The sequence below is a fragment of the Halostella sp. PRR32 genome, from assembly GCF_034808085.1.
In the GTDB taxonomy this organism is placed as follows: domain Archaea; phylum Halobacteriota; class Halobacteria; order Halobacteriales; family Natronoarchaeaceae; genus Halostella; species Halostella pelagica.
Genome location: NZ_JAXHGL010000003.1, coordinates 1 through 56,778 on the forward strand (window position 1 = coordinate 1; position 56,778 = coordinate 56,778).

Genomic DNA, 56,778 nt, shown 5'->3' on the forward strand with positions numbered 1-56,778 from the left:
CGAGCAGCCACGTGACACGGGGTAAGAGCTGAACGCATCTAAGCTCGAAACCCACCTGAAAAAGAGGTACCACTGAGATTACTCGTAGAAGACGAGTTCGATAGACTCGGGATGTACGCGCCAAGGCAACGAGGCGTTCAGTCCGCGAGCACTAACAAATCGACGCCACACACTCATCGCACTGTACCCACGAACGGGTCCAGGCGTTACCTGGATTGCACGTACATTACGGTTTCATGCCACCGATATCGGTATACCACCACGGTTCGACTCCGTGGGTCGGCGTTACGGCGGCCATAGCAGTGGGGTTCCACCCGTACCCATCCCGAACACGGTCGTTAAGCCCACTAGCGTTCCGGCGAGTACTGGAGTACGCGAGTCTCTGGGAAATCCGGTTCGCCGCCACCCATTCATACTACCAGCCCGTCCGGCTCCGCCGGATGGGCTTTTTTCATATCGACCGCGAGCGACGGCCACACCGCGTGTATGCGGTTGATTGATCGATCGTCGTTTTCCGTAGTTCGCCATCGACAGTGTCATTTGGTAACGTACAACAATCTAATCGTATTCGTGATGCTTCACGGTAAAGTTATGCTGTGGTGGTGAGAAGTATCGAACTGGAGGGGTGAACATGAGTATCGGCCTACAGCGGCTCGACCAGGCAGCACCGACTGAACTCGCGACGACGCTCCGGAACGCGGGCATCGCGGGTGCTGGGGGTGCCGGATTCCCTGCGCACGCGAAGTGGGGCCATCTCGACGAGGTGGACTACCTGTTGGTAAACCACCAAGAAAGCGAACCGAACTACTACATCGACAAGCGGTTGGGTCGCGAGCGCGCGGACGCGTTCGGGGAACTGTTCGACGCACTCTTAGACCGAGCGTTCGAGACGATCGTGGTGGGGGCGAAGGCGAAAGACAGGGACGAGTGGATGGGACCGCTCGAATCCGCGACCGACGCGACGGTGTACGAACCGGAGGATCTGCCGCTCGACCCGGCCGCTGAGGCCGGGGTCGTCTTCGCGTACACGGACGACCAGTACGAGTACGGGATGGAGAGCGTCCTCCTACGCCTCGTCGCGGGGACAGTCATCGGTGATGACCTCCCGATGGACCACGGGTGGATCGTCCAGAACACCGAGACACTGGATAACGTCTACCGGACGCTCGACCGCGACGAACCGGTGGCGTACAAGCACGTTCACGTTGACGGGAACGTCCCCCGTCACCGATTCTTGCGGGTTCCCGTCGGCACACCCGCGTCAACGCTCCTCGAAGCGGCGGGACGAGATCCCGAAGACCTTGACCGGAACGAGATACTTGCCGACGGCGGACCGGGCTGGTGTTTCGAGATCGAGGCGGATCCGGACGCTTTCGGAACGACCAAGCGAACGAACTGCCTGACAGTCATCGACGAGGACATCGCCGAGGAGAACACGCTCGGCGGTGACCGAATCAACGTCCTGAACGCGATCGACTGGACCGCGGACCACGAGACGTCACCGACGACGTTGACTCCCGACCGCGTCCGGGTGCCACTGATCACGAACCCAGCGTTCGAGGGTGTCGTCTCGCCGAGTCGGCCCGTCGTCTCTGACGGTGCGGACATATCTGCCGGTGAGATGATCGCGGTGCCCGCAGACGACGGGATCAGCAACGCGCAACACGCGCCGATCGGCGGCGAAGTGACGGCGGTGAGCGACCGCTATATCGAGATCCGAAGTCTATCGGACGAGAGCGGCCGGATGATGTCGGAAGCGGGACGCTCTATCTACTGGACCTGGTGCGTCGAGTGCGGAGAGTACGTCGCCCGGCCGAAGCGCGACCAGTTCATCGGAGAAACGGCGTACGTTTGCGAGGACTGTCAGTAGGGGCTATCGGCGCTACGGCGTCGTGGCCATCATCACTTCGTCGATGTACGTGTCGTCGAGTTTGTAGTGGTCCTCGCGGACCGCCTCCACTTGCCAGCCGTTCTCTTCGAGGAACTCGATCGCCCGCTGGTTCGTCGACGGAACGCTCTGGTAGAGCCGTTCGTACTCGTTCGCCCGCGCCCATTCCGTTGCGCGGTCGAGCAGTTCGTTCCCAATGCCCTGCCCGCGATACTCCTCCAGAACGCCGACGGTCAGTTCGGCGGTGTGGTCGAGTTTCTCCAGTTCCGGCGCATTGAGATGAACCCAGCCGATCACTGTCTCGTCGACGGTCGCGACGAAGAACATGCGCGACTCGACAGTGTTGTGTCGCAACAGGACGTTCTCGTGGTCGAGTTCGTCGGCGACCGATTCCGCGACGATGTAGGTTTTCTCGGTGGCGACCTGCCGGATCGCGCCGACGATCCCGGTCAAGTCCGCTTGACGTGCCGGGCGGATAGTGACGGTGACGTCCGCTACGTCGAACTCCTCCTCGTCACCGTCTACCTCCAGTGCGGGTTCGAGCCGCCCGTCCTCCGTCTCTCGGAGGTACCCGTTGCGCTTGAGGATCGCGACGTGATGGCGCGCGGCGCGCTGTTTCTCGACTGTTCCGGTGATCACCTTGTCTTTCGGTAGCCCTCCATTGCGCTCTATCTCTTCGAATATCTGTTGCCGGTCGTCGTGCTCGATCGATACGGGGTCGGAGAGTTTCATGTTCGTTGGTACCAGTTCACACGATAAACTACTTTCGGCGCTGCTACCGGCTCGCGGTGAACTGCTCTCAGCGACCCAGTGACGAAGAATTAGGGTTCGACGACGTCCAAGACGTCGGATTTGATCCAGGCACTTGGGTTCTCGCGGTCGCAGATAACGGTATCGTCGCCGTCGGAATAGCTCACGTACTGTTCGAGGTCGGGACGTTCCATGGATCCGCGGTCGCTCGTCTGGGCGATAGTGTCACGCATAATTTCGTCTCCTAAACGGCTCGTCTACCGGTTTGAACTGCTGTGAGCCCTAAAGGCTCTATGCTCAAGGAATATTATTGTCATAGTGTCCCACGGACCGTCGCAGCGGAACAACGCGAAACGCTAGGCTTAAACGACGGCCGAAACTAGTGAAAAATGCGCCAAGGTGGCAGAGTCCGGCCGAACGCAGCGGCCTGCAGAGCCGCCCACCGCCGGTTCAAATCCGGCCCTTGGCTTTTCTCGGCTCGACAGACACGAGAGTCGTGTCTGCAACCAGGATCTAAAGACGGGGCCGACCGAAGCGGAGTAGTCGGGGTTCAAATCGGGACCCGGGCTTGACTTTCCGTTCCCGTACACTGATCTCCCCGTTCCTCAAACTGTGCCTTCCGAGACCTGTGCCCGTAACTCCTCGCAGGTTTCAACTGCACTGCGAAACTGCAGGTGTTCGTCGTACTCGTCCAATGGAACCCACTCCAGATCCGCGTATCTCTCGCCATCTTCGACCGTGTAATCGGGCACTTCACCGCTCCACTCGGTTACGACGTACGAGTGAAACCAGATCGCGGGCTCCTCTACTTTGTGCTCGCAGAGTTTGTCCAGAGACTCCACCTCGACTTGGCCCGAAAACTCTTCGTCTATCTCGCGCTGGAGCGCAGTTAGGACGTAGTTGTCGTTGGACCCCGAGGATTTGTCCGCCTCCTCTATCGTCCCGTTTGGAATGAACGTCTCCGTCCCGCCGTCCGTCGGGCGATGCTCGATCAGAATCGATTCCCCGTCGTAGAACAAGAAGATAGCGCCTTCCTTGTATCCGTCCTCGTACGAGTCGACCATACTTACCATTGACAGGTCACGGGTGTTACTGTTTCTGGTCGTTATCTCCATCTCTGGGGGAGTCAACATACGGAGTACCAGATTCTGCCGAAGCGGAGAGAAGGCTTCTCACGTCCCAGGGCAACGCGACTCGTGAGAGAACACCGCGACAGGGTTTAGCCGCGGTATCGGGTCGTGACGGTCGGGTTCGTGGTGGTCGTTTCGTTTTGGCCGACTGTCGTGTCGGTTTCGTTTCCACCGTCCATTGTCCCGTTCTCGTCGACAGCGTCGTCTCCGACCGTCACGCCCTCTGTCTCGGTTTCGTTATCCGGTTCATCGTCGACCAGTCCACCCGTGTCGACGGTGTAGTTGATCGTCTCGCGGACGACCGGTTCCCCGATCTCGGCTCCGGAATCAGCGTGATGGATCGAGACGTTGAGCGTCGCATCGGCGTCCAGAGCCGTGTCGAGAGCGACGGTAGTGCCCGTTTCTTCGCCGGTGAGCACCCCGGACTGGCCGAGTACCGTCCCGGCCTCGGTACGAACTTCGACGACGTACTCCTCGGCGAACACTGTCCGGTCGACGGTGACGGTGTCGCCGTCGCCAGTCTGGTCGCTGACGCTCACGAGGTCGGGATCGTCGACCGCGGCGTTTCGCTGTTCGAACTGTCCGTCGAGGTTGTCCTCGAACAGCCACGCGTACAGGCCGTAATGTTCGTTGAACTCGTCGGTGTGGGGCTGCAAGGGCCCGTCGAACGGTTCGTCGAACAGCACCGGACGGTCGTCAGCGTCCAGTTCGGGAACCACCCACTCGGCCCCGAGGAGTTCGTACTCTCCGGTGTCGTTAATCGTGTACAGCAGCGCCTCGGGCTCACGCGGGTCGAGGTCTCCGTCGACGGCGTTCTCGTTCACGAACCGAATGCCGACGGCCCCGGACTCGTTGCTATCGAACCGGTGGGTGTCGACGTACCCGTCCCGGCGTGCGGCCTCGACGTCCTCGTACTCGCCGATCGCGTCGACGGTGTCACCGGTTACGGCGGGAGTGTAGCTGACGTTCGTGGCGTTCAGTTCCTCGTCGGTTTCGGCGTCGTGTACCGCCACGCGGACTGTGCTGGTTTCGCCGACCGGTGGCTCCATCGTGAGATTACCCTCGAACGACTCGCCGGCGTCGAAGGCTCCCGTCTCGTTGTACGACGTTCCGTCGACGCTGGCGTTGACGTAGAACGCCGTCTCCGCGGTGGCGTTGTCGACGGTGAGGTTCGTGCCGTCGCGGGTCTGGTCCGCGGCTTCGACGGTCGCCGAAACCTCAGTCGTCTCCTCGATCACGGTGTAGCTGACGTTCGTCGCGTTCAACACCTCGCCGGTCGCCGCGTCCGTGACTGTCACGTTGACGGTCGCGTTCTCCTCCAGCGGCGGGGCGAGCGTGAGGTTCCCCTCGAACGTCTCGTCCGCACTGAACGCATCGGTTCCGTTTCGTGCGATCCCGTTCACGCTCGCAGAGACGGTGAAACCGACGGACGCGGAGGCGTTGTCGACGGAGAGGTTCGTGCCGTCACCCGTCTGGTCGGTGACGTTCAGGCTCGCCGTCGCACCGACGGGCTCCTCGACCACGGTATAGCTGACGTTCGTCGTGTTCAGCTCTTCGTCGGTCTCCGCATCAACGAGAGCGACGCGGACGGTGTCGTTCGATTCGAGCGGCGGGTCGAGTGAGAGGTTCCCCTCGAAGGTTTCGCCCCCATCGAACGCGTCGGTTTCGTTCAGCGTGTCTCTCGTGGTCAGCGTGTCACCGTCCACGCTCGCGTTCAGGTAGAAGCCGGTGCTCGCCGTTGCGTTGTCGACCGAGAGGTTCGTGCCGTTGCCGGCCTGGTCCGCCACGGAGAGGTTCGACGTGATATCGACGAGTTCCTCGTCGGGCGTGACGTTGTAGGTAACGTTCGTCGCGTTTAGTTCTTCGTCAGTTTCGGCGTCATGGACAGCCACGCGAAGCGTAGCGTTGCCCTCCAGCGCCGGAGCGAGCGTGAGATCCCCCTCGAACGAGTCGTCCGCGGCGAAGTCGTTCGTCTCGTTGAGGACAGTCTCGTTTCGGTGGACGTCGACGTAGAATTCCGTGCTTGCGGAGGCGCTGTCGACGGTGAGGTTCGCCCCGTTACCGCTCTGGTTCGCGACCTCGAGCGTGGCGGTCGGTGCCGCAGGCTCCTCGGTGGGCGTGACGTTGTAGGTGACGTTTGCATCCGCGAGTTCCTCGTCAGTCTCCGCATCGTAGACAGCGACCTGGACAGTGCTGTTCTCCTCCAGCGGGGGAGCAAGCGTGAGGTTCCCCTCGAACGACTCGTCCGCGACGAAGTCGTCCGTCTCGTTGAGCGTCGAACCGTTCGCGCTCGCGTTCAGATAGAACCCGACGTTCGCACTGGCGTTGTCGACGGTGAGGTTCGTGCCGTTGCCGGTCTGGTCCGAGACGGTTACCGACGCGGTGACGTTGTCCGGCGTCTCGTTCCCGTCCGGCGTCTCATTCCCGTCCGGCACGTCCCCGTCGTCTTCGGGAACCGTGAACCCGAACAGGTCGAGGCCGTTCACCGAGACGTTCTCGCCGCCCTCAGTTTCGGCGGTGACGGTGTAGTCGCCAGCCGTGAGATCCTCGACCTGCTCCGTCTCTCCGCCGGCGATAGTCACTGTCTGTTCGGTCTCGTTACTCGTCACCGTGGCGTCGACGGTCTCGTCGTTGCTGTTCGTCAGCAAGAGGACGTCGCCGCCCAGGTCGGCCCGCAACGATTCGATGGTATCGGGGTCATCGACGATGAACGACCACGCCTCGTTGCCGTTGACACGAGCCGAGTCGCCGTCGTCGGTCTGGGCCGTGACGGTGTACTCCCCCGGCGAGAGGTCAGCGACCTCCTCGCTCGCGCCCGCGGCGACGTCGACGGTGCGCTCGTCGCCGGTCTCGTTCTCGACGGTCACGGTGACACCGATCTCGCCGGGGTTGCTAAGCGTGACCGTGCTGTTCTCGACGGTGCCCTCGATATCGGGCGGGCACGCATCGACGGAGATCTCGCGGGTCTCTTCGCCGCCGAGCGGCACAGCCGTTCCGTTACTCTCGGCGGTGAGCGTCTGGTCGCCCGGCGCGACGTCGAGCGACAGCTGGCCGCGGGCCGGCACCGTCACGGTCGACTCGCCGGTGTCGTTCTCGACCGTCACGTTCACCGGGAAGACGTTGGGGTTCGAGACGGTCACTTCCTCGCAGTCGGTCGCGACGCCGAGGCTCTCGATTTCCGGCGGGTCGTTCGGGTCGAGCGGGTCAGTCCCTTGCCGGACCTCCGCGCCGTCCGTGATGCCGTCGCCGTCGGTGTCGGGGTCGGCCGGGTCCGTTCCGAGTTCCTCCTCGCGTTCGTCGATGAGACCGTCGTTGTCGCTGTCGCGCGGTTCGGGGTCGTTGGGATCCAGCGGGTCGGAGCCCTGTTCGACTTCCTCGCCGTCCGGCACGCCGTCACCGTCCGTGTCCGCCTCCGTCGGGTCGGTGTTCAGACGGAGTTCGCGGCTGTCCGATAGCCCGTCGTCGTCCGTGTCGGCGTCGTTCGGGTCCGTCTCGAGTTCCTCCTCCTCGTACGTGTCGCTCAGGCCGTCGCCGTCGCTGTCTGCACCGGGGAAGTCGCTCGGGTCCGTCGGGTCAGTTCCCTGTCGGACCTCTTCGCCGTCGGTGACGCCGTCACGGTCCGTATCGGGGTCTGCCGGATCGGTGTCCCGGTCTGCCTCCCGGCCGTCGGTGAGTCCGTCGTTGTCCGTGTCGACGTTGAGCGGATCCGTTCCGTACACGTCTACCTCTGTCCCGTCACTGAGGCCGTCGCCGTCGCTGTCGGGGTCGCTCGGGTCCGTCCCGAGTTCCTCCTCGCGCTCGTCGGTGAGGCCGTCGCCGTCGCTGTCACGTATCTCCGGGTCGTTGGGGTCGAGCGGGTCGCTCCCTTGGTCGACCTCCTCGCCGTCCGGCACGCCGTCACCGTCCGTGTCCGCGTCAGTCGGATCCGTGCCGATGGTGACCTCGCGTCCGTCGTCGATTCCGTCGTTGTCGGTATCGGTTTCGGTCGGATCGGTGTTGTAGGTGAGAACCTCCGCACCGTCGTTCAGTCCGTCGCCGTCGGTGTCAGCCTCCGTCGGGTCGGTCCCGACCCGTCGTTCCTGCTCGTTCGTCAACCCGTCCCGGTCGTCGTCGTTCTGGGGGACGACGCGGTCGCGGCCCTGACTACGGGCGTCGATGTAGATGGTGGTCGACGACCGCAGGTCTCGCTGGGCCGCAGTCGCGGTTGCAGTCGACGCGCTCTCCCGAACGATGATCTGGATCTGCGTGATGTCGACGACCTGGACCTGGGACACTTCCTGAAGCGCACCCGAACAGGCCCCCTCAGCGGCCGACTGGATCTGCACCACGCTGGCCTTCTGGCTCTGTGAAATCGCGCCGGAGGACGCCGCGCCGGTGGCGACCTGAACCTGCTCGACGCTCACGCGCTGGACCTGCCTCACGCTGGCACCGCAGGCCGCGCCGCCGTGGCTCGCTGCCTCGACTTGCGCGACGGTCGCGTGCTGACTGCCAGTGAGCGATCCGGACGCGGCTCCGACCGCCGAGAACTGGATCTGCTTGACGTTTGCCTGTCCATGGTGCTTGAGGACGCCGAAGGCCGCGCCCCGGGCGGCCCCCTTGAGCTTCTCGACGTCCGCCGCATTGGGTCGTTCGAGCGCGCCGTACGCTGCGCCCTGTGCGGCCTGCTTGACTCGTTCGGGAGAGGTCACTCCGTACTGGGCTTGACCTCTGACCGCGCCCGCGGCAGCGCCGAGCGAGACCTTTCGCATCTGACGACCGCTCGCCCGCGCGTTCCGAGCGACCGCCCCATGACCTGCGCCGTACGCTGCGGCCTGTATCCCGGCCTCGGTGCTGCGCGGTGCGACGAGCGCGCCGTGGGTGCTTCCCTCGACGACCCACCGGACCTCGCCGGCGGTCGCGTCCTCGCTCTGTAGCAGGGTCCCGTGGGCAGCGCCGCGGGCCGCCCGCCTGACCTGCTCGACCGTCAGGTCGGTATCAGGGCCGCGTTCGAGAGTCTGTTCCACCGCGTTTCTCGCTCCCTGCTGTGCGGCCTCGACCTGTGCGTCACTGACGTTGGCTCCTTCCTCGCGCGCCATCTCCGCCCCCGCTTCGGCACCCGAGGCTGCCGCCTCAGCGTACTCGGCTTGCTCCTGGGCCGCCGCTTCCGACGTGGCTCCATGCGCCCTGCCCGTGTCGAGTACCTCACTCTGGTCGGTTTCGGTCGCCGCGGTTGCGGTCGATGTAACGTCGTTCGTCTCCGCCGCGTCGCCGGTCCCCGCCGCGGCGAGGCCCGGGACGGCGATGGCGCTGACGACGAGGATAACCGCGACGGCGACGACGAGTCCGCGCTTCACGTTCATCGGCCAATCCCCCGTGAACCCCGGTCACGGTCACACCGGTTCGGGATCGTTCGGCCCCCGACCCAGCGACCCCGAGCTTTTCGACGGGTCGCTCGGCGCAGCCTGGCTGTTCGTCCAAACCGGTCCGCGAAACCCGACTCGCGCGTGCGTGCAGACGACGCGTGGCTCGCTCTCATGATACGGTCAGCGTCGCCGCTTCCGCCAATAAACGCGGGCTATCGTTTACGGGCGGTTCATATCAACGAGCGGTTGTTCTCGCGAGTCATCCCGAATTACCGCAGGACGGCGCGGTGTCGTCTTCGGTCGGTGACCTGTTCAGCGCCGCGGACGACGAACGGAGTAAGCAGAGGTTCGTCGGCGTTCATCGCGGCTTTCGATCTGCGTGCCGCTGTTCCTTCCCGTGAAAAGTAATCGTTTTACGGAGAGCGTGCGTCAGTCGGAATATGCAACGACGAGCAGCGGCGGTGTATATCGCGTTCTTCGTCGTACTCGCTGCCGGGTCGTACGCGTTCATCGCGACGGCGGACGGGCCGTCGATAACGGTCGACGACCCCGAGTACCAACTGGAGAACGGTTCCGAAATCGACGCCGGCGAACGGACGTACACGGTGACGGCTATCGAGGAATCCGAGAGTAGCGGCGGTCACGGCGGCGGCGGTGGAGTGACGCTCGAAGCCACCCTCTCCCGGACCAACAACTCCGCCGTCTTCGCGGAGACGTGGGAGCAAAACAGCACGGTGTCCATCGAGAGCGAGGACCGCCACCTGTTCATCCCCAACGCCACCGACCCCGACGAGGCGACGCTTCGCACCGTACCGGGGAACGGTTCCAACGCAAACCTGACCTACGACGACCAGTGGTACGTCGTCCGTGAGAGCGAAGACGGAACCCGTACGCTAACGCCGTACCTCCAGGACGAGGCGTTCTCGAACACGACGATCAGCGAAGGCGACGAAATCGAGTTCCAGGGGAACGCGACGACCGTCGCCAACATCACTCAAGAGACCGTGCTTCTGGAGTGGCAGGGCGAGCGCACTGAATCGCTCACGATCAGCGACGGCGAGGCGTTCATCCTCAACTCCACGGATACGGAGGGGACCGAGTACATCCCGCACTTCAGGTCCGGCGAGTCGTTCGTCCTGACGACCGACGTCGAGGGGTATCACGAGCAGGTAGAGGAGCAACAACACTTCCACGAACGGATAAACGGCGTCTGGGGCATCGTCATCATAAGTAGTATCGCAACGGTGCTTCTCACCGGACTCGCGTACCTGCCCCGGAAGGAGTAGGTCGCGCCGAGCCGTCGATATTTCCGTCGTACACGCCGCTTTTCGCTGTTTCACCGACTCGACTCCGAGACCGTACTCTCCCGAACGGGATTGTTCTCACCGTTCGCCACGGGCGTTCTCATCAGAACACTTTGCGTTCTGATTTGCTCACGACACGCTGTGTATCTCGTGACCGTCGCAGAAACGGGCCGGGAGGATTGAACCACGCCTGGACGCGCCCGCTTTGCTGCGCGTCCGTTCTAATTCAATTCCTCCGGAGACGTTTCTCACCGCTCACTGTCGTTCTCGTGAGAAACGGGCCGGGAGGGAATTGAACCCCCGACCATCTGGTTAAAAGCCAGACGCTCTGCCTGACTGAGCTACCGGCCCGCGCAGTCATCAATTCGCAGTAGAACGGTTAAAGAGTTGTTGTTCGGGCCGGGCGAATACGACTATCGGCAACTTTTAGCTTCTACCGTTATCCTCAATGCTTATGAACGAACTTCCCAACGCTCGCGAGGGGGATCTGCGAGCGTTTCTGGACGAACTACTGCGGTTCGACACCACCGACGGCGGGGAGGGTCCCGCGCAGAACTGGCTCCGCGAGCGCTTCGAGGAGTTCGGGTTCGACACGTACGAGTGGACTGCCGACGCCGCGGCACTCGCCGAACACCCCTCGTTTCCGGACGACCCGAGCGAGATATCGACGGCCGATCGGCCGTCCGTCGCGGGCGTCGTCGAGTTAGGTGACCCCGACGCCGGACCGACGCTGGTGCTGAACGGCCACGTCGACGTCGTACCGGCGACGCGGTCCGCGTGGACGAGCGACCCGTTCGATCCTGTCTGGGACGACGACCGCGTGACCGCCCGCGGTGCCGCGGACATGAAAGGGGGACTTGCGGCCTGCGTCTTCGCCGCGCGACAGATCGCCGAGACGGAGGCTGTCGACGGGCGAGTCGTCGTCGAGAGCGTCGCCGGGGAAGAGGAAGGCGGGATCGGGGCGGCCGCGGCGGCACTGTCGAACCCGTACCCCTTCGAGCGCGACGCGGCTATCGTCGCCGAACCCACCGAACTCGGCGTCGTTACCGCGGTGGAAGGGAGCGTGATGAAGCGCCTGCGCCTCCGCGGGCGGTCCGCTCACGCGGCGACGAGTTGGCGAGGGGAGTCGGTGCTACCGCATTTCGACCGGATCCGGCGGGCCTTCGAGGAACTCGAGGCGGAGCGCGAAAAACGGGTCGACCATCCGCTCTACGAGGAGTTCCCGACGAAGTGGCCGATCTGTTTCGGCACCGTTCGGGCGGGTAACTGGGCGTCGACGGTGCCGGACGACCTCGTCGCCGAACTCCGTATCGGCGTCGCGCCCGGCGAAACCGTCGCCGAGGTGGAGTCGGAGTTCCAGGAGCGACTCGACGCGGTCGTCGAGGAAAGCGAGTGGCTCCGCGACCACCCGCCGACGTTCGAGCGCTTCTCCATCCAGTTCGAGGCGGCGTCGGTTTCTCTCGACGCCGCGGTCGTCGAGGCCCTCGGCGAAGCCGTGACCGAAACGGGGTTAGACGCGACGCCGCGCGGCGCAACGTACGGCGCGGACAGCCGACATTATCAAGCGGCCGGGATCCCGACCGTCCTGTTCGGTCCGGGGAGCATCGAACAGGCGCATTTCCCCGACGAGTCCGTCGACGCGGGCGAGGTGGAGACGGCGAGCGCCGTTCTCGCGGACGCGGCGGAACGGTTCCTCCGTCAGTAGGAGCGTTGTACGGTCGGCAGTCGTTCGACGGGTCCGACCAACGGCGTCGGACGAGAGCGATCAGAAATACTCGTCGAGCGCGTCGGACACGAGTTCGTCCGGGTCGGTGTTCTGGAGGGCGGCCTCGCGGCGGAGTTGCTGATAGGCGTCGGCCGGGAGCGTCACCGTGATCTCCCCGACCGTCACGCCGTGGTCGTCGAGGGCCGCCTCGATGGGTGTGCCGCCGTTTACGTCGCTGGCGATGGTGCGGACTTCGCGGACCGTCAGGTCGGCGTCGAGCACCGCGAACGCGAGGAGAAAACGGGCGTTACCGGCGACTCGGGCGATGTGTTTGGCCGCGGTTGGCGCGACGTGACCCATGGCGACGTGGCGGCGGATCGACTGCGGCAGGTCGTGGACCCGCGCCCACTTCCGGATGAACGCGACCGTCGCCTCGCCGCCCGCCCGCTCCGCGGCGGCCTTGTACGACCCCTCGCCGCGGACGAGGGCGGCGCAGGCGGCCGCTCCGCGGAGCATGTACACGTGGTCTTCGCCGCCGACGGTGTTGTCGGCGAACTTGCGGACCGTCTCGGCGGCGTCCGCGAGGCTCTCGGGGTCGTCGGGGTCGAACTGGACGGCCTCGCGTGCGCGTTGGCCGGTAACGTCGGCGTCGCCGCGAACGACCGGTTGGCCGACGGGCGACTCCCTGTCGGTCGGCAACTTATCGTCGATGTTGGTCGCGTCGGAGTCGTCCGACCGGTCTGCAGTCATCAGCACCCCCTAGGGAAGGGACTATCAAAAAGCCCCGTTTTGGTCGTACTCGCCGTCTCGAAGCGAGGGCCGTGAGGAATCGAAGATCCGCTCCGCGTCGGTTTCGGAGACGTCCCGACCCGACCCTCTCTCACCATCAATCGTCGTTGCGCCGCTCCGAGAGGTGCTCCCATATCTCCGTACAGCCGGCACCCTCTTCGACGTCCGCCAGGTGGTCGTCGACCTGCTCTTCTTCCTCTTCGTCGGGTTCTTGAGTCGTGGTCATTGTTCTGGCTCCGGATCGGCTTCGTATAGCTCGGGCGCGACGTCAGCGGACGTGTGTTGGCGCGGTTCGTCGCACCGGCGAGCGTCGTCAGTCATCAACAGTTCGTTACAGCGGTGTCCCCTTAAGGCCGCTTTAACTCACAAACGCTTCCCGGGCTCCCGCATACCAGAAACACTGGCCGGTACTCCGGTCACCGATGTCGCGATACAATCCGGTTCCGTCTCCCGGTTTTGCCGACCAGACGCCGTCATTCCGCGGTAAGGCTTGTAGCAGTCGACGCGCTAAGGAGTGGTGAGCGAGTAGGGGGGTCAATGACGGTTCCCGTTCGCACGCTCGACGACGGAGCGTGGATAAGCGTCAACAACGCTCGCGCGGTCAGTAACAGCGACATCTGGCCGCTCGCGAGCTACGACTTCTGTGACTGCGACGTTGCGCACGTCCTCTGCGAGTCCTTTTTCGATGTCTCAGTTCACCGCGACACTATCGCCGTTGGCGCTGTCGGCCAGTGCATCGACTGTGGGTCACAAGACACCATAGACGCGCTACCCGTCGGTCGCGTCATCGACGGCGAGTTCCACGCGTTCGAGGCAGGAGCGCTTCAAGCGGTGAACGAGCCACAGTCGTAAACTGTGTTCGTCACCGTTCGAGCGGACGACGCTCGTCCGTGACACGTGATGGCACGTCAGGCAAGCCTCTCCGGTAAGCGGGAGAGTAGGGGAGAACTGACGCGAGGAAGGGGGGTTTACGAGATACGCTCGTATCGAACGCACATGCCTACCGACGTCGAGGAATGGAAAGACGAGATCTACGGGACGGACATCCGTGCCCACATGGAGCGCTTCGCCGAAGAGGGGTGGGAGGCCATACCCGAGGACGAACACGACGCCTGGTTCGAGCGGTTCAAGTGGTACGGTCTGTACCACCAGCGCGCCGGGCAGGAGAGCTACTTCATGATGCGGATCGGTCCCGCCAACGGCGTGCTGGAGCCGGGTCAGCTCCGCACTATCGGCGAGATAGCGAAGGAGTACTCGACCGGTCCCGCGGAGAACCCCGAGTTCGGTAACGGCTGGGCCGACGTGACCACGCGACAGGCGGTCCAGCTCCACTGGATCGAGATCGAGGACGTCCCGGCGATCTGGGACGAACTGGAAGCGAACGGGCTCTCTACGCTGCAGGCCTGCGGTGACTCCTGGCGGAACATCGTCGGCTGCCCCGTCGCAGGCAAGGACAAGAACGAGCACGTCGACGCCCTAGACACCATCCACGAACTCCACGATACGTTCAAAGGGAACGAGGATCACGTGAATCTCCCCCGCAAGTGGAAGGTTTCGGTGACCGGCTGTCACGAGGGCTGCGGGCAGGGCGACATCAACGACCTCGCCTTAGAACCCGCCGAGAAGGAGATAGACGGCGAGACCGTCGAGGGGTTCAACGTCCGCGTCGGCGGCGGTCTGGCCCGGAATGAACCTCGATTCGCCAAGAACGTCGACGTGTTCGTGACGCCCGAGCAGGCCGCGGACGTCGCCGGCGGCCTGTCGGCGCTGTTCCGCGACCACGGCGACCGCGAGAACCGCTACAACGCCCGGATCAAGTTCCTCGTCGACGAGTGGGGGCCCGAGAAGGTCCGCGAGACGCTCCAGGAGGAGTACGTCGACTTTGAGATGTACACCGCGGGCGAGGACAAGCGCGACCAGTACTCCTACAACGCCGGCGTCGACCACGGCCACGCCGACCACGTCGGCGTCCACGAGCAGAAAGACGGCAACTACTACGTCGGCCTGAACGTGCTCGTCGGTCGCATCGGCGCGGACGAGGTCATCGAACTCGCGGACCTCGCCGACGAGTACGGTAGCGGCGAGGCCCGACTCACCCAGCGCCAGAACATCATCCTCACGGACGTCCCCGAGGAGAACCTCGACGCCCTTCTGGACGAACCGCTGCTGGAGGAGTACAGCCCCGACCCGCACCCCTTCCAGCGCGGGTCCATCGCCTGTACCGGTACCGAGTTCTGCTCGCTCTCTATCGTCGAGACGAAGAACCGTCAGGTGCGGTTCTCGCGCTGGCTGAAGGAGAACGTCGACCTGCCCGATGACGTCCAGGACTTCCACATTCACCTCTCGGGCTGTACCGCCTCGTGCGCCCAGCCGCAGATCGCCGACATCAGCCTGCGCGGCATGAAGACGCGCAAGGACGGCGAACCGGTCGAGGCGCTCGACATCGGTCTCGGCGGCGGCCTCGGCGAGAACCCGAACTTCGCGGACTGGGTCACCGAGCGCGTCCCCGCCGACGAGGTGCCCGGAGCCATCCAGAACCTCGTTCAGAACTACGACGAACTGCGCGACGACGGTGAGACGTTCCGCGAGTTCGTCGTCGACCGCGACGAGGAGGAACTCGCCGAACTCGTCGAACCCGAGGAGACGGACTACGAGGACCCGTACATGCACAACACGAAGAAGACGTGGTACCCCTACGCCGAGGACGACGACATGGACGCAAGCCCCGCGCCGAACGCGGCCGACGAGAGTCCCACGCCCGCGGACGACTGACGACGCCGGCCGCGTCCGTCAGTATAAGTAGCTCCCTTTCCTGCCAACCCGTATGGCCGACCGCTTGATGAAGGTCAACGCGTACACGACCTTCGACCTGATCGACGCGACCGTCACGGGACACGATTTCGAAGAGGAGACGTTCGCGGTGTTAAACGCCACGTCGCCGCGGAAAAACCCCGACCGCGTCCAGTTGCAACTCGAACTCGACAACATGCAGGAGGAACACCTCCCGGCGCACATGGAGGAAGTGTCGCTCTCGCCCCAGGAAGCCCGCGAGCTCGCGGCCGACCTGGAGAAACACGCGTCGAAAGTCGAGCGAGCCGACGAGGAGTAACCCCGACGCGTTCTCTCGTTTGGACCGGTCCGATACGACATTCTCCTATTTTATTCCTCGGGAGGGAATACTCAAACAACACAGTCCCGGACGTTATGCACCGTACAACTCCTGTCGGGCGAACCCAGGGGTCCTCGTTACCTCGGTTTCGTACCGTTGTCTACCCGGCCCCCGTGGGGGCTAAGCAGAGGTTAGACCGGACTCCCGCTTGTCGTATCACTCGCCCGATTCATGCCGGGTACGTCTCGCCGGCTGAACAGGTGCGAAATCGGACCGGAAATACGGATGAGACATCCGTAAACCTCGGTTTCCAGGTGCAAACGGTTTCCCCTGTTTATGGGAGTCAGCGGCGTGGAAAAAGGCGTATGAATCGCAAAACAGCAACCGCGATCTTGATGGCAGTAGTAGTTGTATTGACAGGTCCGGCGCTCGCTGCGCCGGCGATGGCAGACACAGGTGTACAGGAAGACGGCGACGACGGAGACGACGGCACAGTCGGTAACGCCACGACGATGCAGAACGTGACGGTCGACGAACTCGAACTCCAGAACGTCACGGTCGAGAACGCGACGATAGAATCTCTCACGGTGGAGAACTTCACGATAGAGAACCAGACGGGTGCGGACGAACTGAACGACTCCGTGGACCCGAACGAGACGACGGTTCTCTCCAACGTCAGTTTCGACAACCTGACGCTGGAGTCCGTGACCCTCGAGGACCTCAACGTGAGCGTCGGTGACGACACGGAGATCGAGGACATCGGCGTTCTCAACGAGACTGAAGACAACGAGACCGCCGGTCTGACCGACAACGACACCAACGAGACCGACGGTGTTCTCGGCGACAACGACACCAACGAAACCGACGGTGTTCTCGACGATAACGAATCCGACAACGAGTCGGACGACGGGATCCTCGGCGACAACGACACGAACGTGACGAACGCGTTCAACGCACAGGAGGACAACGACACCAACGAGACCGACGGCATCCTCGACGACAACGAAACCGAGGACAACGAGACGGACACGCCGCTCAACGATAGCGGGTCCGACGTGACCGACACCGAGTCGGAACAGGTGACAGTCGAGAACCTCACTATCGAACAGATGACCGTCGAGACGCTCACTATCGAGGAACTCACCGTCTCTGACGGTGCCCTCGGCGACAACGAGTCGGACGACGGCATCCTCGGTGACAACGAATCGGACAACGAGACAGACGACGGCATCCTCGGTGACAACGAAACCGACGACAACGTGACTGCGGAGAACGACACCACGTTCGAACTGAACGATTCGAACCAGACGGTCCTTCAGGACGAAGGCGAGGAACTCGGTAACGTGACGATCCGGACGGTCAACGTCACCGAGATGACGATCCAGAACATGACGGTCGATGAGATCGACGTGCAGGAAGGCGAGGAGACCGGCGGCGTCATGGGCGACAACGAATCCGACAACGAGACCGACGGTGTTCTCGGCGACAACGACACCAACGAAACCGACGGCATTCTCGACGATAACGAATCCGACAACGAGTCGGACGACGGGATCCTCGGCGACAACGACACGAACGTGACGAGCGCGTTCAACGCACAGGAGGACAACGACACCAACGAGACCGACGGCATCCTCGACGATAACGACACCAACGAGACCGACGGCGTCCTCGACGACAACGACACCAACGAGACGGACACCGGTCTCGTCGACAACGAAACCGAAGACGAGATAGTTATCGACACGCTCTCGGCCGAGAACGTGACGGTCGAGAACGCGTCGTCGGACTCGTGGTCGCTCCAGACCGGGAACGACACGACGACTGACGACGGTGTGCTGGGAGATAACGAGACTGACAACGAGACTGACGACGGTATCCTCGGCGACAACGAATCCGACAACGAGTCGGACGACGGCATGCTGGGCGACAACGAATCGGACGACAACGAGACTGACGGCGGCGTTCTCGACGACAACGAAACGTCGGCCGACGAGGCAGTCGTCGCGTAACGGCCGTTACGACCGACCGGATTTTTTCGGCGCTGACGGACGCCCAGTGGTGACACTGGGTGACCGAACGGGTTTTTCAGTCCCGGGTTCCCTTCATGGCCCTCTCGTCTCGCTTATCAGGCCGGCGATCGCACGGCGTTTGAGCATGATGAACCCGGCGAAAACGACGATAAACCCGACGACAGTCACGGGCGTGATCGACTCCCCGAGAACCACGACGCCGACGACAGTCGCAACGACCGGCACCAGATAGGTGACCAGCGACGTTTCGAGTGCACCCCGTACTTCCAGAAGCGTGAAGTAGATGAAGAAGGCGATAGCGGTGGCGAAGATCCCCAGATACACGACAGCGACCCCCGCCGGCACCGTAGTCGGGAGGGTGAACGACTCGCCGATGCCGGAACTGACGGCGTGAAGGATGACCCCGCCGATGAGCATCGACCACCCCGCGAGCGTTATCTTGTCGAGCGTCGGCCGTAAGCGCTGTATCAGAACGCCCCCCAGAGCGACGCCTGCGACCTGCAGCAGGATCATGAAGCGACCGACGACGTTCGCTCCGAGCAAGTTTGCGGGGTCCGGGCGGACGATAAGGCCGACGCCGGCGAAACCGAGGAGGATCCCGACGGCGTCCCGCGCCGAGATCTCCTCCTCCGGTAGAAGGCCCAGCGCCCACAGCGACGTTACGATGGGAACGAGACTCTGCATGATAGCCGCCACCCCGCTGGGGACGGTCTGTTGCCCGATGAACAGAAACGCGTTCGCGGCGATGAGAAACACTCCGCCGACGACGACGGCCTTGACGTTCTGACGGGTTGTCGGCCGCCACGTGATGTCTGCGACGAGAGCGTAGCCGAGCAGGAGGACGGCGGCGATGTCGTATCGGAAAGCCGCAAAGAGCACCGGCTCGAGCGATTCGAGGCCGACGGCGATCGCGAGAAACGAGAGCCCCCACAGAACAGCGAGGGATCCGAACAGTCCGACAGTGGCGAAACGGTAGTTCACGGATCGACAACGGAGTGCCGGACAATTACCGATCCCGGTTCCGGCCGGTGCGTCCGGATTCTCTCCGCGGCGCGGTCCCAGACGTTCGACCGTCGGGGCGCGAAGCGTTTCCGTACTCGAGCGCTTTACTGCCTGCAGACGTCCCCGAGTTCAGGCGCAACCGCATCGAACCCATCGGCGGCGAGTTCGTCCGCGAAGGGTTCACACCTGTCGCCGTGGTTTACGAGGATCCGAGCGTCCCGGTATGAGTCGAGGAAATCCAGCAGCCCGGTACGGTCGGCGTGTGCCGAGAAGTCGTACGACTCGACCTGCGCGCTGACCGGCATCACGCGGCCGTCTATCTCGGCGCGGCCGGAGTCGAGCAGGTTCCGTCCGGGCGTCCCCTCGACCTGGTAGCCGGTGAGCGCTATCTTGTTCACCGGCAGGTTCCGTATCTCCGGGATATACGTCATGGCAGGCCCCCCTGAGAGCATCCCGCTCGTCGTGACGACGACCGTGTTTTTGTCGGCGATCCGCTTGCGCTGACCGTCCCGGCCCGTGACGAACCGGGCGTTGGACTGGGCGCGTTGCAGAGTCTCACCGTCGCGGACGAACTCCGGATACTGCGCCAGCATCTGCGTGACTCCCTTGCCCATCCCGTCGACGTAGCAGTCGATATCGTGCGCGTCGCAGACCATGAGCATCTCCTGCGTGCGCCCGATGGCGAAGGCCGGGACGACGACGGTGCCGCCTTCCCACAGCGTCGTCCGGACGCTCTCGGCGAACGCCGATTCGATGCGGTCGCGCGCTTCGTGGGTAACGTCCGAGTACGTGCTCTCACAGACGACCACGTCGGCATCCGGCCGCGCAGTCGATTCGGAGACAAGTCGCTGTCCGCGGATCGGTTCGCCCCGGCGGTCAGTTCGGCCGGGAGTGTCGCCGTCGCTTTCCGGGCCACCGGCGTGGAAATCCCCGGTGTACAGCAGTCGCGTGTCGCCGTCATCGACGAGTACGTGCGCGCTGCCGGGGATGTGGCCAGCGTTGTAGAACGTTATCTCGTGGTCGGCGGCCTCGAACGTGTCCGCGTAGCCGTGCGTTTCCGAGACCTGCGTGACGCGTTTGACTTCGGTTTCGGTGAAGGGGCATCTGTACGACCCACCGTGTAGCTTGAGCGTGTCGCGGGCGAGCGTAAGCGCCAGTTCCCGCGTCGGTGGCGTCCAGTGGATCGGCGGCCGTCGGTCCCCGGAGAGCAACGAGGGGATCGCCCCGACGTGGTCGAGGTGGCCGTGGCTGACGACGACGGCCTCGGGGTCGACCGAGTCAACCGGGAACTGCGGCGGGGTCCCCGTCTTCATCCCGTAATCGAGGAGAAGACGGTCGTTGACGAGGATGGCGCTCCGGCCGACCTCGCGAGCGCCGCCGAGAAACCGGATGTCCATTGCCAAGAGATAGCCGCTCGGGGCGTTTGGGTTCGTCGGTTCCACCGGACGGATCCGGATCGGTGGTCTGGTCCGGCTTTCTGTCCGAAGCGGTAGCCGTGGCGCTCACGCGGCGTCGATGCGGCCTCGTCTAGTCTGGGAACCGGGCGCTCCCCGGACCGGTATCAGGCGCTACAAACCCTGTGAAGGTCGTCTAGGGAGTCGATGTCCCAGGTCGGATACACGTTGAAGTCCCAGTCTCGGCGGTGGGGCCGACGGATGAACGCCGAGTCGATGCCGGCGTTCTCGGCGGCTTTGATGTCGGACTCGTTGTCACCGACGAACAGCGCGGACTCGGCGTCGAGGTCGGCGAGCGCGCGTTCGAGATAGTGGGGGTCGGGCTTCCGGAGGTCGAGGCTCTCGACGGTCGGTTCGCGGCCGTAGGCGGTGCCGAAGTGGTCCGAGATGTCGAAGTGGTCCAGAAGGAAATCGACCGTCTCCTGCTGGTTGGAGCTGACGATCCCCTTTGCGGTGTCGAGGTCGGCCAGCGTGTCGATGTCCCCGTAGGGCGTTTTCCGCCCCGCGCGGGCCTCTTCCTGCTGGGCACGGGACAGCGTGCGGTCGCGAGCGCGCCAGAACGTCTCCGGGTCGAGGTCGTACAGGTCGCAAATATCGCCGACTTGGGCGGGGGTCGCGCCGATAGTCATATCCTCTACGTGGTCCGGGTCCAGATCGGTAACATCGAACTGCGCGAACGTCTCCTGCGTGGCTTCACGAAGGACGTCGAAGCTCGTTCGACCGACGAGGACACCGTCGTTGTCGAAGATGACGGTATCGTAAGTCATATTATGTAATGTGCCGCCGCCGGTATAAGGGTTTCAGTCACCTGGCCGCAGGTCCGCGGGGATGGGTTCACCGGGACGGACGAGACGAATTGGCTCGGAGCAGCGCCTCAGAACGCGCTGTCGGAGTGTTCCCAGTCCTCGTAGTATTCGCGCTGGCGTTCGGTGAGGTCGTCGACCGCAACGTCCAGCGTGTCGAGCTTCCGGTAGGCTACCTCGCGGTCGAGGCGGTCTGGGATGGCGTACAGGCCCGGCGCGAGCTCCTCGCCACTTCCCCCCGCGAGCATGTCGCGGGCCGCCTCGAACATCATCGCGAACGTCGTGTCCATCACCTCGGCGGGGTGGCCGTTACTGTGTGGACCGGTGAGGTTCACCAGACGCCCCTCCGCGAGCAGGTTGATCCGCCGCCCGTCGTCGAGGTGATACCGGGTGACGCCGTCGCGGGGTTCGGTCACGCGTTCGGCGGCGTCTTCGAGGTCTGCGATGGCTATCTCCACGTCGAAGTGGCCCGCGTTCGCGAGGATCACTCCGTCCTGTAGCTCGTCGAGATGCTCCTCGCGAACGACGTCGCGGTTGCCGGTGGAGGTGATGACGTAGTCGGCCTCACTCGCGGCCGCTTCCATCGTCTCGATGCGGTGGCCGTCCATGTGCGCCTCTAGCGCCTTCCGCGGGTCGACCTCGGTGACTATCGTCTGTGCGCCCATGCCGCGGGCCTTGCGAGCGATCCCGCGTCCGCAGTAGCCGTAGCCGCTGACGACGACGGTCTTGCCCGAGAGCATCGTGTTGGTGGTGATCATCACGTTCGACAGCGAGGACTCGCCGGTGCCGTGGACGTTGTCGAAGAAGTGCTTCATCGGCGTGTCGTTGACGCCGTACACCGGGAATTCGAGCACGTCGTCCGCTTCCATCGCTTCGAGACGGGTGATCCCGGCGGTCGTCTGTTCGCCGCCGCCGACCACGTGACGGGCGATTTCGGGGTGGTCCGCGTGGACCTTCGCGATCAGTTCGCACCCGTCGTCGAGGATGAAGTCCGGTTCCCGTTCGAGCAGGTCGTGCTGGCCCGCCTCCCACGCCTCCTCGCTCATCCCGGCCTCGACGAACGTTTCGATGCCGGGTTGGTCGCGGAGGGTGTCGACTACCTCGGCCTTCGTACTGTGCGGTTCGCTTCCCGTGACGAGGACGTCCGCTCCCGCCTCGTTCAAGGTCTCGACCAGTACACCGGTCTTCTGTTCGAGGTGCGACGCCAGCGCGACCGTGTAGTCGGAAAGCGGTTCGTCATCGCCGTACTCCTCGGCGAGCGAGCGAAGGATCGGTGTGTAGTCTCGCGTCCAGGCGAGCGGGTCGGTTTCGTCGGACATAGTGGGGTTCTCTACCGTGCATCCCCATAAACCCCGCCAAGGACCGTCTAATTTGCCCGTTTGACGGTTCGGGGATCAGACCGTCCCGTACCCCTGTAGACGGAGGTATACCGACCCGACGACGAGCGCGAGGCCGAACGCGGCGACCGCCCAGTCGGTCGGGCCGAACGGCTGCCGGTCGTAGAAGGTCCGGTCGCCCCGCGTGTCGAACCCGCGGGCCTCCAGCGCCATCGCCTGCGTCTGGACGTTACGGATCGCGGTCATGAACACCGGTATCAGGAGCGGGATGTAGCTCCGGAGCGTCTCGACGGGGTTGCCGCCGCCGACCTCGTGACCTCTCGCGGCCTGGGCCTGCCGGACGGTGTTCGCCGACCCCAGAAACGTCGGGAACAGACGCAGTGCGGTGCCGACGGCGAAACAGAACGCGTACGGGAATCCGAGCGACCGCATCCCGGCGACTATCTCCTCGTTCGAGGTGGTCGTCACGAACAGTAGCCCGCCGACGATGAACGCCGCTATCCGCTCGGAGCGGCCGAGCGCGAACAGCAGTTCCCGCTCGGTGAGCGTTCCGAGTGGGGTCTCTAACAGCACTGGACCGCCGGACTCGGCGAACGCCGGCCAGACCGCGAAACCGACCAGAAACAGCGCTGCGACGATAAACGAGAGGCGCTTGAAGTTCGCCCACCCGCCGACCAGCAGTAGCGCGGCGAACGTCGCCGCCAGCGGGACGAACACCCACAGCGGGTCGCCGAAGACGTACACCGTCACGAACACCCCTACGAGCAGCGCCAACTTCGACCGAGCGTTCAGCCGGTGGAGGAACGTGTCCCGGTCCACGTACAGGGAGGGAGAGGAACTCATTCGTTCTCACCTCCGCTCGTCTGTCCGGTGCCGGACCCGCCGTCAGTCCGGCCGCCGCCACCGTAATCGGGGCTATCGCGCACTCCCGTCTCCTCCCCGCCGGCCTCCGCGTCTACGGACGAGGCGTCGGACCCTCCGAGCCCCTGAACGACCTCCGTGACCGAAAGCGCGGGGAGCGCGTCCTCTTGACCGGACACGCCGGCGAGCCGATTCGAGAGATCAACCGGCTGGGGCTGTTGGAGTTCCCACTGCTCTAAGGCCGACTCGTCAGCGAACAGCTCCCGCGTGGGTCGGTCGGCGACTTTCCGCCCGTCTGCCATCACGACGGTCCGCGGGGCGTACCGTGCGACCGTGCGCATGCTGTGGGTGACCATCACGACGGTCAGGCCCTCCTCGCGGTTGAGACGGGCGACGAGGTCCATGAACTGGTCGCGTTGGGTCGCGTCGAGGCCGGTCGTCGGCTCGTCGAAGACGATCACGTCGGGGTCGGTCGCGAGGATCGACGCGAGCGCGACCCGCTGTCGCTGTCCCTTCGAGAGGTTGAACGGGTCCGCCTCCTCCAGCCCGTCGAGTTCGACGGTTTCGACGGCCTCGCTCACGGCGCGTTCGAGCGCCTCGCCCTCCATCCCGAAGTTCTCGGGACCGAAGGAGACCTCCTCGCGGATGGTGTCGGCGAAGATCTGGTGGTCCGGGTTCTGGAACACGTATCCGACCGACCGACCCACCTCCCCCATCGAGAGTTCGGAAACGTCCTGTCCTCGCCAGCGCGCGCTACCCGCGTCGGGTTCGAGCAGTCCGTTCAGCTGTTTGGCGAGCGTCGTCTTGCCGCTCCCGTTGTGCCCGACGATGGCGACGACTTCGCCCTCGCGGACGGTGAGGTCGACGTCGTCGACCGCTCGCACCGACTCCCGGTCCGTCTCGTACTCGTAGACGATGCCGTCGAGTTCGAAGAGGGGGTCGCCGGGGTTCTCGCCGGTTCCGGCGGGGGTCCCCGGGAGCGTCTCCCCGCGGTGTGCGGGGGGCGTCCACGCGAGGTCGCTGTCCTCGACCGCCGTAACGGCCTCCGCCGGCGTAAGCGGGAGTTCCTCGCGAGACCAGCCGATGCGGTCGAACACGTCCACCACCGGCGGGACCGCTACGCGGGCGTTCCGGAGGGCCTCGACGTCGGTGAACACCTCACGGGCCGGTCCCTGTCGGTACACCTGCCCCGCGCGCAACAGGACGGCGTGGTCTGCGAGCAGCGCTTCCTCGATATCGTGCGTGACCATCACGATCGTCTCGGGTCCCCGCCAGTCCTCCGGCGCGCTCGCCTCGTCGCTGTCGGCCAGCGAGCGGATCACTTCCAGCGTGTCGTGGCTCCCCGCGGGGTCGAGGTCGCTGGTCGGCTCGTCGAGGACGAGCAGTTCGGGGTGGTTCGCGACCACGCCAGCGAACACGAGACGCTGCTTCTGGCCGCCCGACAGCGCTTCGGGCGGCCGTCGCCGGTCGAGGTCGCCGAGTCCGACGACTTCCAGCGCGTGGTCTATCCGGGGGTCGATGTCGGCCGGCGGGACCGCCAGGTTCTCCGGGCCGAACGCGACCTCGCTCGTCACGCTGGTCCCGAACAGTTGGGCCTCGTAGTCCTGGAGAACCATCCCCACGACTTCGGCCATCTCCGGGACGCGAGCGTCGGTGGCGTCCCGTCCGAGTACGTCGACGCTCCCGTCGAACGACCCGGTGAGAAAGCTGGGAATGATCGAGTTGAACGTCCGCAGCAGCGTCGATTTACCGCCGCCGCTCGCTCCCATCATAACGGTGAACGACCCGGCGGGGACGCCGAGGTCGATCCCGCGGAGGACCGGGCCGCCGCGTTCGTCCGGGTCGTAGTCAGCATCGTCGGCGAAACTGTCGGCCGGCGGGAGATCCGAACCCCGTTCGTAGGCGAATACGACCTCTTCGAGGGTCGCTGCATCCCCGCTGGCCGGGTCGTTGTCCATCGTATTCTCGTCAAGTCCCGCCCGGGACTAAAAACTGAGCGATTCGGCTAATCGAGCAGCTTCGACAGCCGCTCGCCTGAGATCACTGTCAGACCGAGCACGGCCAGGAAGCTGATAGCGCCGATGGCGATCTGGACCGTCGAGCCGCCGGCACCGAACTGTTCGCCCTGAGACGCCCCGAACGGTACGTCCTGGATGCCCAGCGAGACGGCGATCCCGACGGCGGCCCAGACGACCGAGACGACGGCGAGACCGAACGCGGCGGTCTGGGCCCGCGAGGCCGAGGCGTCGGGCAGATCTTCGTCGCGCAGCAGGTCGGGGTAGAGAAGCCCCATGTCCTTGATTCGCGGGTACGTCAGGTAGAGAAGCGGCGGTCCGAGGACCACCGACGCGATCACGTTGTTCAGCAGGATGATCGTGCCGAGCACCGAGAAGGGAAACAGTCCGAGTACCTCGAGCCCCCAGGCGATGATCGACGCACACAGCGCCGAACCGACGACGACGACGATGACGTATTCGAGGAGCTGTCTGCCGGCGTTTTCACGGAAGTTGGGCTCGACACCGCTCGAAAGCGCACCGAGGTTGCCCCACAGCTTGTACCCGATCAACCCGAAGAAGAAGTTCCCGATAAACCCGAACAGGCTTCCCGGGCCGAAGGTACCGGCGAAGACGTCGTTGATCAGGTTCCCGATACCGGACCCCCAGGCCGCCGCCGGACCGAACAGTATGCCAAATATCACGGGGATGACGTTCCCCGGACGAACAGCGGTGATTCCCGGAATTATCACGAGACCGGCAAAGGGTATCAGTAGCGCGGCGTACACAGCGGCGACGACGGCTACCAGCATTATCATTCGTGTATCCCGCCACATCGTGACCAGTTCTTTCATCATCGAAAACACTTCTCAACAGATACTTAAAACTGATCGAAACTTGTCAAAGATCGGAATAGGGTGCGCCACACCGATGGTCTGACTCGATCCTCCGCGAGCGAGGTGGTGACGAACAGACTTCGGTGTCGAACGCCGATCCCACCGACCCGATCCTATCAGGCGTTCGGCGCGTCGTCCTCGTTCCAGCGCGTCACGACGAACTGCTCGTAGCCGCCGTAGGCCGCCTCCAGCGCACCCATCCACCAGTTCCACCGTTCGGCCGGCGTCCCCTCTCGGCAGTCTGCGAGGTTTTCGACGATGATCTCCGGGGTCAACTCGTCGCCGCGGTCCGCCTCGAACTGCTCGGAGTCCGTCAGGTCCGTGGCGGCGCGGGCGACGGCGCGCCGTTCCGCCGGCGTGCCGCCGAACGCCTGGCGCAAGTGGAGCATCAGAACCTCGCGTTCCATATCTGGGACATTGTCGGCTGTATCTCCTTTAAGAGTTCGACGCTCCCGGCTGTGTCGACTCCGCACGCGAGTCCGACCGCCAGCCCAGTCTCGGTCCGGCGGGTGATCGCGGCTCTCGCTCGGGACGGAACGTTTCGATGTCCTTTTGGGCCGCGACCGACTGGTTCGACGCATGGCAAGCTTCACAATCGTCGTCTCGGACCCCGAGTCGGGCGAGACGTACCAGCGAGAGGCGGACGACCAGGACGCGAACCGATTTATCGGCCGGTCGATAGGAGAGACGGTCGACGGCGGCGCTGTCGGCTTCGACGGCTACACGCTTGAGATCACCGGCGGCTCCGACGACGCAGGCCGCCCGATGAGCGGCGACGTCCCCGGGCCGAACCTGCAGGAGGTCCTCTCCGACGGCGGGACGGGTTTCAACCCGACCCGCGATGGCGAGCGCAAGCGCGTCACCGTCCGCGGCGGCGAGGTTAGCGAGGCCGTCTCGCAGATCAACGCCAAGATCACCGAGCGCGGCGACCAGTCCGTCGACGAACTCCTCGGCGAGAGCGACGAGGAGTAACTCCCCGTTTTCCCCGAACGTATCACCGTCACAGCCGTTACGCCACCCATGGCCGACCGAGTTCCAAGCGACCACGACTCCGTAACGACCGTCCGAGCGACGCTCTCGACCGCCGGCTCGACCCGACGACGCCGCCTCGAACTCCCCGCCGACGCGGCCGAGGAATTCCCCGCCGACGAGGTCGTCCGTCTCGTCGTCGACGGGTCGGAGTTCCACGCCCGGATCGAGACCGCCCTGACCGACGAAACCCGGATACTGTCCGGAGCCTACGACGCCCCGCGCTTCGCTCGCTCTCCCGGCGACGCGCCGGACCGTCTCGGCCCGTGGCTCGACGACGTCGACGTCGCGGTCGGCGACTCGGTCCTCGTCGACGTGGTCGAACCCGGATTCAAATACGGCGTCCGCGAACCCGGCGAACGGGTCGTCTACGAGGCGACCGAATCACCCGATGATAGTCTCGCAGCCATCGCGGAGCGGGTGGAAGACGAGCGCTAACTGCCGCAAACCGCCGCATCCGCCAGCGCCGCGTTCCGCTCAACCGTCACGTATTTGACCTGTTCTCACAGTGTAGATATCATGAAACGACGCACTTACCTGCGGCTACTACCGGCTACCGCGGTAGCCGGTGCAGCAGGCTGTTCCTCGTCGGGCGACGAACCGGACGAAGGCGACGATACAGACGCCGATACTGATACCGACACCGAGACGGCGACCACAGAATCGGCGTCGACCACAGAACCGACGGCGACGCCCGAGGAGTCGCTCGACGCCGCGGCGGCGGCACTGAACGAGGCGTCCGAGGGGATCGGCACACAGTCCGACGCATTCGGTGAGGACGAGGAGTCGTTCGACGAGAGCGGGATCCGCCAGTCGATCACGACGGCGAACGACCACCTCGACGCGGCGGAGGAGGCCGACCTCTCCGAGGACCAGCAGGCTGATGTCGAGGACATGCGAAACGTCGCGGCGTACTTCTCTCTCCTGACGGACACGATGCTCCAGTTGGACCGCGGTTTCAACGAGGTGGACGTCGCCCAGAGCTACGTCGACACCGAACGGTTCGACGACGGGATCGAATCGCTCGACGACGCGCGCTCGGCGTTTCGCGACGCCAGTGACGACCTGTCCGACGCCGAGGACGCGTTCGAGGCGCTCGACGAGGGGTCGTTCGAGCGCATCGACGGGACGACGTACGCCGAGGTCGAGGATTCCATGCAGATGGCCCGCCAGCTAGTCGACATGATGGATCCGTTCCTGACGGGTTACCGGGAGTTCGTCCGCGGATACGAGCGGTTCACCGTCGCCACTACCGCGCTCGACGAGGAGCGGTATCAGACCGCTGCCGACGAGTACAGCACCGCATCGGTTCGGTTCGGCGACGCGGAGTCAGCGTTTACGGACGCCGAGGAGTTCGCACCGGCGGACATGCAGTCCTCGGTTATCAGCCTCACCTGCTACGCCGCGGCGCTTGCAGACGCCAGCGAACACTTCGCCGAGGCGGCGCGGGCGCTTGACGAGGGCGACGACCAGACCGCAAACGAGGAGGCCGAGGCCGGACAGGAGGCCGTGAGTCGCTGCGATTCGTCTCCCGCCGCGCTGGCGATGCCGGCGCTCTAACGCGTCCCTTTTCCCCGTCGCCCGCCAATCGCGAGTATGACCGATTCGAAACGCGATGCGTTTCTCGCGGGGGAACGACACGAGGATATCGCGTTCTACCTGGCCGAGGACGCGGTCGACGACCTCGGAAAGCTACGCGACTACGGAGTGGACGTCCCGGACGGCATCGTCATCGTCGTCGACGGGGAGAACGGCCGGAACGCCTTCCAGACGGCGACGGGGCAGGACCCGATGGCGTTCGCGAAGCAGGCGATGGCCGAAGACGGGACGGTCCACGCGGACCTGGCCGGCGGCGACTGTCCCGAGGGCGACGGTCCCGACCACGCGGTGCGGTTCGTCTTCGCCTTCTCCGAGGAACAGAACGAGGAGGTCGGCGACCTCTACGCCGAGGGCGACGTGATCCACGCGTACGCCCAGTGCGAGTGCGGGACCGCGTACTCCCAGAAGTGGGTCGTCGGCGAGCGATAACGCCCCCGAGTTCGAGAGCGGCCTGTTCTCCGCCCCCACGACGCGCCCCAGGTGGCGGCGCGACTACCGCGTCTCGTCCACGGTGTCGACGAGTCGCCGGACCCGCTCCTCGTCGACCGGGTTCGTCGTCACCCCGCCCTCCTTCAGCGCCGTGCCGACGATTGCGCCGTCCGCGACCGACAGCAGCGACGCCGCGTTCTCCGTCGTGACCCCGCTTCCGACGATAACGGGGGCGTCGAGGCCCGCCTCGTCCCTGGCGGCGGCGGCCGCCGCGACCGCCTCCGTCGCGACCGCGTGACCGGTACCTGCGCCGCTGACGATGACGCCGTCGGCGAGCCCTCTCTCGACCGGTTCGGCAACGGTCTCGGCGTCGAACCGTGACGCGGCGGCCTCCGGGGCCCGCTGGTCCCCGTCCGCATCGTGGGCCGTATCGCGGGTCGCCAGCGGTGCGGAGTGTTTCACGTCCAGGTCCGCGAGGACCGACGCCTCGCAGTCCAGGCGCTCGCGCAACCGGACGGTCTCGTGGGCCTGCCCCTCGACGACGCCCTGGTCCGTCACGCGTGCGCCGACATGGACGTTCGCACGGACGAAGTCGGCCTCGACCGCGGCCGCGACCGACAGCGCCGCTTCGACATCGTTCCGGAGGACGTTGATCCCGAGCGGGAGGTCGACGGCGTCCCGGACCTCGCCCGCAACCCGGGTCATCGAGGCGACCGCGTGCTTCGGGACATCGTCGGGATAAAACGGTGCGTCGCCGAAGTTCTCCATCATGAGTGCGTCGACGCCGCCTGCGGCGAGGCGGCGGGCGTCCCGCAGCGCGGTCTCGCGGACCATGTCGAGGTCACCGTTGGACCTCGGCGCGCCCGGCAGCGGCGGGAGATGGAGCATGCCGACGATCGGTTTCTCGGCGTCGATACTGTCGAAGGTCATTGGTCCCCATCGGAGTCCGTCGGTTCGCCGTCCGCGACGTCTTCCGGCACCAGTTCGCGGAACGCGTCGAGGATGACCTGCTTCGTCACGGCACCGCGGGTCGTCCAGTGGTTGGCGTAATCGAGCATGTCGTCGTAGATGTCGGGCTTACAGCCCGCGGCCTTGGGGTGGCCGCCGCCGTTGACCTGGCGGGCGACCTCGTGACAGCGCTCGAATTCGTCGGTGCCGCGGATGCTCGCGCTCCCGGCTGGCTTGACGACGACGGAGGCGTCCGCACCTTTCTCGCGCATCGCTTCGGCGACTTCGTTCTGGGAGCAGCGGCCGTAGGTGACGCCGACCGTCCAGGGGCCGATCTCGCGCACGTCGGCGCGGTCGACGGCCCGGCGTATCAGTGCCTCCTTCTCGACGCGTTGCTCCTCGATGAACTCGACGACCTCCTCGGGCAGGTCGGGGCCGTGGCGCATCACGGTGTCTACGTACTCCTCGGCGTCGCTCCAGTACGAGAAGTCCGCCAGGTCGTCGCTACGCGGGTCCTCGCGGATCCAGAGGTCGTGGTCGCGGGTCACCGCGGCGAGTTCCGTGTAGTGCCGCGGGAAGTCGTGGTCGAGCGAGCGGAGCGCCACGTCGGCAGAACACTCCTCGTCGCTGTCGCCGACGACCAATTCCGCGCCGGCGTCGCGGACGGCGGCGGCGACGTCGTCTTCCCACTGATGGTGGTCGAACCACCGAACTGTGTCGGCCGTTTCGACGGCCGCGTCGAGTTCGTCTTCCACGTACTCGTAGCGGTCGGGACAGAGGTCACAGACGAACAGGTCGATCCCCTCGGTGCCGTACTCCGCGACGTACTCGATACCGTCCTCCAGGTCGTGCGGTCCCGCGGGAACGAGCGCAACGTCGTGGGAGACGCGGCCCGGCGCGTCCTCGACGACGGCGTCGAGCGAGAGATCCGATTCGGTGTCGGAACTGTCGTCTTCCGCGGTGTCAGGAGCGTCAGCGTCGTCTCCGCCGTCAGCCGGCGGGTCGTCGCCGTACAGTTCTCGGATCAGCGCGACGCAGGCGAGGCCGTCGGCGTCGGGGTCGGCCACGACGGCCACGCTGGCACCGTCGAGCGCCTCGGCGGCGGCCTGTTCCTCCTGGCTCTCCTCTAGCGAATCCGGGATGAAAAAGCCCTCTCCGGGGATGACGGACTTGCGGGCGAGCGAGAGGTCGCTGCTCTCGATGAGTGAATCGTCCATACCCGTACCTCCGTCCCGCGCGGCAAGAACCCGCCGGTTCGGCGTCTCGCCAGCCCGGTCCCCGCGTTACACGTCGGCCGCGGGCGCTATTCGTCTAGTTGCCGTACCGTCAACACGGGCGTGGGACAGGACCGGACGACCCGTTCGGCGACGCTGCCGATGAGAAACCGGTTCTCGCCGTGACGGCCGCGCGTTCCGGTCGCCACGAGGTCCACGTCGTTCTCCCTGGCGTAGGCGCAGATCTCGCCCGCGGGGCGGCCCTCCCGGACGGCGGTCACGACCTCGCGGTCCGCCCGCTCGCTGACCGCGTCAAGCGCGTCCTCGCCGCTTTCTTCGAGCGCTGCGCGCATCTCGTCGCGGATCGATTCGGGCGAGGAGTCCACTTCGCTCTCGTCGACGACGTACAGGGCGTGGACTTCGGCGTCGAATCGTCGCGCGAGGTCCAGCGCGGTTTCGACAGCCCGTTCCACGCTCTCGGACCCGTCGGTTGCGATGACGACCGTCTCGAACATACTGTTCGTTTCCCCCGGGCGTGGCTTTAAACCTCGGACCACGTCGCCGCCGCGGAGACGGTCAGAACAGTCCTCGGCCCGGACGGGGTCCGTTCGAGGGCCAGATTTTTGCTCCCTGCTTTCGCACGATGTTGTATGGAAACGGAACAGGCCCTCGACGCGGACGACCCGCTGGCGGTCGAGACGGTGCTCGTCCCCGTCGACGGGAGCGACTCGTCGGTACGCGCCGTCGACTACGCCGCCGCCGTCGCGGACCGATACGACGCCACCGTCCACGCCGTCTACGTGCTGGGCGAGGAGATGGTCCGCGCTATCGAGACCGACTCCATCGACGAGACGGAGGCGGCCAACAAGGCGCAGTCGTTTATCCGCGACGTCGCCGACCAAGTCGCGGAGTACGACGTGTCGATGACGAACTCGACGGCCTACGGGTTCTCGACGACGAGCAAGATGACCCACCCGGGAAGCGTCGTCCTCGACACCGCCGACGACGTGGACGCCGACTTCATCGTCGTTCCGCGGGAACCGCTCTCCGGCGAACCCGGCGAGATACTCTCGAAGGCCGCCGAGTACGTCCTGTTGTACGCCAGCCAACCCGTCCTCTCCGTGTGACCGGCGGTCAGTTCAGGCGGAACGACATCTCCAGTTCGAAGCTCTCGGCGTTGGTCGTCTCGAACCCGACTTTCTCGTAGAGGTTTACCGCGGCCGTGTTCCAGCGCTCGACCGTCAGCCACACGTTCTCCACGCCGTTTCCCCGGCCGTATCCGAGCAAGGCGTCCATGAGTCGGCCCCCGATACCGGACTCCTGATACTCCTGAAGGACGAAAATAGCGAGTTCGTACGACTCGCCGTCGTCCCCGTCGGGGACGAGCGTGGCGTGGCCGGCCGCCCGGTCGCCGTCCCAGGCCACGACGTTCAGCCCCTCGTCGACGAGGGTTTCCAGCCACCCCTCGATACGATCCTCGCCGGTCGGGGGGATCCCCTGCGCGCGGTCGGCGGGGTCAAACGCCGCGTACATCTCGGCGAGGGCGTCGAACCCGTCCGGGTCCAGCGCCCGGATCGTGATCTCCCGCTTCTCACGGTCCTCGAACGTTTGGGGGGGTTCGGAGAACCTGTCCGCCTGTTCGTCCGAGTGTGGTCGGTCGCCGGTCATCGTACCAGCGTCACCGACACCTGGGCGTTCAACAGGACGAACTCCGTGATCGACCCGAGTTGAATTTTGCCCATCGGACTGCGCTGCCCGCCGCCGATGACCAGCCTGTCGAACCCCTCGCGTTCCGCTATCTCGACTAGTTCGCTCCCCGGGTCACCCGATACGCGGCGGATCGTCGCGTCGATGTCGGCCTCGTCCAGACGGTCCCGGGCCCTCGCCTCTACTTCGTCCGGCGAGGACTCGTGGTCCGTCTCCTCGAGGATGGCGACCGTCAGGTCGTCGTTCGCTTCTACCGCACGTCGTACCGTCTCTTCGAGCGCTGCGTCGGTCTCGTCGCTCCCGGCGATGCCCAGCAGTACTTTCATTGACCTCGTGTTCTGCGGCCCGTCTCAAAACAGTTGGGAACGGCCGGAGAACGTCCGAACCGAACGACATCTCCGAGAACGGACACGCGGATTCGCCATCGAACCGACCCCGCTCGACCCCGTCACCGCGGCGTGACAACCCTTTTGCCCACCGCTTCGTAAGGGAGCGACATGAGCGACGACGCGCCGAAGACGGTCGCCGGCACGGACGCCCGCGACGACGACTCCGCTTCCGCGGACGACGACCGACCGACCGACGACGAGTCGGAACCGCAGACAGATACCGTCGTTGAGACGTCGCCGGCCGCCGGTGCGGAAGACGGGCCGGAAGACGACGATCCCGCGACTGACGACCCGCAACCGCGCGTCCCCGAGGACGTCCAGAAGTACGACCGCTTCCAGAAGATGGACGGCGCGCAGTACGACCGCGTCAACGAGTTCCTGCGGGACCGGACGTACATCACGGCCCGCGAGTGGGCTATCGCCCGTCTGTGCGCGGACTTCCGGACGGAGACCGGCGTCGAGATGACGAAGATAGGCGAGAACCTCCCCGAACTGGTCCCGTTCATGACCGACACCTACTCGCCGCAAGCGGTCAACCAGGCCAGGTCGTCGTTCGAGGACAAGGTCCGCACGGCCGGCGCGACGTTTCTCTACGGCGCGATGTCGGATTTCTTCACCGCCGAGGAACTCGACGAAGTGATGTACGAGACGACCGAGGTCGCGAAGTTTCTACTCGAAGTCGAAGGAGTCGACCTCTCCGTCGAGGAAGAACTCGAAGCGGAGGACCGCATCTCCGGCGTGATGCGAGAAGTACGGGCGTCGAGCGAGGAACTCCGCCACGACGGAACGGAGTGTCCGGAGTGCGGTCACGAGATCACCGGCGACGATTAGGCCGGTACTCCCCCGTGCGGGGTTCCTCCCACGGGCGCGTTCTCAATCCTTCAGGTTGTCCATCTTAGCCAGGTCGTACAGGAGGGACAGTTGATCCGTTACGGTACGTCTCTACTGCGTCTACAGCGGTGCTTGTTAAACTTCCACTCCCTCGCACGGTGTTTGAATGAGGTGTGTGGGAAAAAGTAAACGCCGTTGCAGAGAAACGGAACCCCATGGTCGACAGCGCTGTGAGTTTACTCACCTTCTGTTTGATCCCGGTGGGGATCTTCGGTCTGTTGTTCTGTCACGAGTTGGGTCACGCGCTCCCGGCACTGCTGGCGGGCGGACGAGCGCACGTCACCGTCGGAAGCCACGACGGTCGGACGGTGACGCTCGGGCGACTCTCAGTTACGGTCGGGATGGACGGGTTCCGGAGTCTCTTCACGTACGGCGACATACAGTGGAGCGGCCCGGATTCGACGTTCGTACGGGCCGCGGTCATTCTCGGCGGTCCGGCCGTGACCGTCAGCGCGGTCGGCGTACTCGGTTTCGTACTTCTGCGCGGTGTCGACGGCTCGCTGTTCTGGGTTCTGGGGAATATCCTCGTGAGCGAGGGGTACAGGGCGTACCAGACGGTCGTGCCGAAAACGTACTCGAAGGGGCCGTACGAAGGGAAGCCGAGCGACGGGAAGCGGTTTCTACGCCTGATCCGGGCCTGAGGCGTTGTTTTCGGTGATGTGCATCTGCCTGCCGCTTCGAGAACTATTCTCGCACGAGAGGCCGCAGTGGCGGTTTTGAATCCCTGTCTGTTCCGATACCTGTTCCTATTTCTCGCCCGGCGGAAGCAATGGGCCCGGGTCCGCGGGTTCGAAGGCGACGACCTCGTCGACCGAGAGCGGCCGCAGGTTGATCGGGAGTTCGTCTCGCTCCCGCACGCCGGCGAGCGTGTCCGACGCCTCCCGAACGGCGTAGAACGCCGGGACGAGAACCACCTGGCCGCTGTTTTTGTCCTCGACGGCGACGACGAGAAAGACCGTGCCGCCGGTCGACGCGCGGAACACCTCGAAGGAGTCGAAACTGGTTCCCTCGGTCTCGACTGCCTCGCTGACCGTGTCGAACTCGTCGTCGGGCACGAGGATGTCCAGGCCGAACCGCTCGTGGTCCGGCGGGAGCGGCGTTACGTCACCGGGATGAACCTCGATAACGTCCCACCCGTTGTCGCGATACTCGGCGGCTGTCGCCTCCATGTCCGTGATGACCTCGTCCCAGAAATTCATGACCGTCTCGTCGGGGCCCTGACTCATGGTGAAACGGCGACGGCGGATCCTGAAAAACGTTCTCGTTATCTCGTCGGGTTAATAATGTAGAAAACTATTTTACGGCTGACGGCAGGATACGACATAGTGCGCGACCTACTATCCATCTCCGGTATGCGAACGCAGTTCGCCACCGACCGCGGCCACGTGAAGGCGGTCGACGGGATCGACCTGACCGTCCGCGAGGGGGAGACGGTCGGTCTCGTCGGCGAAAGCGGATCGGGCAAGAGCGTCACGGCGCTGTCCGCGATGGGACTCGTCGACGACCCTGGCGAGGTGGTCGGCGGCAAGGTCGAACTCCACGACCCGGACCTCGCGGACCGCCTCTCGGAGGAGCATCCCCGCCAGGCCGACGACTTCATCGACGAGACGGCCGGCAGCGTTGACCTCGCCAGAGCGCCGGAACCGGCGATGCGGTCGATCCGCGGCGGCGAAATGAGCATGATCTTCCAGGACCCGATGTCGACGCTCAACCCCGCGCTGACCGTGGGAGAGCAGGTCGCCGAGAGCCTGCAACTCCACCAGTACGGCGGGCGGAAGGCCGACACCTGGTGGAACGGCCTCCGGGAGACGCTCCCCTCGTTACGGGGCGGCGGCATCAGCGAGGAGGTGCTGGAAGCGACCGCGGAGATATTAGCGGAAGTCGGCATTCCCGAACCCGAGGCGCGACTTGACGACTACCCCCACGAGTTCTCCGGCGGGATGCGCCAGCGCGTCCTCATCGCTATTGCTCTCGCCTGCAGACCGCAGTTGCTCATCGCTGACGAACCGACGACGGCGCTCGACGTGACGATCCAGGCGCAGATACTGGACCTCATCAACGACCTGCAGGACGAGTTCGGTATGTCCGTCCTGTTTATCACGCACGACCTCGGCGTCGTCGCCGAGACGTGCGACCGCGTGGCGGTGATGTACGCCGGAGAGATAGTCGAGGAGGGTCCGGTCGAGGAGATATTCCACAACCCCAGCCACCCCTACACCTACACCCTGCTCGAATCGATCCCCCGCGAGGACAAGAACCGCCTGACCCCTATCGAGGGGAACGTTCCCGACCTCATCGACATGCCGGAGGGCTGTAATTTCGCTCCGCGGTGTCCGTGGGCCCAACCCGAATGCCGGGAGGGGGAGATCCCGTACCTCCAACACGGTGCAGACGGCGTCGACCACCGCTCGAAATGCGTTATGGAGGAGTTCGACAAGTCCCAGTACGGAGACGACCGGGCCGACATCAGCGCCGAAAGCCGGACGTTCGGCGGCGAACCGCTCGTTTCCGTCGACGGACTGAAGAAACACTTCTCGCAGGCCGACGACCTTCTGGATAAGTGGCTGGACGACGAATCGAAGCCGGTCCAGGCCGTCGACGGCGTCGACTTCGACCTCTACGAGGGGGAAACGCTCGGTCTCGTCGGCGAGTCCGGTTGTGGGAAGTCGACGACCGGGCGGGCGCTGCTTCGCCTCACCGAACCGACCGACGGGACGGTGCTGTATGCGGGCGACGACCTGGCGACGCTCGACGACGACAGCCTGCGCGAGCGCCGCAAGGACATGCAGATGATATTCCAGGACCCGCTCTCGTCGCTGGACCCGCGAATGAGCGTGGCACAGACGGTTATGGAACCGCTGAAGATCCACGACCTCCCGGAAGAACCGCCGGCGGACGATAGCTCGAAGCGCCAGCAGCGCCAGGAACGCGTCGACGAACTCATCGAGGCCGTCGGTCTCGACGTCGACCAGCGGGACCGCTACCCGCACGAACTGTCCGGCGGGCAGCGCCAGCGCGTCGGCATCGCACGAGCGCTCGCGGTCGACCCGGATTTCATCGTCTGCGACGAGCCGGTTTCGGCGCTCGACGTCTCCGTCCAGGCGCAGATACTCAACTTGCTGGAGGACCTACAAGACGAGTTCGACCTGACCTACCTGTTTATCGCCCACGACCTCTCGGTCGTGCGCCACATCACCGACCGCGTCGCCGTGATGTATCTCGGCCGGATCGTCGAGATAGCGGAGACGAAGACGTTGTTCGCCGACCCGAAACACCCGTACACGCAGGCGTTGCTGTCCTCGATTCCGGAACCGGATCCGCTCGTGGACACTGACGACCGGATCATTCTCGAAGGCGACGTTCCGAGCCCCATCGACCCACCCAGCGGGTGCCGCTTCCGGACGCGGTGTCCGAAAGTGATCCCGCCGGACGACCTCGACATCGACCAGGCGACGTTCCGCGAGATCATGGACTACCGTGAGCGCGTCGAGAACGAGAACATCTCGGTCGAAGCGATCGAGGAGTCGTCGATCGACGTCGCGGACTCCCGCGCAGCGGCGGACGGCGGACAGGCCGCGACGGCGGACCAGGTGGAACCGGACGAGACACGAGAGGACGCGACGGTGCCGGAGCTTCGGGCCCGCCTCTTCGACGGGCAACTTCCCGCGAACGTCCGGGACGTGATAGACGAGTCGCTCCGCCTCGTCGTCGACGGGGAATGGGAACAGGCCGCCGACCTCCTCCGCGAGAACTTCGAGAGCGTCTGCGAACGCGAGGATCCGAAACTGGGTGACGACGACCATCCGGCCGCCTGTCACCTCTACTCGAATAGTTAACTACTCCCGTCGTAAATTCTCGTTCTCTCCGGAGCTACGTTTGGCAATACCTACCGCAATTCCGGTATATTTATACCGGAAGTACAGGCATAATGTGTCCATGGCACGTGACATAGACCGTCGTAATTTCCTGAAGGCGGCAGGCGGTGCCGCGGTAACGACTTCGATGACTGCCGGGTGTCTCTCAGGGATCCTCGGAGAAGGCGATAACGACGGAGGGGAGGGGGGAACGCTCACCTACGGCCGAGGTGCGCCATCCGACACGCTCGATCCGCAGTCCTCGACGAGCGGCGAGGTTGCGAAAGTGACCAATCAGGTGTACGAGCCTCTCATCGGCTTCGAACCGGGTACCGCGACGCTCGCGGAATCACTGGCAACGAACTGGGAGATGGACGGGACGACGGCGACGATCGAACTCCGCGAGGGCGCCGAGTTCCACAACGGCGACGAGTTCACTGCCGAAGACTTCATCGCCACCTACCGCCGGTACCTCGACGAGGACTACGACTACTACAACGAGGATGGGTCGATCTACGGTCCGTATCTGCTCGGCTCTGTTGAAGACGTCACCGCCGAGGACGACTACACGCTGACCTTCGAGATATCGAAGCGGTACGCCCCGTTCATGGCGAATCTGGCCGTGTTCGCGCTGGTCGTCCTTCCGAAATCCGAGATCGAGGCCGAAACCGACTTCGCGACGGAAATGGTCGGCACCGGCCCGTTCGAGCTAGACAACCTCAACGAGGGGAGCGGCCAGGTCCGACTCACTGCGAACGACAACTACTGGGGCGACGGCCCGAACGTCGACGAAGTGGTGTTTCAGGTGATCGGCGAGAACTCGACGCGAGCCTCGTCGCTCAACGCGGGCGAACTCGACATCATCGACGGCCTCGACTCCCAGACGGTCGGTCAGGTCGAGGAAGGCGACGGCGAGGTCCGTCGTATCGCCGGCATGAACGTCGGCTACCTCGCCATGAACGGCGCCGAGTTCGAACCGTTCCAGGACAAGCGCGTCCGGCAGGCGATGAACTACGCTATCGACACGGAGGCACTGGCGAACAACATCTACCAGGGTATCGCCACGCCCGCCAGCCAGCCTATCACCGAGTCCATCCTCGGATACAACGAGGACCTCGACCCCTACCCGCACGACCCCGACCAGGCGCAGTCGCTTCTGGAAGAAGCGGGATACGGCGACGGGTTCGACCTCGAAATCGCGGCGTTCCAGAACCCCCGCGCGTACAACCCGTCTCCCACGCAGGCCGCCGAGACGATCAGTTCGTACCTCGAAGATATCGGCATCAACGTGACGATCGAACAGCAGACCTGGGAGTCCTACCTCGAGTACACCGGTACGGGTAAGCACGACGCCTGTTTCCTCGGCTGGATGACCGACAACGGCGACCCGGACAACTTCTACTACGCTCTGCTCCACCCGCAGATCGACGTGCCCGAGGACCAGGACTTCGCCGACTGGGACGCTGATGGGTACAACACCTCTAACCGAGCAGCCTGGGCCAACAACGAGTTCATGGAGCTCATCGAGGAGGGCCAGACCACGTACGACGACGGCGAGCGAGAGGAACTCTACCAGCAGGCCGGGGAGATATTCCACGAGGAGTGTCCCTGGGTCCCGCTGGTCCACACCGAGGAGATCCGCGGCGTCTCATCGGACATCAACAACTACGTCGTCGAACTGATCGGGGGTCCGTTCCTGGCACAGGTTCAGCTGAACTAATTCCCCCGACCTCTCGATGATCAGCAAGCGATACATCGTCAAGCGGCTGCTGTTGTTGATCCCAGTGTTGCTCGGAGTGGCGACGCTGGTGTTTTCTATCCTGCAACTCTCTCCCGGGAACCCCGCGCGGGTTATCGCTGGCGAGCGCGCCAGTGAGGCGGCCGTCCGGGAGATAGAACGCCGGCTCGGCCTCAACGACCCGATATGGGTGCAGTACGGCAGGTTCCTCTGGGACCTCCTTCACCTCGACCTGGGCGAGTCGTACGTTTACCGCCGCGGACAGCCGGTTGCAGGTCTCCTGCGCTGGAAGTTCCCGATCACGATGGAACTCGCCGTGTTCGGCCAGCTAGCCGGGATACTCTTCGGTATCCCGATCGGGATCATCAGCGCCGTCAAGCAGGACTCTCTCACCGACCATCTCAGCCGTTTCGGCGCACTCACCGGTATCAGCGTCCCGATATTCTGGAGCGGTCCGCTGTTGATCCTGTTGTTCTCGGTCACCCTCGGCTGGTTCCCGACGAGCACCAGGATCGGCTCCGAGTACACCGCTCCCCAGGTGACGGGACTGTTGACTGTTGACACACTGTTGCTCGGCCAGTACGAGGCGTTCATCTCGGCGGTACATCACCTGTTCCTGCCGTCGCTCGTCATCGGGGTCTACTCGATGGCGCTCATCTCCCGGATGATGCGTTCCTCGATGCTCGAAGTCATACGGAAAGATTACATCCGGACCGCTCGGGCGAAGGGCCAGGGCGCGAAGATCACCCTGATGAAACACGGGTTCCGAAACGCGCTCATCCCCGTCGTCACCGTCATCGGCATCCAGTTCGGGAGCCTGCTCGGCGGTGCGGTACTGACCGAGACGGTGTTCGCGATACCCGGCGTCGGAAAACTGCTTGTCACGGTGATCCAGGACGGTGACTATCCGGTCGTGCAGGGGATCGTTCTGGTGTTCGCAGTCGTCTTCACGCTGGTGAACCTTCTCGTCGACCTGACGTACTCCTATCTCGACCCGAGGATCGAACAATGAGCACGGAAACCGAAACAGCTGCCGAGGAACGCGCGAGCCGCAGTCTGCTGGACCGGCTGCGCGCCTCTCCGTTCCTCTCAGAACTCCTGTCGAACCGCCTGGCCGTTTTCGGCCTCACACTCATCGTCACGATGGCCGTGATGGCCGTCTACGCCCGGTTGTTCCTCGACCCGGAGGCTCTCGCTCACACCGAACTCGGCACGAACCCGAGCCTTGCCGGTCCCTGTGGCGATCCGACGGTCCTGGGTGCGCTACAGAACTTCGGTTCCTGTCAGTTCCCGTTCGGCACTGACTTACAGGCGCGGGACCTCTTCCTTCGGACCGTCTACGGGGCGTGGCTGGCGATGAAGTACGGCACTATCATCGTTGTCGCCTCGACGACGTTTGGGGTCGGTCTCGGCATCATCGCGGCCTACTACGGCGGGTGGATCGACAACGTCATCATGCGCACGATGGACGTTCTGCTCGCGTTCCCGTCGCTGTTGCTGGCGCTCGCGCTGGTCGCCATCTTCGGGGTCGGTCTCTGGAAGGCAGTCATCGCGCTGACGCTCGTCTACACGCCCCGCTTCGCCCGCGTCGTCCGCGGCGCGGCACTGAAGGTGCTCGAAGACGAGTACATCGACGCCACGGAGGCGCTGGGGGCGCGGGACGGCCGCGTCCTCCTCCGACACGTGTTACCGAACTCGCTCGCGCCGATCACCGTCCAGAGCACGCTGAACTTCGGGCTGGCGATCATCGACCTCGCCGCCCTCTCGTTCCTCGGTTTCGGTGCCCAGGCCGGTACGCCGTCCTGGGGGCTGATGTTGACGAACGGCGTCGACAACGGTCTGCTCACCGGGCAGTGGTGGTGGTCTTTCTTCCCCGGTCTGTTCCTCGCGGTAACCGTCCTGGGGTTCAATCTACTCGGCGACGGTATGCGCGACGCGCTGGACCCGCGGATGCGTGAGACGGTCGACTGACCGTGTCACTCTCCGTTCCGGACCAGATACGTGCGCCCGGCCGCCGTCTCGCCACGGCGGCGCTCGCGGGTGCGATAGCGGGCGGTGTCGCCGTCGCCGTGTTCACCGTCGACGGCGACTTCCGAACGGCGACCGAGCAGGTGTTCTCGCTCGGCGCACTGGCGTTCGGCCTCGGACTGCTCGGCTGGTCCGGGTCAGTTATGGCCGGCACCGGTATCGAGAACATGCAACGCTACATGAAGACGAGGTCCAACTGGACGGAGGCCGACTCCCGTCGGGCGATGACCCGACTCATCGGGTTCGGCCTCGGCGTGATGCTGGTCGCGTCCGTGTCGACGGTCGGCCTGTGACGGTCCGTTCGTACCGGGCCGACCCGACTACCGACCGCGAGTCCCGCTACCGAAGCCGGTCAGTGCCAAAGGTTTTTCACCGAAGCCACGACCAACGCGCGGCGTGACCTGACTCCCGCCCCGCGACGGTTCGCGATTGCGCGACACGTCGTCGTGGGGATCCGAAGTGTCGTCTGTTCGCTACGCGCGTACGTTCTCTCCGACTCCCTCTCCGAACGCCTCTCCGTCTCGGGTGTCGTAAACTACCTCACCGCGTACCAGCGTGAGTTCCGGGAACACGCCTTGCCGGCCCTCGAACGGCGTCCAGCCGCACTTTGAATGGAGGTCGTCTCCCTGTATCTCGTGGACGTCGTCCGGGTCGAAGAGCACGAGGTCGGCGTCCCGTCCCGCCTCGATGCGGCCTTTGTTCGGCAGGTCGAAGATCTCGGCGGGGTTGGCCGCGGTCAGGTCGCGAACGCGCTCGTAGGAGAAACGACCCTGTCGAGCCTCCTCCAGCAGGAGCGGGAGCATCGTCTCGACGCCGGGAACGCCGCTCGGGGCGTTCCAGATGCTCGCGTCTTTCTCCTCGCGGGTGTGCGGTGCGTGGTCCGTCGCTATCACGTCGACAGTGCCGTCCGCGACGCGGTCGTACACCGCCTCGCGGCGCTGTTCGCTCCGTAGCGGCGGGTTCATTCGACCGAACGTGCCCAGATCCGGCAAGTCATCACGCGAGAGAAAGAGATGGTGGGGTGTCACCTCGCAGGTAACGCCGGCGTCGCTGGCGGCGTCGATGCCCTCGGGCGTGCTGGTGTGTGCGATGTGGAGGTCGGCTGCCGCGTCCGCGCCGACTTCGACCGCGCGTTCGACCGCGGCCGCCTCGGCTTCGGCGGTCCGGTAGGCGCTCCAGGCGTCCGCGTCGTCGCGGTCCTTCGCCGCCTCGGTAAAGAGAGTCGCGTCCTCGGCGTGGACCGTCACGCTCACGTCCTCTCGGCCCGCCCGCTCGACGGCGTCGGCGAACCGTTCCGCGTCGATCCCCATGTCACCGGTCGAGTCCGCGAGAAACACCTCGCCGAGGGCGAACAGTCGGCGCGAAAACAGCGAGTCGGGGTCCCAGTCCGGCGTGACGCCGCCGTTGATTCCGTAGTCGACGAGCGACGCGTCGGCGAGGGCAGCCTTCTCGTCGAACGTGTCGCCGGTGACGGTCGGCGGATCAGTGTTCGGCTGGTCGACGACGGTGGTTACGCCACCCGCAGCGGCGCTCTTGCTGCCCGTCTCCCACGTCTCCTTGTGCGCGAACCCGGGCTGGCGGAAGTGAACGTGTACGTCGATAGCGCCCGGAAACAGGCGCTTTCCGGTCGCATCGATGTCCGCGTCTCCGAGGTTCTCGCCGACCTTGACAACCGTCTCGTCTTCGACGCGAACGTCTCGTCGCCGACCGTCCGGCAGGGTTGCGTTCCCGATGAGCATGTTCTGTCGGTCGGGGCCCACGGAGAAGGGTTCTCCGGTACGCTGCGGTGGCTCTGTGGGACAGTAGCACTCGAACTCGGCGGTAGCGGACGTAGCCCTCGGTCAGTTCACGCGCTCGACGGTCGCGTCGGCCTCCCCGACGAACGCGCGCTCTATCGCTTGCCGGACCGCCGCGGGATCGTCGTTCCCGCCGGAACGGGCCACGCTACCGACCGAGTCGGGGTCGAACGAGAGGCCGAGAGCCTCGTACACGTCCGCAAGCACGGCGGCGAGCGTCTCCCGTTCATCGACGATGACGACGCCGGCGGTGAGCGCGGCGTCGCTCCGAACGCGCTGGGCGATGCCGACGATCTTCCCGTCGCTCTGCAGCGAGTGCGTTCCGGGACAGAAGGCTTGGTCTGGTTCGCCGCGCTCGGCGTCGACGCCGACATCGCGGAGCGCTCGTTCGACGGCGGCCGTGGCACGCTCGTATCGGCCGTCCAGTCCCTCGCGGAAGTCCGCGACCGGTTCCGCGAACGCGAACGCAAGTGTCGTGTCGGCGTACGCCACGGCACGGCCGCCGACGCTGCGGTCGACCGGTGGGAACCCGTGGTCACGCGCCGCGTCGCGGGCCGCTTCGTACCCGTCTTCGCCGGAATCGCGGCGACCGAACGCCACCTGTCGATGTGGGTGCCACACTCGCACCGCCGGGACGCGGTCGTCGCCGACGGTCGCCAGCATCTCGGCCGTGACGTCGCGGTCCGCGCCGACTGTCGCGGCGCGGCCCCGAAGTACGCGCATACCGGACCGTGGACCCGAGGCGACTAAACGCCACGGCTCCAAGGTGAGCGTAATGGTCGTCACGTTATCGGAGCCCGTTCTCTCCCGGTACCCCCGGTTCTCGCTGTACAACTCGCCGTACGACGCCCACGACGAGGGCTGCGCTATCGACCTCTATCCGGAGACGAACGACGCGCCGAGTCCCGTCGCCGGCGAGGTTATTTCGACGCGAACCGTGACCGCGCCGGAGAAACCGTACGCCGTCGAACACGACCACCTGATCCTGATAGACCAGGGCGACCGGGTCGCCAGGGTTCTCCACGTCGACCCGGCGGTCGCGCACGGCGACGAGGTGGCGGTCGGCGACTCGCTCGGCGAGATGGTGCGTTCCGGGTTCTTCGCGCCCTGGGTCGACAACCACGTCCACCTGGGCTTTCGCGACCCCGACGCGAACCTGTACCGGGCATCGGGATCGATGCCCGTATCGGTCGATGTCGAACTCCGCGGGCTCACATGGGACGGCACCGGGACCGTCGTCGAGACGGGCGAAACGTACGCGGTCCTCGACGCGCCGACTCACCCGGCTCCCGGCGAGTGCTTCGCCGGGATCGGTGCAGGCGCTCCGCCGGATGGCGAACCGTGCGTTCTCGACGGCGGCCTCCCACACTATTCGGGCGGAGGCGTTCTCGGGAACGGTGACTGCGAACGCCCGGTGTCGCTTTGCGGGTCCCGCGTCGGCGTCGCGGACGGTCGAACTGTCGATTGGGGCGATGTCACGGTCGTGGCGAACGGCGACCCGATAACGGGGCTCTCGCTGTTTCTCGCGAGAGACGGCGACTTCGGAGCGAAACTCGTCTGTCCGAACGCCGTATTCCACGAGGGAGAACGCGTGACCGTCGAGATCCGGCGCTGAGTAGAGTCGGCCGCCATCGATATACGGGGGCGGGTCATGCTTTTCCCACGTTGCTGATCGTGTACTCGCTTCCGATGACGGCTCTGCTTGCAGGGACACTCGTGGCCGGGGTGTTAGCGAGTAGTCTCGCCGCGCTCGCCTGGCGTCGGCGCGAGCATCCGGGAGGGCGTTTCTTCGCCGCGATGATGGCGGTGAACGCGCTCTGGCTTTTCGGGTTCGCCGTCGAACTCACTGCGACCGATGCGTCGTCGGCGCTTCCCTGGTTCCGCTGGCGCTCGGCCGTTATCGCGTTCGTCCCAGCGCTGTGGGCGCTGTTTACCCTGGAGTACGCTGACTACGGCGAGTGGGTGTCCCTTCGCGCGGTCACCGTCGTCACTGCTCCAGCGGCTCTCACGGCCGCGCTCTCGTTCACTAACCCCGTCCACGAACTGTTCTGGTCGGAGCCCTCACTGGTCGTGGAGGGGCCGTTCCGTCTTCTCGTCGTCCAGTTCGCTACCGGTTGGTGGGTGAGCGTCGCCGTCAGCTATCTCCTCGTCACGGCCGGCATGATCCTGATCGCGGGCATCGCCGTCCAGTCGACGGGCCTCTACCGGAAGCAGTCGCTGCTCGTTCTCGGGGCGGCCGTAGTACCCGCGCTCACAAACGCGGCGTACCACGTCGGCGCGTCGCCGGTTCCGCATCTCGATATGACCCCGTTCGGCTTCGTGATCAACGGGTTCGTGGTGTTCTGGGCGCTGTACGACTACCGACTGTTCGACCTCTCGCCGGTTGCCCGCTCGGCGGTCGTCGACCGAATGGACGACCCGATGGTCGCCGTCGACGGTAACGGACACGTCGTCGACGTCAATCCGACCGCTCGGGACCTGTCCGCCGTTCCCGACCCGCTCGGTCGCAAGTTCTCCGAGTCGTTCCCCGAGGTATCGGACTCCGTCGATATCGTCGCGAGTACGATGACAGACGAGGTGGTGTACGACGGTGACGGAGACAGGCAGTACTTCGAACCCCGGGTGACGCCGCTCGGCGACCAGCAGGGAGCCGTCATCGTCCTTCGAGACGTAACCTTGCGCCGCGAGCGGGAGCGATCCCTGGAGGCGATCCAGGCCGCCAGTCGCGACCTGATGCGCGCCGAGACGCCGGACGCCGTCGCCGAGCGGACCGTCAGGGCCGTCCGCGATGTCCTCGACCTGGAACACGCCGCGGTTCATCTGGAAGAAAACGGCGAGCTACGCCCGATCGCTCACACCGACGCGGTCGTGGACCTCTACGACCCGGTGCCCGCCTTCGATGTCGGTGAGGGATTACAGGGGACGGTGTTCGAGACCAGCGAACCGCTCGTGTACCGAGACGTCCGGGGGAAAGACGTACTCCGCGACGAGTCGACGCCGTTTCGGGGGGTCGCTGTGTTCCCCTTGGGCGACCGTGGAACGCTCAGTGCCGCGGCGACTACCCCGTTCGAGCACGACGAGACGCTCGTCCGGCTCACGTCCCTGCTTTCAGCCAACGCGGCGGCCGCGCTGACCCGCGCCGAACGCGAATCGGAGCTCCGGGAGCGCGAGCGCGAACTGGCGCGACAGAACGAGCAACTGGACGAGTTCGCGAGCGTCGTCAGTCACGACCTCCGGAACCCGCTCACCGTCGCTGACGGGTATCTGGAGAAGGCCCGTGAGGAGGGTGATGTCGGGGCGCTAGACCGAGTGGAGTCAGCGATCGACAGGATGGATCGACTGACCGACGAACTCCTCGAACTCGCTCGGAACGGTCGCGTCGTCACCGACCCGTCGCCGGTGTCGCTGTCCGATCTGGCCGCTGAAGCCTGGAAGAACGTCGACACGGGCGACGCGTGCCTCGACGTTCGAACCGACGCGGTCATCCGAGCCGACCGCCCCCGTCTGTTGCAACTGTTCGAGAACCTGTTCCGGAACAGTATCGAGCACGGCTCGACTAACAGCTGGACACAGTCCGGCGACTCCGGGGAACACAGTTCGTCAGGCGACCCGAACGCTTCGTGTTCTGCTGACGCAGTCGGGGGTGCTTCGGCTGACTTCGACTCGAAACCCCCGCGAGACGCAGCCGAAACGGGGGTTTCGCCGCCCGCTGGTCGGTCCCCTCCCGGAGACGACAACTCGGACGACGAGGCCGCGACGGACTCGCCGCTTTCGGTTACTGTCGGAACGTTCGAACACGGCTTCTACGTCAGCGATACCGGGCGGGGGATCCGTCCCGAAAACCGGGAGAAGGTCCTCGAACAAGGGTTCACTACCTCTGACGACGGAACCGGGTTCGGTCTGGCGATCGTCCACGAGATAGCCGAGGCCCACGGCTGGTCGGTGCGGGTCGACGAGTCCGCCGAGCAAGGGGCTCGGTTCGAAATAGTCGGCGTCGAGTGACCGCTCAGTCGAACCCGACCGCCTCGCGCGGTTCGACCTCGCCGAACAGCCATCCGGCGTGGTCCAGCGCGTACGCACGGTGGTCCTCCTCGATGAACCCGACGGCGTCCTCGACGAGGATCGGTCGATAATCCCGTAGTCCGGCGCTTCCGGCCGTGTGAAGCACGCAGACGTTCGCCAGGGTGCCGCAGATAACGAGGTCGTCGATGCCGCGGGCGGACAGCCAGCCGTCGAGTTCCGTCCCGTGGAAGGCGTCGTAAGTGTGTTTCTCGACGACGTGGTCGTCCGCCTCGGGTGCGAGTTCCTCGACGATCTCCGTCTCCCACGACCCCTCGACGACGTGTTCGCCCCAGCGCTCGAACTCGTCGTAGTAGTGGTTGCCGTCGAACTGCTCCGGCGGGTGAACGTCGCGGGTGAACACGATTTCGGCACCCGATTCCCGCGCACGCCCGACCAGCCCGGAGATCGGTTCGATGACCTCCTCGCTCGCCGGCGCGTACAGGCTCCCGTCCGGGTGCGCGAAGCCGTTCTGCATGTCGACGACGATGACCGCCGTGGAGTCTGTATCGACGTTCATACTCGTTCGTACAGACGTGTGCCGCAAAACTGTTGTGTCAGTGTCGGGCCGTTCTTCCCACCTCTTTTTACAGTTCCGGCCGAACCGTTCGTATCGCATGCGAACGACATCTGCTCTAGTGATCGCGGCAATGGTCGTCCTGTCGGGCGTGGTCCCCGTAGCGGCGGCGGCAGCGCCCGCTGACGGACCGACCGCCGACGCCGCCCCGGCCGCCCAGTCCGCCCCGCCCGCACCGGCGACAGCGTCGACGGTACAGGACGACGACAGCGCTCCCGACGACCCTGACGAGGATGTCGTGGGGTGGGAGAACGGCTACTGGCACAACGAGAGCCTCGAACTCGACCGAAGCAACGGTCTGAACGAGAGCGAACTCGACGCGGTCGTTGCGCGGTCGATGGCCCGCGTCGAGGAGGTTCGCGACCTGGAGTTCGAGGACACCGTGCCGATCGAGGTCATCTCCCGGGAGGAGTACCGCGAGATCAACGCCGAACGGTTCGGCAACACCACCGAGAACGAGCGCCTCCACCAGAACGTGAAGTGGGAGGCGACGATGATGGTCAACGAGAACACTGACGCGCTGTCCGTGCAGCAGTCGAACTTCGGGTCGAGCGTCCTCGGGTTCTACAGCCCGGAAGAGGACCGCATGGTCATCGTCTCCGAGAACCAGACCTCCCCGCGACTGGAGGGCGAACTGACGCTGGGCCACGAACTGGTTCACGCCATCCAGGACCAGCAGTTCAACCTCTCGTCGATCCGCGCGAACACGACCGACGGGAGCAACGCCAACAACGGCCTCATCGAGGGCGACGCGAGTTACGTCGAGTACCGCTACGAACAGCGTTGCGGCGAGGAGTGGGACTGCCTCGAACAGCGCGAGGGGTCCGGTGGCGGTGAACTGGCCAACTTCGGGCTCTACCTCGTCTCGTATCAGCCGTACAGCGACGGTGCGTCCTTCGTCCAGCACCACTATCAGACGGGTGACTGGGAGAGCGTCAACGCGATGTACGACGCGACGCCCCAGAGCACGGAGCAGGTGATCCACCCCGAACGGTACATGGACGACGAACCGACACAAGTGACCGTCGAGGACCGCAGCGGCGACGAGTGGCGCGTCCCCGAAATCGAAGACGGGATCGATTACGCGTCGTTCGGCGAGGCTGGAATGATGTCGATGTTCGTCTACCCCGCCTACGACTCCACCCCGAACGACTACCTGATATCTCAACGTGAGTTCGTTAACGTGGAGGGCGGACAGGTCGCTTCCCTCGACCCGCTGAACTTCAGCCACCCGTACACCGAGGGCTGGGACGGTGACCGCCTCGTTCCGTACGTCACTGACGACTCCACCGAGACGAACGAGACGGGGTACGTCTGGGCGTCCGTCTGGGACTCCGAGCAGGACGCCGAGGAGTTCGTCGAAGGGTACGAGCGCCTCCTCGACTACCACGGTGCCCAGGCCGTCGACGGCTACGACGGCGTCTACCGCGTCCCCGACGACGAGGAGTTCGGCGACGCGTTCTACGTCGAACAGCGCGGCGACCGAGTCGTCATCGTCAACGCGCCGACGCTCGACGAACTGAACGGCGTCGACGCGGAGGCCCCCGACGTGAGCGAATCCGACCTCGACGCTGGCGGTTCCGACGACGAAACGACTACGAACGGTTCGAACAACGCCGACGGCGACGGGTCCAACGAGATGGACAGCGACGCCACGGAGGAGGAAGACGACTCCGACACCGACGGAACGCCCGGATTCGGCGTGGGCGCGGCCCTCGCCGCACTCTTCGCGTCGACACTGCTCGCCCGCCGCCGGACGTAACGGGCGGCTCTCCGGCCAGAGACGGTTCTTTGCGACCGGTCCGAAAAACCACCTTTTATTTCGCCGGAGTGCTCCCTAGTCACGATGCGATTCCCGGCCCTCGCCGTCGTCTGTCTCCTCGTCGTCGCCGGCTGTGTAGCACCGCCCGGAAGCGATGTCCCCGACACACCGCCGGGATACGACGAGGACCCGACCGGATGGGAGGGCGGGTACTGGTACGACGACAACGTTTCCGTCGACGCGAGTGACGGGATGGACCGGACGGAGCGTCGGGCGGTGACCTCTCGTGCGATGGCGCGGATCGAACGCATCCGCAACCTGGAGTACGACCGCTCGGTGTCGGTCGAGGTGATCTCCCGCGACCGGTTCCGCGAACGCGGCGGCATCGGCCGGGGGTACACAGAGTGGGACGACCAGGTGTGGGAGGCGACGTTCCTCGTCGGCGAGAACACCGACGCCGACGACGCGTTCGGCGAGGTGTACGGGGGAAGCGTCGTCGGCTACTACGTCGACGACAGCATCGTCCTCGTCGCGGACGACCCCGACGAGGTGTCGGTGGACCGGCCGACGCTGGTCCACGAACTCACCCACGCACTGCAGGCCCAGCAACTCAGTCTCGGAACGCCGACGAGCACGCACGACGCCGGCATCGCCGCGAACGGCCTCGTCGAAGGGGACGCGAACTACGTGATGGACCGGTACGAGGGGCGCTGCGGTTCGGAGTGGGACTGCGCCGGCAGCGGCCGGGCGAGCACCGAGCGGTCGTACAACCGCGGGCTCTTCCTCGTCGTCTTCTTCCCCTACTCCGACGGCCCCGAGTTCGTCGGGCAACTGCGCGACCGCGGCGGCTGGGACTCGGTCGACGACGCGTACGACGATTTCCCCGAGAGCTCAGAGCAGATAATCCATCCGGAACGCTATCCCGACGAGTCGCCCGCGAACGTGACGGTTCCCGACCGCTCGTCGGCCGAGTGGGAGCGGTTCGGTGACGGGACCGAAACCGTCGGCGAAGCGACGCTGTACGCTACTTTCTGGCACAACGATATCGTCCCTGAAGACCACCTCTACTCCGACGAGCGGCGGTACAACTACTCTCATCCGATCACGGACGGCTGGGCGGGCGACACGCTCGTACCGTATCGGAGCGGCGATTCGTTCGGCTACGTGTTCGGGACGCGGTGGGACACGGACGCGGACGCCCGCGAGTTCCACGAGGCGTACGTGGAACTGCTCGACGAACGCGGTGCCGAACGCGTCAGTGCGGACACTTACCGGATCCCCGAGAGCGACTCGTTCGGCGACGCGTTCCGGGTCGTCCGGGACGGTCGGACCGTCCGAATAGTGAACGCGCCGACGGTCGAGGCGCTCGAAAGCGTCCACGAGCCCCGCTCCTGAGCGGTGTTTACGGTCAGGCGCTGCCTCTGAGACGCAATGGGTGCCTTTTTCGATATCGACGGGAAAAACCCGGTATGACGAACCCGTTCGACACGGTGTCGTCCGACGACATCCTCGACGGCACCGCGACGGACGCCTACTTCGAGCGGACGGAACGGACGCTCGAACACGCGGGCCGGAACCCCCGCGTGGTCGCCGAGGTGACGGCGGACCAGTTCCCGACCGGCGAGTTCGAGGCCTTCGCCGGCGTGAAAGATGTCGCGCATCTCTTCGAGGGGACCGACGTCGACGTAGACGCGCTGACCGAGGGACGCCTGTTCGACGGCGGCCCGGTCCTCCGGATCGAGGGGAACTATCTGGAGTTCGCGCGCTTCGAGACCTCGCTTCTCGGCTTTCTCTCGCAGGCCAGCGCCTTCACGACCAAGGCGCTCCGGGCGCGACAGGCCGCGCCGGAATCGCTGGTTCTCTCGTTCGGCGCGCGTCACGTCCATCCGACGATCACGCCCGTCGTCGAGCGCGCCGGGCTCCTCGCCGGTCTCGACGGCTTTTCTCACGTCGCGGCCGGGCAGGTGCTGGGACGGGAGGCCGGCGGGACGATGCCCCACGCCCTGCTACTCTGTTTCGGCCGCGGAAACCAGGAAGCGGCGTGGGCCGCGTTCGACGAGGCCGTCGGCGAGGACGTGCCCCGGGTCGCGCTCTGTGACACGTTCACCGACGAGAAAGACGAGACGCTCCGCGCGGCGGAGACGCTCGGCGACGCCCTAGATAGCGTGCGTCTCGATACGACCGGCTCGCGTCGCGGCGACTTCCGGCACATCGTCCGCGAGGTGCGCTGGGAACTGGACGCGCGCGGCTACGACGACGTGGGGATCTTCCTCTCCGGCGGTCTGACACCCGTCGAACTTCGAAACCTCCGCGACGTGGCCGACGGGTTCGGCGTCGGCAGTTACGTCACCGACGCCGACCCTCTGGATTTCGGCCTCGACATCATCCAGATCGACGGCGAACCTATCGCCAAACGCGGCAAACTCTCCGGCGTGAAAGAGGTCTACCGGACCCCGGACGGCGGCCATCACGTCGGACTCGCGGACCGCGACGGCCCCGACGACGGCGAGAAACTCCTGAAACCGCTCGTCCGGGACGGTGAGATCGTCCGTGAGTTCGACATCGACGAGGCGGCGGCGCAGACGGCGGCGGACGCCGCGAAAGTCGGGTTCGAGTAGCGGAACCATACCGTCGGCGAGGGATGCACTCGCGAGTAAGCAGCGCAAACCGCTCGGCCAAAAACGCTCGTCTTACAGCTCTTCGATGCTTCCTTCTGGCTCGCGCTCGCGGAAGATCTGGCCCTCGAACAGCGTCACGACGATGTCTTCGTCCTGCCAGGCGTTCGGACGGAGACCGGCCTTGCGGCAGACGCGGGCGAGATATTCGCTCTCCGACCAGTTGTTCTCGACGGGGACGGTGGGGTAGAGCCAGCCGCTGTCGCCGCCGGCGTCGACTGCGACGCCGTGGGTTCCGAGCTCCATGTCTGCGACCGGGTCGTCGGTCAGGACGACGTTACAGACCGCACAGACGGAGACTGTGAGATTCGACAGCTCCGCCGGCGTCACTTCCGAGCCGCACGAATCGTCGCTCGCGGCGCGGATAGACGAGTCGACGATGACGTGGCCGAGTTGGTCGTCCCCCTGATAGCCGCCGGAACAGCCCCGGAGACTTCCCCTCCCCCGCGTCGACTCCAGACGGATGAACGCGCCGGTGCGAGCGTAAAACGCGTCTCGCATGCTTCCCGGGTGCTCGCGTTGTCCGTTACGGACGTACGATTCGACGGCTTCTCGCGCCAGTTCGACCGCTCGCGCGCCGTCTTCGTACGATAGATCGACGCTCTGTACTTGTGACATACACAGTTCAAGGGCGTTGATACCCTTCAACCCTTCCCTTCCAATGGTACGAACTCACATAATTTGGACTTTTTGCGGCCTGAAACGCTTCTCTACGCCGCACCGGTACTGTCGGTCATTGCCCCAGTTACGCTGAATCGAAGGTGGCTGCTACCGGTTGTAGGACGCGCTTACCAGCGGATTCGAAGGGCGTTACGATCCAGCTAACCGAACAACTTAAACGCGGGACGGGGCTATATTTCAGTGGTAGAGAGAGCCCGGCCGCCGCGACGCCCGGGTCGGCAACGACCCGAGTGCTCAACGCGGGCCGCCCTTCGGGGCGGTTCGCGCCCGCGAGGAAAGTCCCCCCACCGTCCGGGCAGGTGACCGGACGCAAGTCCGGAGCGGGAGACCGCTGGCACTGGAACAGAAACGACACGTCTCCGCCGAACCGATGAGGTGCGCGAACCCGACCGAAAGGAACGGGAGTTGACCCACCGAGGGATACGCGGTCGCATTGCGACCGCAGTCTCCGAAGCGGCAGTAGCCGCTGACGAACGAGGGGAGGTACTTCCCCGACGGCGGAGGACCGATGGAACGGCGAATCCTCACCGGTGCAAGTCCGTACGACAGGTAGTCCGGACACAGGTACGGACGCTCAGCCGAATGCAGGGTCGAAACAGAAGGGGGCTTACTCCTCTCTGCCAGCATTCATATCTAACGGAGACAACGTTCATAACGGAGAGTCGTCTACGTGGTTTCGATGCGTCGCGCCTGCCTCGTTGCACTACTGGTCGTCGTCGCCGGATGTAGCGTCGGCCTCGACGACGTGAGCGACGCGGCCGACCCGATGACCGGGTCCGGGTCGCCGTGGGACGACGACGAGCTAGTCGTTGCCATCGACAGCGGCGGGGGCGACCGGGAGTACCGGCCGCTGGTGCGCGAGGCGCTTTCGTACTGGGAGGGCGAGGGCGGACAGTACGCCGCGTACGAGGCGGCGTTCGTTCTCGACCCGAACGCCACGGATCCGGATGTCGTCGTCACGTTCGTCGACGATGTCGACGAATGCGGCGACGTCGACGACGCCGCCGGGTGTGCGCCGCGGCTCTCGTCCAACAGCCGAGTCGACCCGCCCGTCGCCGTCGAGGTGGAGGCGAACCTCTCGGACGAATCGACCGTGATCGTGACGAAACACGAGTTCGGACACGTGCTGGGGCTCTCTCACGACGACGATCCGCAGTCGATAATGGCCCACAGTACGGACCTCACGACGGAACCGCAACCAAACGCTACCGAGCGGGTGCTCCCGTGGCAAAACGAGTCCCTCTCCGTCGCTGTCGATGTCTCGAACGCCTCGAACCCGTCCGGTGCGCAGGATCAGGTGCGGCACGCGCTCGACTACTACGGGGACAGCGCTGACGGGACCGTGCCGGAGAACGTTTCCTTCCGCGTCGTCGAGAATCGGTCCGCTGCGGACGTCGTGATCACTTACGTCGAGACACTCCCCTGTCAGGGCGACGTGGGCTCCTGTGCGTCCCGTTCCGGCGTCGACCCCGACGGCGACGGTGCGGCCGAACGGTACGACAGCCTAGAGATCACCGTCGCCGGAGTAGACACTGCCGCCGTCGGCTGGCACGTCGGCTACTGGCTCGGTTACGGGTTCGGTCACACGTCGGAATACGACTGGGCGCAGCCGTTCCGCGACGCCGACGCGGAGGACCGCCGGAGCGAGTGGTGGCGATAGGCTGTTTGTGACACTGTCCCGGTGCTACTCGCCAGTTCGACGTAGCGACTGTGTGCTCGTGATCACACCGACAGTAAACCCAACGAACGACCCTCTGGGCGTCGTACATCGCCCGTGTCGACTGCACGCTCCGTCATCGGCCTCGCCAGCGACCGAAACCTGACGTTCCTCGCGGCGGGGATCGCCTACTACGCGTTCGTTTCGCTGATCCCGCTGATGCTGTTGGCCATAGCGGTCGCATCGTTCGTCGGGGGACAGGCATTGGCTGACCGCGTCGTCAACATGCTCAGCCAACAGCTTTCGTCGGCGGGGCAAGATATCATCACGAACACGCTGACGAACACGACCGGTCGAGGTGCCGCCGGTATCGTCGGGTTCATCGCGCTGACCTGGAGCGCCCTGAAACTGTTTCGGGGGCTCGACCAGGCGTTCGACGAACTGTACGAGGACGATATGGAAGCTTCGCTCCCCGAACAGGTCCGCGACGCGCTCGTAGTGGTCGTCGGTATCGCGCTCGCCGTCGGACTCGTGATCGGCGTCGGTGTCGCATTTTCCTTACTGAACCTGCAGATCCCGTTTATCAACGTCGTCGGGACGCTGGTCCTGATACTCGTACTCGTGGTCGCGTTTCTGCCGATCTACTACGTCCTTCCGCCCGTGGACGTGTCGCTGCGAGAGGTTCTCCCGGGGACGGTCGTCGCCGCCGTCGGCTGGGTCCTCCTGCAGGTCGGGTTCCGGATCTACGCGGCCAACGCCGGGCGCTATCAGGCCTACGGCGTCATCGGGGCCGTGTTGCTTTTCGTCACGTGGCTGTACTTCGCCGCTATCGTCGTTCTGATCGGCGCGGCGGTCAACGCCGTCCGGCGGGGACCGAAAACGAAGGCGGCGTAGCCTCTCCTCGTGCTCCGTTCGCGCGGGGCTACTCCTCGAACCCGTCTTCCCATCTGAAGGTGCCGTTGCGCTGGACGACCTCGCCGTCGACCTCCAGCCGCGACTCCTCGCTCATGTCGGTGATCATGTCGGTGTGGACGGCGCTTTCGTTGCCGGACTCGCCCTCAGGAAGGTTGCTGTCGTAGGCGCGGCCGAGAGCCAGATGGACGGTGTCGCCCATCTTCTCGTCGAACAGGATGTTGTCGGTGACGCGGTCGATGCCGCGGTTCATCCCGATGCCGAGTTCGCCGAGACGGCGCGACCCCTCGTCCGCCTCGACGATGTCGCCGACTACGTCCTCGCCCTGCGCGGCGGCGTAGTCGACGACCTCGCCGTCCTCGAACACGAGGCGCACGTCGCGGACCGCGGTTCCGCGGAGCGTCATCGGCACGTCGAACAGCACCTCGCCCTCCGT

Annotated in this window: 51 protein-coding genes, 2 tRNA genes, 2 rRNA genes and 1 other RNA gene (1 of these 56 only partly in view); 30 read left to right on the forward strand and 26 right to left on the reverse strand. The window is 65.1% G+C overall.

Annotated features, from left to right (window positions below):
- The 3 genes from SM753_RS09835 to SM753_RS09845 all read left to right on the forward strand — a co-directional run.
- Positions 1–175: ribosomal RNA gene (locus SM753_RS09835) — 23S ribosomal RNA — on the forward strand; the annotation flags it as partial.
- Positions 176–286: 111 nt separating this feature from the next.
- Positions 287–408, forward strand: a 5S ribosomal RNA gene (rrf, locus tag SM753_RS09840).
- Positions 409–631: 223 nt separating this feature from the next.
- Positions 632–1,870, forward strand: coding sequence for a hypothetical protein (locus SM753_RS09845; RefSeq protein WP_323191466.1), 1,239 nt, complete (start codon positions 632–634; stop codon positions 1,868–1,870).
- A gap of 12 nt (positions 1,871–1,882) precedes the next feature.
- Here the strand turns inward: SM753_RS09845 and SM753_RS09850 are convergent, their stop codons facing one another.
- Positions 1,883–2,620, reverse strand: a complete 738-nt coding sequence (locus SM753_RS09850; RefSeq protein ID WP_135534004.1) for a GNAT family N-acetyltransferase — start codon at positions 2,618–2,620, stop codon at positions 1,883–1,885.
- A gap of 89 nt (positions 2,621–2,709) precedes the next feature.
- A complete protein-coding gene (locus tag SM753_RS09855) occupies positions 2,710–2,871 on the reverse strand; it encodes a hypothetical protein (protein WP_323191467.1) in 162 nt (53 codons plus the stop codon).
- 160 nt (positions 2,872–3,031) lie between these two features.
- Between SM753_RS09855 and SM753_RS09860 the strand changes: the two genes are divergently transcribed.
- A tRNA-Cys gene (locus SM753_RS09860) sits at positions 3,032–3,107 on the forward strand.
- A 136-nt stretch (positions 3,108–3,243) separates the two neighbouring features.
- On the opposite strand, the gene SM753_RS09865 is transcribed toward SM753_RS09860, so the two are convergent.
- Positions 3,244–3,702: a hypothetical protein gene (locus tag SM753_RS09865; protein WP_323191468.1), complete on the reverse strand. Its 459-nt coding sequence runs from the start codon at positions 3,700–3,702 to the stop codon at positions 3,244–3,246.
- Positions 3,703–3,857: 155 nt separating this feature from the next.
- Positions 3,858–9,107 (reverse strand): hypothetical protein, encoded by a 5,250-nt coding sequence (locus SM753_RS09870; RefSeq protein WP_323191469.1) that lies wholly within the window; start codon positions 9,105–9,107, stop codon positions 3,858–3,860.
- A gap of 443 nt (positions 9,108–9,550) precedes the next feature.
- Between SM753_RS09870 and SM753_RS09875 the strand changes: the two genes are divergently transcribed.
- Positions 9,551–10,396 (forward strand): hypothetical protein, encoded by an 846-nt coding sequence (locus SM753_RS09875; protein ID WP_323191470.1) that lies wholly within the window; start codon positions 9,551–9,553, stop codon positions 10,394–10,396.
- A 295-nt stretch (positions 10,397–10,691) separates the two neighbouring features.
- Here the strand turns inward: SM753_RS09875 and SM753_RS09880 are convergent.
- Positions 10,692–10,765, reverse strand: a tRNA-Lys gene (locus tag SM753_RS09880).
- A 103-nt stretch (positions 10,766–10,868) separates the two neighbouring features.
- On the opposite strand from SM753_RS09880, the gene SM753_RS09885 reads away from it, so the two are divergent.
- Entirely contained in the window at positions 10,869–12,119 is a 1,251-nt protein-coding gene (locus tag SM753_RS09885; RefSeq protein ID WP_323191471.1) for an ArgE/DapE family deacylase, read from the forward strand.
- Positions 12,120–12,179: 60 nt separating this feature from the next.
- Here SM753_RS09885 and SM753_RS09890 read toward each other — a convergent pair whose 3' ends face one another.
- Both SM753_RS09890 and SM753_RS09895 read right to left on the reverse strand, forming a co-directional pair.
- Complete coding sequence (locus SM753_RS09890) at positions 12,180–12,869, reverse strand: hypothetical protein (RefSeq protein ID WP_135533999.1); 690 nt, start codon at positions 12,867–12,869, stop codon at positions 12,180–12,182.
- Between the two features lie 136 nt (positions 12,870–13,005).
- Entirely contained in the window at positions 13,006–13,134 is a 129-nt protein-coding gene (locus SM753_RS09895; protein ID WP_259371275.1) for a hypothetical protein, read from the reverse strand.
- Between the two features lie 311 nt (positions 13,135–13,445).
- Between SM753_RS09895 and SM753_RS09900 the strand changes: the two genes are divergently transcribed.
- The 4 genes from SM753_RS09900 to SM753_RS09915 all read left to right on the forward strand — a co-directional run bounded on the left by SM753_RS09900 (position 13,446) and on the right by SM753_RS09915 (position 18,029).
- Positions 13,446–13,760: a hypothetical protein gene (locus SM753_RS09900; protein WP_323191472.1), complete on the forward strand. Its 315-nt coding sequence runs from the start codon at positions 13,446–13,448 to the stop codon at positions 13,758–13,760.
- Positions 13,761–13,904: 144 nt separating this feature from the next.
- Positions 13,905–15,680, forward strand: coding sequence for a ferredoxin--nitrite reductase (locus SM753_RS09905; RefSeq protein WP_323191473.1), 1,776 nt, complete (start codon positions 13,905–13,907; stop codon positions 15,678–15,680).
- Between the two features lie 52 nt (positions 15,681–15,732).
- Positions 15,733–16,017, forward strand: coding sequence for a DUF6360 family protein (locus SM753_RS09910; RefSeq protein WP_323191474.1), 285 nt, complete (start codon positions 15,733–15,735; stop codon positions 16,015–16,017).
- Positions 16,018–16,412: 395 nt separating this feature from the next.
- Positions 16,413–18,029, forward strand: a complete 1,617-nt coding sequence (locus SM753_RS09915) for a hypothetical protein (protein ID WP_323191475.1) — start codon at positions 16,413–16,415, stop codon at positions 18,027–18,029.
- A gap of 93 nt (positions 18,030–18,122) precedes the next feature.
- Here the strand turns inward: SM753_RS09915 and SM753_RS09920 are convergent, their stop codons facing one another.
- The 8 genes from SM753_RS09920 to SM753_RS09955 form a co-directional block, all read right to left on the reverse strand.
- On the reverse strand, positions 18,123–19,031 hold the full coding sequence (locus SM753_RS09920; protein ID WP_323191476.1) for an EamA family transporter: 909 nt from the start codon (positions 19,029–19,031) through the stop codon (positions 18,123–18,125).
- A 125-nt stretch (positions 19,032–19,156) separates the two neighbouring features.
- Positions 19,157–20,449, reverse strand: a complete 1,293-nt coding sequence (locus SM753_RS09925; protein ID WP_323192075.1) for an MBL fold metallo-hydrolase — start codon at positions 20,447–20,449, stop codon at positions 19,157–19,159.
- A gap of 164 nt (positions 20,450–20,613) precedes the next feature.
- Complete coding sequence (locus SM753_RS09930) at positions 20,614–21,273, reverse strand: HAD family hydrolase (protein ID WP_323191477.1); 660 nt, start codon at positions 21,271–21,273, stop codon at positions 20,614–20,616.
- A gap of 107 nt (positions 21,274–21,380) precedes the next feature.
- Positions 21,381–22,628, reverse strand: a complete 1,248-nt coding sequence (locus tag SM753_RS09935; RefSeq protein WP_323191478.1) for an adenosylhomocysteinase — start codon at positions 22,626–22,628, stop codon at positions 21,381–21,383.
- Between the two features lie 75 nt (positions 22,629–22,703).
- Positions 22,704–23,489, reverse strand: coding sequence for an energy-coupling factor transporter transmembrane component T (locus SM753_RS09940; protein WP_323191479.1), 786 nt, complete (start codon positions 23,487–23,489; stop codon positions 22,704–22,706).
- The gene (locus SM753_RS09945) at positions 23,486–25,465 is read right to left on the reverse strand and encodes an energy-coupling factor transporter ATPase (protein ID WP_323191480.1); all 1,980 of its coding nucleotides are present in this window, start codon (positions 25,463–25,465) and stop codon (positions 23,486–23,488) included. The genes SM753_RS09940 and SM753_RS09945 overlap by 4 nt, the downstream gene beginning before the upstream one ends.
- Before the next feature lie 47 nt (positions 25,466–25,512).
- Positions 25,513–26,358 (reverse strand): QueT transporter family protein, encoded by an 846-nt coding sequence (locus SM753_RS09950; RefSeq protein ID WP_323191481.1) that lies wholly within the window; start codon positions 26,356–26,358, stop codon positions 25,513–25,515.
- Between the two features lie 155 nt (positions 26,359–26,513).
- Positions 26,514–26,804, reverse strand: coding sequence for a hypothetical protein (locus tag SM753_RS09955; RefSeq protein WP_138796535.1), 291 nt, complete (start codon positions 26,802–26,804; stop codon positions 26,514–26,516).
- Positions 26,805–26,976: 172 nt separating this feature from the next.
- Between SM753_RS09955 and SM753_RS09960 the strand changes: the two genes are divergently transcribed.
- The 4 genes from SM753_RS09960 to SM753_RS09975 all read left to right on the forward strand — a co-directional run bounded on the left by SM753_RS09960 (position 26,977) and on the right by SM753_RS09975 (position 29,454).
- Entirely contained in the window at positions 26,977–27,369 is a 393-nt protein-coding gene (locus tag SM753_RS09960; protein ID WP_135533987.1) for a 30S ribosomal protein S6e, read from the forward strand.
- A gap of 48 nt (positions 27,370–27,417) precedes the next feature.
- Positions 27,418–27,864 carry a hypothetical protein gene (locus tag SM753_RS09965; RefSeq protein WP_135533986.1) on the forward strand — a complete coding sequence of 149 codons (447 nt, stop codon included), beginning with the start codon at positions 27,418–27,420 and terminating at the stop codon, positions 27,862–27,864.
- Positions 27,865–27,945: 81 nt separating this feature from the next.
- Positions 27,946–28,986 carry a hypothetical protein gene (locus SM753_RS09970; protein ID WP_323191482.1) on the forward strand — a complete coding sequence of 347 codons (1,041 nt, stop codon included), beginning with the start codon at positions 27,946–27,948 and terminating at the stop codon, positions 28,984–28,986.
- A 36-nt stretch (positions 28,987–29,022) separates the two neighbouring features.
- Entirely contained in the window at positions 29,023–29,454 is a 432-nt protein-coding gene (locus tag SM753_RS09975; RefSeq protein ID WP_323191483.1) for a DUF5807 family protein, read from the forward strand.
- Positions 29,455–29,517: 63 nt separating this feature from the next.
- Here SM753_RS09975 and SM753_RS09980 read toward each other — a convergent pair whose 3' ends face one another.
- From SM753_RS09980 to SM753_RS09990, 3 genes are all read right to left on the reverse strand, one after another.
- Entirely contained in the window at positions 29,518–30,384 is an 867-nt protein-coding gene (locus tag SM753_RS09980; protein WP_323191484.1) for a BtpA/SgcQ family protein, read from the reverse strand.
- Entirely contained in the window at positions 30,381–31,619 is a 1,239-nt protein-coding gene (locus SM753_RS09985; RefSeq protein WP_323191485.1) for a recombinase RecJ, read from the reverse strand. Before SM753_RS09985 ends, SM753_RS09980 begins: the two co-directional genes overlap by 4 nt.
- A gap of 86 nt (positions 31,620–31,705) precedes the next feature.
- Entirely contained in the window at positions 31,706–32,131 is a 426-nt protein-coding gene (locus tag SM753_RS09990) for a universal stress protein (RefSeq protein WP_138796539.1), read from the reverse strand.
- 135 nt (positions 32,132–32,266) lie between these two features.
- Here SM753_RS09990 and SM753_RS09995 point away from each other — a divergent pair, with 135 nt between their 5' ends.
- On the forward strand, positions 32,267–32,743 hold the full coding sequence (locus SM753_RS09995) for a universal stress protein (protein WP_138796540.1): 477 nt from the start codon (positions 32,267–32,269) through the stop codon (positions 32,741–32,743).
- Positions 32,744–32,750: 7 nt separating this feature from the next.
- Here the strand turns inward: SM753_RS09995 and SM753_RS10000 are convergent, their stop codons facing one another.
- Positions 32,751–33,284 carry a GNAT family N-acetyltransferase gene (locus tag SM753_RS10000; protein ID WP_323191486.1) on the reverse strand — a complete coding sequence of 178 codons (534 nt, stop codon included), beginning with the start codon at positions 33,282–33,284 and terminating at the stop codon, positions 32,751–32,753.
- A complete protein-coding gene (locus SM753_RS10005) occupies positions 33,281–33,649 on the reverse strand; it encodes a universal stress protein (protein ID WP_135533978.1) in 369 nt (122 codons plus the stop codon). Before SM753_RS10005 ends, SM753_RS10000 begins: the two co-directional genes overlap by 4 nt.
- A gap of 171 nt (positions 33,650–33,820) precedes the next feature.
- Here SM753_RS10005 and SM753_RS10010 point away from each other — a divergent pair, with 171 nt between their 5' ends.
- On the forward strand, positions 33,821–34,543 hold the full coding sequence (locus SM753_RS10010; protein ID WP_323191487.1) for a DUF5806 family protein: 723 nt from the start codon (positions 33,821–33,823) through the stop codon (positions 34,541–34,543).
- A gap of 215 nt (positions 34,544–34,758) precedes the next feature.
- A complete protein-coding gene (locus SM753_RS10015) occupies positions 34,759–35,244 on the forward strand; it encodes a hypothetical protein (protein ID WP_323191488.1) in 486 nt (161 codons plus the stop codon).
- 105 nt (positions 35,245–35,349) lie between these two features.
- On the opposite strand, the gene SM753_RS10020 is transcribed toward SM753_RS10015, so the two are convergent.
- Positions 35,350–35,829, reverse strand: a complete 480-nt coding sequence (locus tag SM753_RS10020; protein ID WP_323191489.1) for a hypothetical protein — start codon at positions 35,827–35,829, stop codon at positions 35,350–35,352.
- A 99-nt stretch (positions 35,830–35,928) separates the two neighbouring features.
- Here SM753_RS10020 and SM753_RS10025 point away from each other — a divergent pair, with 99 nt between their 5' ends.
- The 5 genes from SM753_RS10025 to SM753_RS10045 all read left to right on the forward strand — a co-directional run bounded on the left by SM753_RS10025 (position 35,929) and on the right by SM753_RS10045 (position 42,516).
- Entirely contained in the window at positions 35,929–38,439 is a 2,511-nt protein-coding gene (locus SM753_RS10025) for an ABC transporter ATP-binding protein (RefSeq protein ID WP_323191490.1), read from the forward strand.
- 100 nt (positions 38,440–38,539) lie between these two features.
- Positions 38,540–40,177: an ABC transporter substrate-binding protein gene (locus SM753_RS10030; RefSeq protein ID WP_323191491.1), complete on the forward strand. Its 1,638-nt coding sequence runs from the start codon at positions 38,540–38,542 to the stop codon at positions 40,175–40,177.
- A 16-nt stretch (positions 40,178–40,193) separates the two neighbouring features.
- Complete coding sequence (locus SM753_RS10035) at positions 40,194–41,207, forward strand: ABC transporter permease (protein WP_138796547.1); 1,014 nt, start codon at positions 40,194–40,196, stop codon at positions 41,205–41,207.
- Complete coding sequence (locus SM753_RS10040) at positions 41,204–42,166, forward strand: ABC transporter permease (protein WP_323191492.1); 963 nt, start codon at positions 41,204–41,206, stop codon at positions 42,164–42,166. The genes SM753_RS10035 and SM753_RS10040 overlap by 4 nt, the downstream gene beginning before the upstream one ends.
- A gap of 2 nt (positions 42,167–42,168) precedes the next feature.
- Positions 42,169–42,516: a hypothetical protein gene (locus tag SM753_RS10045; RefSeq protein WP_323191493.1), complete on the forward strand. Its 348-nt coding sequence runs from the start codon at positions 42,169–42,171 to the stop codon at positions 42,514–42,516.
- Between the two features lie 180 nt (positions 42,517–42,696).
- Here SM753_RS10045 and SM753_RS10050 read toward each other — a convergent pair whose 3' ends face one another.
- Both SM753_RS10050 and SM753_RS10055 read right to left on the reverse strand, forming a co-directional pair.
- The gene (locus tag SM753_RS10050) at positions 42,697–43,962 is read right to left on the reverse strand and encodes a dihydroorotase (RefSeq protein WP_323192076.1); all 1,266 of its coding nucleotides are present in this window, start codon (positions 43,960–43,962) and stop codon (positions 42,697–42,699) included.
- Positions 43,963–44,064: 102 nt separating this feature from the next.
- On the reverse strand, positions 44,065–44,742 hold the full coding sequence (locus SM753_RS10055; protein ID WP_323191494.1) for a lipoate--protein ligase family protein: 678 nt from the start codon (positions 44,740–44,742) through the stop codon (positions 44,065–44,067).
- Positions 44,743–44,794: 52 nt separating this feature from the next.
- On the opposite strand from SM753_RS10055, the gene SM753_RS10060 reads away from it, so the two are divergent.
- Positions 44,795–45,634, forward strand: coding sequence for a hypothetical protein (locus SM753_RS10060; RefSeq protein WP_323191495.1), 840 nt, complete (start codon positions 44,795–44,797; stop codon positions 45,632–45,634).
- Between the two features lie 74 nt (positions 45,635–45,708).
- The gene (locus SM753_RS10065) at positions 45,709–48,021 is read left to right on the forward strand and encodes a histidine kinase N-terminal 7TM domain-containing protein (protein WP_323191496.1); all 2,313 of its coding nucleotides are present in this window, start codon (positions 45,709–45,711) and stop codon (positions 48,019–48,021) included.
- 4 nt (positions 48,022–48,025) lie between these two features.
- Here the strand turns inward: SM753_RS10065 and SM753_RS10070 are convergent, their stop codons facing one another.
- The gene (locus SM753_RS10070) at positions 48,026–48,598 is read right to left on the reverse strand and encodes an isochorismatase family cysteine hydrolase (RefSeq protein WP_323191497.1); all 573 of its coding nucleotides are present in this window, start codon (positions 48,596–48,598) and stop codon (positions 48,026–48,028) included.
- Positions 48,599–48,695: 97 nt separating this feature from the next.
- On the opposite strand from SM753_RS10070, the gene SM753_RS10075 reads away from it, so the two are divergent.
- From SM753_RS10075 to SM753_RS10085, 3 genes are all read left to right on the forward strand, one after another.
- The gene (locus tag SM753_RS10075; RefSeq protein WP_323191498.1) at positions 48,696–50,417 is read left to right on the forward strand and encodes an Hvo_1808 family surface protein; all 1,722 of its coding nucleotides are present in this window, start codon (positions 48,696–48,698) and stop codon (positions 50,415–50,417) included.
- 84 nt (positions 50,418–50,501) lie between these two features.
- On the forward strand, positions 50,502–51,812 hold the full coding sequence (locus SM753_RS10080; protein WP_323191499.1) for an Hvo_1808 family surface protein: 1,311 nt from the start codon (positions 50,502–50,504) through the stop codon (positions 51,810–51,812).
- A gap of 74 nt (positions 51,813–51,886) precedes the next feature.
- Positions 51,887–53,035, forward strand: coding sequence for a nicotinate phosphoribosyltransferase (locus SM753_RS10085; RefSeq protein ID WP_323191500.1), 1,149 nt, complete (start codon positions 51,887–51,889; stop codon positions 53,033–53,035).
- Positions 53,036–53,107: 72 nt separating this feature from the next.
- On the opposite strand, the gene SM753_RS10090 is transcribed toward SM753_RS10085, so the two are convergent.
- Complete coding sequence (locus SM753_RS10090; RefSeq protein ID WP_323191501.1) at positions 53,108–53,710, reverse strand: TIGR00296 family protein; 603 nt, start codon at positions 53,708–53,710, stop codon at positions 53,108–53,110.
- 245 nt (positions 53,711–53,955) lie between these two features.
- Between SM753_RS10090 and rnpB the strand changes: the two genes are divergently transcribed.
- The 3 genes from rnpB to SM753_RS10105 all read left to right on the forward strand — a co-directional run bounded on the left by rnpB (position 53,956) and on the right by SM753_RS10105 (position 56,324).
- An RNA gene (gene rnpB, locus SM753_RS10095) (RNase P RNA component) lies at positions 53,956–54,395 on the forward strand.
- A 57-nt stretch (positions 54,396–54,452) separates the two neighbouring features.
- Positions 54,453–55,433 (forward strand): matrixin family metalloprotease, encoded by a 981-nt coding sequence (locus SM753_RS10100; RefSeq protein ID WP_323191502.1) that lies wholly within the window; start codon positions 54,453–54,455, stop codon positions 55,431–55,433.
- 114 nt (positions 55,434–55,547) lie between these two features.
- Positions 55,548–56,324, forward strand: a complete 777-nt coding sequence (locus SM753_RS10105; protein ID WP_323191503.1) for a YihY/virulence factor BrkB family protein — start codon at positions 55,548–55,550, stop codon at positions 56,322–56,324.
- A gap of 28 nt (positions 56,325–56,352) precedes the next feature.
- Here SM753_RS10105 and SM753_RS10110 read toward each other — a convergent pair whose 3' ends face one another.
- A protein-coding gene (locus SM753_RS10110; RefSeq protein ID WP_323191504.1) for an aminopeptidase crosses the window boundary here: on the reverse strand, positions 56,353–56,778 show its 3' portion. The gene runs 672 nt beyond the window's last position; 426 of the gene's 1,098 nt are visible here — the last part of the coding sequence; its start codon lies beyond the right edge, outside the window; the stop codon is at positions 56,353–56,355.

Coding starts and splice junctions, on each gene's coding strand:
- SM753_RS10070 (WP_323191497.1), bottom strand. CDS start 48,598: ATGAACGTCGATACAGACTCCACGGCGGTCATCGTCGTCGACATGCAG.
- SM753_RS10085 (WP_323191500.1), top strand. CDS start 51,887: ATGACGAACCCGTTCGACACGGTGTCGTCCGACGACATCCTCGACGGC.
- SM753_RS10010 (WP_323191487.1), top strand. CDS start 33,821: ATGAGCGACGACGCGCCGAAGACGGTCGCCGGCACGGACGCCCGCGAC.
- SM753_RS10035 (WP_138796547.1), top strand. CDS start 40,194: ATGATCAGCAAGCGATACATCGTCAAGCGGCTGCTGTTGTTGATCCCA.
- SM753_RS09885 (WP_323191471.1), top strand. CDS start 10,869: ATGAACGAACTTCCCAACGCTCGCGAGGGGGATCTGCGAGCGTTTCTG.
- SM753_RS10050 (WP_323192076.1), bottom strand. CDS start 43,962: ATGCTCATCGGGAACGCAACCCTGCCGGACGGTCGGCGACGAGACGTT.
- SM753_RS09980 (WP_323191484.1), bottom strand. CDS start 30,384: ATGACCTTCGACAGTATCGACGCCGAGAAACCGATCGTCGGCATGCTC.
- SM753_RS09985 (WP_323191485.1), bottom strand. CDS start 31,619: ATGGACGATTCACTCATCGAGAGCAGCGACCTCTCGCTCGCCCGCAAG.
- SM753_RS09850 (WP_135534004.1), bottom strand. CDS start 2,620: ATGAAACTCTCCGACCCCGTATCGATCGAGCACGACGACCGGCAACAG.
- SM753_RS09975 (WP_323191483.1), top strand. CDS start 29,023: ATGACCGATTCGAAACGCGATGCGTTTCTCGCGGGGGAACGACACGAG.
- SM753_RS09845 (WP_323191466.1), top strand. CDS start 632: ATGAGTATCGGCCTACAGCGGCTCGACCAGGCAGCACCGACTGAACTC.
- SM753_RS10005 (WP_135533978.1), bottom strand. CDS start 33,649: ATGAAAGTACTGCTGGGCATCGCCGGGAGCGACGAGACCGACGCAGCG.
- SM753_RS10015 (WP_323191488.1), top strand. CDS start 34,759: ATGGTCGACAGCGCTGTGAGTTTACTCACCTTCTGTTTGATCCCGGTG.
- SM753_RS09965 (WP_135533986.1), top strand. CDS start 27,418: ATGGCCGACCGAGTTCCAAGCGACCACGACTCCGTAACGACCGTCCGA.
- SM753_RS09915 (WP_323191475.1), top strand. CDS start 16,413: ATGGCAGTAGTAGTTGTATTGACAGGTCCGGCGCTCGCTGCGCCGGCG.
- SM753_RS09925 (WP_323192075.1), bottom strand. CDS start 20,449: ATGGACATCCGGTTTCTCGGCGGCGCTCGCGAGGTCGGCCGGAGCGCC.
- SM753_RS09955 (WP_138796535.1), bottom strand. CDS start 26,804: ATGGAACGCGAGGTTCTGATGCTCCACTTGCGCCAGGCGTTCGGCGGC.
- SM753_RS10100 (WP_323191502.1), top strand. CDS start 54,453: ATGCGTCGCGCCTGCCTCGTTGCACTACTGGTCGTCGTCGCCGGATGT.
- SM753_RS09865 (WP_323191468.1), bottom strand. CDS start 3,702: ATGGTCGACTCGTACGAGGACGGATACAAGGAAGGCGCTATCTTCTTG.
- SM753_RS09905 (WP_323191473.1), top strand. CDS start 13,905: ATGCCTACCGACGTCGAGGAATGGAAAGACGAGATCTACGGGACGGAC.
- SM753_RS09995 (WP_138796540.1), top strand. CDS start 32,267: ATGGAAACGGAACAGGCCCTCGACGCGGACGACCCGCTGGCGGTCGAG.
- SM753_RS10000 (WP_323191486.1), bottom strand. CDS start 33,284: ATGACCGGCGACCGACCACACTCGGACGAACAGGCGGACAGGTTCTCC.
- SM753_RS09935 (WP_323191478.1), bottom strand. CDS start 22,628: ATGTCCGACGAAACCGACCCGCTCGCCTGGACGCGAGACTACACACCG.
- SM753_RS10065 (WP_323191496.1), top strand. CDS start 45,709: ATGACGGCTCTGCTTGCAGGGACACTCGTGGCCGGGGTGTTAGCGAGT.
- SM753_RS09970 (WP_323191482.1), top strand. CDS start 27,946: ATGAAACGACGCACTTACCTGCGGCTACTACCGGCTACCGCGGTAGCC.
- SM753_RS10080 (WP_323191499.1), top strand. CDS start 50,502: ATGCGATTCCCGGCCCTCGCCGTCGTCTGTCTCCTCGTCGTCGCCGGC.
- SM753_RS09895 (WP_259371275.1), bottom strand. CDS start 13,134: ATGACCACGACTCAAGAACCCGACGAAGAGGAAGAAGAGCAGGTCGAC.
- SM753_RS09930 (WP_323191477.1), bottom strand. CDS start 21,273: ATGACTTACGATACCGTCATCTTCGACAACGACGGTGTCCTCGTCGGT.
- SM753_RS09900 (WP_323191472.1), top strand. CDS start 13,446: ATGACGGTTCCCGTTCGCACGCTCGACGACGGAGCGTGGATAAGCGTC.
- SM753_RS09870 (WP_323191469.1), bottom strand. CDS start 9,107: ATGAACGTGAAGCGCGGACTCGTCGTCGCCGTCGCGGTTATCCTCGTC.
- SM753_RS09950 (WP_323191481.1), bottom strand. CDS start 26,358: ATGATGAAAGAACTGGTCACGATGTGGCGGGATACACGAATGATAATG.
- SM753_RS09990 (WP_138796539.1), bottom strand. CDS start 32,131: ATGTTCGAGACGGTCGTCATCGCAACCGACGGGTCCGAGAGCGTGGAA.
- SM753_RS09875 (WP_323191470.1), top strand. CDS start 9,551: ATGCAACGACGAGCAGCGGCGGTGTATATCGCGTTCTTCGTCGTACTC.
- SM753_RS10030 (WP_323191491.1), top strand. CDS start 38,540: ATGGCACGTGACATAGACCGTCGTAATTTCCTGAAGGCGGCAGGCGGT.
- SM753_RS09890 (WP_135533999.1), bottom strand. CDS start 12,869: ATGACTGCAGACCGGTCGGACGACTCCGACGCGACCAACATCGACGAT.
- SM753_RS10040 (WP_323191492.1), top strand. CDS start 41,204: ATGAGCACGGAAACCGAAACAGCTGCCGAGGAACGCGCGAGCCGCAGT.
- SM753_RS09910 (WP_323191474.1), top strand. CDS start 15,733: ATGGCCGACCGCTTGATGAAGGTCAACGCGTACACGACCTTCGACCTG.
- SM753_RS10060 (WP_323191495.1), top strand. CDS start 44,795: ATGGTCGTCACGTTATCGGAGCCCGTTCTCTCCCGGTACCCCCGGTTC.
- SM753_RS10075 (WP_323191498.1), top strand. CDS start 48,696: ATGCGAACGACATCTGCTCTAGTGATCGCGGCAATGGTCGTCCTGTCG.
- SM753_RS09945 (WP_323191480.1), bottom strand. CDS start 25,465: ATGGACAACGACCCGGCCAGCGGGGATGCAGCGACCCTCGAAGAGGTC.
- SM753_RS10090 (WP_323191501.1), bottom strand. CDS start 53,710: ATGTCACAAGTACAGAGCGTCGATCTATCGTACGAAGACGGCGCGCGA.
- SM753_RS10020 (WP_323191489.1), bottom strand. CDS start 35,829: ATGAGTCAGGGCCCCGACGAGACGGTCATGAATTTCTGGGACGAGGTC.
- SM753_RS09855 (WP_323191467.1), bottom strand. CDS start 2,871: ATGCGTGACACTATCGCCCAGACGAGCGACCGCGGATCCATGGAACGT.
- SM753_RS09960 (WP_135533987.1), top strand. CDS start 26,977: ATGGCAAGCTTCACAATCGTCGTCTCGGACCCCGAGTCGGGCGAGACG.
- SM753_RS09940 (WP_323191479.1), bottom strand. CDS start 23,489: ATGAGTTCCTCTCCCTCCCTGTACGTGGACCGGGACACGTTCCTCCAC.
- SM753_RS10055 (WP_323191494.1), bottom strand. CDS start 44,742: ATGCGCGTACTTCGGGGCCGCGCCGCGACAGTCGGCGCGGACCGCGAC.